The sequence below is a fragment of the Caballeronia sp. AZ7_KS35 genome (assembly GCF_023631045.1).
Lineage (GTDB): Bacteria > Pseudomonadota > Gammaproteobacteria > Burkholderiales > Burkholderiaceae > Caballeronia > Caballeronia zhejiangensis.
The window spans coordinates 53,738-104,364 of sequence record NZ_JALQDV010000067.1 but is presented as its reverse complement, the minus strand read 5'-3'; the positions used below and the strand labels follow the sequence as shown (position 1 = coordinate 104,364).

Below are 50,627 nucleotides of genomic sequence, written 5' to 3'. Positions count from 1 at the left end.
ACCGCCATTTCGGGCGTGATGCTCGCGCTGCCGTCGAAGATCCGGTGAAGCGTTTGACGAGCCACGCCCAGATCTCGGGCCGCCTGGCTCACCGAGAGGCCCAAATGGGGCAGCACAAAGATCTTGAGAAGATCCCCTGGATGGTGTGCCTCGTCCTGATAGCGGGTGGTGCCGGGAATCGACGTGGAAGCCATGGTGGCAAGCGTAACGCGTTGCGTGACAAGTGATCAGGCTACCATGAAGCTGGGTGAGCCGCGCCGTGAGCGTCCCGGCCCGGCCAGACCATCTTTTCACAGATTCCCTCGCTCTGAGCCGCGACAGTGCGAAGCAAGATGCGGCGCAGTTAGCCTACTCACGCCGATGCTGATGTCGCAGCGGCCTGCCGCCGCTTCAAAGCGGATTGCCTGGCAAGCTGCAATGGATAGCCGTCGCGGCGATCGCGGCTTCGCCGACTGCCACGCAGATCTGATTCAACGAATTGACTGCATCGCCCGCGGCAAATATGCCGGCCACGCTAGTGCGCTGCCGCTTATCCGCCACGATCATGCCGTCCTCATCCCGTTCGACGTTCAAGCCACTCAATAGCTCAGTTTCTTCGCGAGAGCCAAGCACAGGATAGACAATATCGAACCTCTGTCGCCGCCCATCCGGGCAGACAACGCTCAAGCGCCCGTCAGCGTTAGCCGAAGCTTCGAGCGCACCCAACGGCACCAATTCTATGGCGTTCTCTACGGCCGACGCGCGCTCCTCTTGCGTCAGCGCCGAAAGGTCGGGCGCGACGACAGCTACCTGCCTGCAAAACGTTCGGAAGAACAAAGCGTGCGACAGCGCTCGTGACGCGGAACCCAGCATCGCCGCCCGTTTGCCATGCGCCTCGAAGCCATCGCATATCGCGCACAGCCTGAGCAATCCTTTTTCGGTAAGCCGTTCGGCTCCGACGATCGGCGGTAGCCTATCGCGGATCCCGAACGCGAGCAGGACACGATGTGCCAGAGCGCTCTGCCTGTCAGCATCGCCGCTGCTCCTGTAGTCCACGACGAAGCCGGCGGACACCTGTCGTATCGCGACGACTCGGCCGGCGATTATCGGCACCGGGTAGCAATCGACCTGCCGACGCATCTTGACGATGAGTTCCTTGCCGCTGATGCCGCCTTCAAAACCAGCAAGGTTACGCACGATCGGGATCCGCGACGCTCTGCTCTGACCGGCATCGATAACCAGGGTCGAGCGCCTGAACCGGGCAAGATAGAGTGCGGCGGTCAACCCAGCCGGACCGCCGCCGATAACAACACAGTCAAAAGCCTGATCCATCATCGATTCCTTCTTGCACAACCGACATAGCCGAATCAACACGGTGCGCGGTTCATTAACAAGCCTTCGTGGCAGGGTTGAGCAATTCCGATTCCCAAAAGTCCCATGTTGGAACCCGACAATCAAAGTGATCGCGACAGTGCGTAAGGGTCGCAAGCACCCGCCCCGTCGAGCCACGCTGCCGATTCGACATGCCCGGAGTTAGCAAGCGGGTCTCGTGCGCGGCAGCCCAGGCAGCCGTCGACTTCGTCGAAAAGCGAATCTCGTCTTTCGTCTCAGTCTCAGGTCGAGGCACCGAAAGCGCGCTTCGTGGGAAGGACACCGACGTTCGCGCGGGCAGCGCCGCCGCCCGCTTGTGGGTGGGATGATCGCGACGCCAGATCAACCAGCAATCAGAACGGGTGCGCGGTTCGGTGGCCAAAGGCAACCCGCCGTCCGCCTGTCACAGCGTTCCGACCGACTGTGTTTCACACTGAACGGTGCACCGATGTTCGGACATTGTGTCGCGAGCCGGTCGGCCAACCGTCTGTGGATCGGTGGCCGTGCAACTTTCAGCACGCGTCTTGAATATAAGAGGCCGGGTTCACTTCTTGAAACAGCGGCAGGCTGACGCCGGTCGCCTTGTCATCCGCGAGCGCTCTGCTGCCCGGCAGACCCTCGGTGTTCGGATCGAGCGGTTTGTGGACGCCCGCGTTTGTACTTCCGCGTTGACGTTCCGCTTCCTCGCATTTCGTACATGCGCGCTGAGTTGTGACGCGCGGCAGTGCCCGTGACAATGAGCACGTACCTGTGGTGAAACCAGTCGAACATGCCGAAAGCCAACATCACTATTCGAACCATGACAGCGGAGTCGCTCCCCGAGCACGACCTGATAACCGCACTGATGCAGCGCCACGTCGCCGTTCTCGATGCCCGCGTCGCACCCGATGGCATCAACTTCGTTTGCGAGGCCGACGTCGGCGCGCTCAGGCGCTGCGCCGAGCATCTCGCGTCGCTTTCCTTCGTCGGCGGCGTCTCGCTTCAACTGTGTCAGGCCGCGGCATCGCCCGGCGGCAGCGGAACATGAATCCGGCGCTCGCGCAGCACTTCCTGCTCTACGGCGTGCTTCCGTTGTGGCTCGCCGCCGGCACCGCGGACGCGCTTTGTCACCGCTGGGCGAATCTTCCCGAGACTGCCGGCGTGCGCGAATCGCTGATGCATATCGCCCAGCTAACCGAAGGCGCCGGTGTCGTGCTGTGCGCATTGTTCCTGCAAATCAACGCGTTCGCGATCGTTGCGATGGCCGCGCTCATCGTCGTCCACCATCTCACCGTGTATGCGGATCTGCGCTACGCATCGGCGACGCGCGTCATTACACCCGTCGAGCAAATGGTACATAGCGTTCTTGAGATGGCACCGATCGTCGGGCTAGCCATCATTTGTCTCGCACATCCCGATGTCTTCGCCAGACTGTTCGATAACGCCGCTAGTTACACGCCCGCATGGCGCGATCCTCCGTTGTCCTCGACGACCGTCACAGCCGTGCTGATGCTCTGCGCGATATTCGGCGCCGTGCCGTACGCGATGGAACTCGCAGCGTCTATCCGCGCTTCGCGCAAGCGGCAACGGCGGAAGACGGGTGCCGCCAGCGAGTCCGTCATGCGCTAGGCACGCGCCATGCGCAGACCGAGTCGTGCAGCGAGAAACGACGACTTGGAGCAAGCATGCAGAACGCCGAAGGCAACCCGACCCAGGCCCAGCAGAACGAGATGGCGGCAAAAAGCCCCGCCAAGACACCAGCGACAGGCACCGCATCGCCCGATGCCGCCACGCAGGCAGCGGAGTTCGGCCGCGACCGCAATGCTGGCTCGGCCGAGCCCGGGCAGCGCAATGACCCGTCGCCGCTGCCCGACATCGACCATGCTTCGATCGCGCGGGATTCCGGCGATCCGGTGCAGCGGGCGAACAGCCGCATCGTCGGCGTGGATTCGCAAGGCATGGGCTCGACGGACGATACCGTGGACGCGGACGCCAAGTCGATCGAAGCGCGCCGCGATCTGTCGGGCTGGCACGACAACGTCATCACATCGAACGCGACGCTCGAAAACAACGTGCCGGCGCCGGCCGCAGGACTGGGCGGCATCGATAGCCGCGTGACGGGCAATCTCCCTTCCATCTTGCCGAAGCCGGGCTATCGGGTCGTCGTTACGGAAACGGTGTACGCCGAAGAGCGCAACGGTTCACGCGCATCGCACGTGTTCAGGCTGGAGCGCGAATAGCCCGGGCCGCACCCCGAGGAGCAAGCGATGAGTTTCTTGCAGCGTCTCTTTCATCGGCGCGAGCACGCCGTCAAGACCGATCTCTATGTGTCGGACTTCGAGCAGTTTCTGAATCGGCTCAAGCACGACCATCCCGAACTGGATCGCGAACAGATGCTCGGACGCGCGCTGCTGTGGGACAAGCTTCCACAGTTTCCGAATTCCGGCGATGTCGCCGGGAAGGAAGGCGAGCTGAGACAACCTTCGTATGTTTATTACAGCCGGACGGATTGAACCGCGTGCCTAGAGCGTCTTCGTGACCATCAGCCAGAAGATGCCGACGAACGCGACGAACGCCATCACGCCGAGCGCGATCCATGCGGACATGAGGCGCCAGTAGCGCCTCGACAGCCCGGCGTCGGATACGGCGCAGGCTTGCGCCTCGGCGGCGAGGCGCATCTGCAGCCACACGACGGGCAGCCAGCACGCGATCGCGAAAACGTAGAGGCCGATCGACCAGGCGAGCCAGGGACTCGAAACGGGAAAGCCCGTGAGCCGCATCATCAGATAGCCGGTGAGCGGTTGAACGATGGCGGTCGGCGTCGTGAAAAGCCAGTCGGCCAGCACCACGAGCCGCGACACGCGCGCGACGGTCCGTGCATCGCGTCCGATGCTCGCGGCGAGCAGATAGAACGCGGAGCCGATTCCGGTGCCGAACAGGATCGTCGACGAGATCACATGGATCCACTTGATCGTCAGATAAGTCACGTCGAGCCCTTTCCATCAATGTTCACCAGCAGTAAGAGTGCGGCGATCATCGGCAGATTCTTCGACAGCGGGCCATACGGATGCAGCCAGAACTCCGGCAAGCGCCAGGTAATCAGCACCGAATAGACGACGATCAACCCGATCTGCGCCCACCAGAGACGGCGTCGCGGTCCGAGCCGCGCGGGCCACGCGAAGCACAGCACGCCCAATAGCAGGTCCAGCAGCGCGGCCGAATACAGCAGGAAGAGGCGCGTGCCTTCGGGCGCGCCGACTCGCGCCAGCAAGTCGAGGCTCGCCGCTCGCGGATAAAGCCAGGCGGACACGATCGCGGTCCATATCCACACCGCACCGATCGCGCCCGCCAGCAGCGGCGCGAGCCACGCGAGCTTCGCACGCAGGCCAAGCGTGGCGCGTTTCGACGGCTCATCGCCGAGCGATCGGGGCGGCCTGCCGAGCCATCGCTGCATGCCATCCGCCGATGCCGCGTTGCCCCGTTCCAGCATCGCGAGTGCATCGGGGCTCATCAGCGCGCCGGGCAAGCGCGCGCATAACGCGGCGGCCGTCTTGACGAGCGGCATCGGCACCGGCATGAACAAGGGCGCACCGGCGGAGCAAAGCCGATTCAGCAGACGCAAGTATTCCTTCATCGTCACGGGTCTCGGACCGACAGCCGCCACCGTCTCGCTCGCGGGGGCTGCGCTTGCGCGCGTCAACGCGCCGCGCGTCACGAGGTCGACCACATCGTCCACATGAACCGGCTGCACGACCTGCGCGCCCGACCCCGGCAGCGGCACGACCGGCAACGTCGACCACGCGGCGAAGAACTGCGTGCTGCGTCCGTCTTCGGCGAACACGAGCGAAGGCTGCACGATCAACGACGACATGGGCAACGCGCGCAACGCGTCGTCGGCGGCTTTCTTGGAGCGGTGATAAGGCGTCTGTGCGCCCCCATCCGCGCCGAGCGCCGATATCTGCACGATGCGGCCCACGCCTGCCATCACGGCCGCCTGGAATAGCGCGATCGGCGAACGCGTATGGATGCGCGAGAAGTCGTGTCCGGTCCGGTCCTCGAAGATGCCGGCGGCATTGATGACCACATCGACGCCTTCGAGCAGCGGCATCACGCTTGCTGGGTCGAGTTCATCGCTCAAATCGAGCGCCACGAAACGGCAGCCTCTCACGGCGCCTTCGCCGCCAGGCGCATGGCGCGCGGCGCACCTCACCGCGTGTCCTTGCGCAACCAGCGCCCCCGCGATGCGCGAGCCGAGGAGCCCCGTGGCGCCTGTCAGAAAAATGACCATGACTGAAGACATCGACCCTGTGACGGATATCCTGATTCCCGGCTCCGTTGCCGGACTGTTATCGACGGCGGCCCTTGCGATCTGTGGGCGTCTGCACGGCAAACGCGCAAGCGCGCCGATCAGCGCCGTCAGCCACTGGTTATGGCCGCAAGAAGCAAACCAGACCGCGCGGCCGGAATGGCGCCATCTGCTTGCCGGTCTCGCCATTCACCAGTCGATGTCGATCGGCTGGGCCGCCTGCAATGCGCTGGCTGTCGCGGCCGCGCGCACATCGCCGAGACTGCGCGGCGGTGCCGCGCCGACTCACGGACAACGCGTCGCACTCGCCGCAGCGACGACGCTTGCCGCAGCGGCCGGCGATTATATCGTCGTCCCCAAGCGCTTCACGCCCGGCTTCGAATATCACCTGCCCGCGGCGCACATCGCCGCTGTCTATTTGGCGTTCGGCGCGGGACTGGTTGTGCCCTTTCTGCCGAAGCGCCGCTGAATGCGCAGCCTCGCTCGCTGCAATCCGCGTCGTGGACTCGACGTATCCGCTCGCGCGTGCAACCGACGCGCATCGGCGGATGGAATCGTCGACGAATGTCGGCAAGATCATTCTGTCAGCGGCTACGGCAATCAGTCAGGCGTGATCTCGCCATCCTCCTCGCCCATCCAGTAGTGAATGCGCTCGGCGCGAACCTTGATGAGTACGATCCCCGGCGTTTCGAAGCCTTCCGAGAACCACTTCTCGATGTCTTCGTTCCAGTGATCCTTCATCGCCGGTTTCTCGCGAATGAGCTCCGCGCGACCCTCGACGGCCACGAAAAGCGGCGGCGCGCCGTCCGTGTTCGCGCTGCTCGTGAAAGTCAGCGCCACGGTCGCATCGGCCTTGATCTCCTGCACCGTATGCGTTTCTTCGAGCGTGAAGAAGTAGCTGTCGCCGTCGTATTCGACATCGCGGTTATTGCTCATCGGCCGCGCGGCGATCTTGCCGTTCAGCGAGCGCGTCGAAAGCATCGCGAAGTCGATCTCCGCCATCTTGGTTGCGAGATCGTGCAAAGTCAGTTGGCTCATGGTGCTCTCCGTGGGTTGATCGCGTATCTTCCGCAACCCGCGTGCCGGTTCGCATCGGAGAGCCGCGCCTTGCAGGTCTGCTCAGTCCGCCGAACGGTGATAGCGCGCCACGTAGCGCGCCTGGCCGATGACTTTCCCATGCATCTGATAGGCGACAAGCGCGGGACTTGAATCCGCTTTGACATCGAGGCTCGAAACGGTCAAAGCCGAAGCCGTCACGATGTATCGATGCGCTTTGCCCGGCGGCGGGCACGGTCCGCCATACGCCGAAGCACCGAAATCGGTCAGCGTCTCGATTGCACCTATCGGCAGCACTCGGGCATTGCCCGACGCGCCTTTTTCAATCGATGTTTGCGACGGCGGAATGTTTGCCACTTGCCAGTGCGTCCAGCCCAAACCGCCGGTGGGTGCATCCGGGTCGTAGATGGTGATGACGATGCTCTTCGTGCCGGCCGGAACATGCGACCACGAAATGCGCGGAGAGACGTTTTCGCCATGACAGCCGAATTGACCGTACACCTGTTCATTTTCGAACCGACCGCGATTCAGCCCATCGACCTTGACAGTGAAGGAATCTGCAACCGCAATGGCGGGTACTGTTGCAAGCAAAGCCGTGCAGCACACGGCTGGCAGGAGACCGTTGAGTTCCATATCGTGTCCGTTGTATAGAACCAGTAGAAGAAGGCCGCTCACTGACTATCATTGCCAGTGACGCGGATGTCCTCGAATCCAACTCGCAATGCGCCGCGAAGTATCGATCAATAGTCCCACTGCACCGGCACGAAGCGGTAACGCTCACCGCTCTTTGCAACATGACCGATCGACGGAAACGCGACGTGCGCAGCAGCGAGCAGCGTGCCGGTGTCAGCGGCGGCGTCGAGCAGCGCAATACGCACGTCCACACAGGCTTCGGGATCATGTTCGAAGCCATTCTGCCAATCGGGGTTGTCGAAGTTGACTTCGAAAATGGCGTCGCCGACGAACGTCAGCTTCTCCCCGTTCGATGCGACATCCACGACGCAGTGCCCCGGCGTGTGGCCACCCGTCACCCGCGCCGACACGCCCTGTGCGACTTCAACTGTCTGATCGAACTGCACGATGTTCTCGCTGTAGCGTTTGGCGAACTTCGCAGCAGCCTCGCGGAGCGCCGGAGGAACCGCTTCGGGCATCACCGTCTTGCTGAAGTCCGGATTCTTCCAGAACGCGATTTCAGCGGCGGACACATGAATGCGCACGTCGGGACGCAGCTTCGCCTTGACGCCATCGACATTCAGCCCGCCGACGTGATCCATGTGCATATGCGTAATCACGATATCGGTGATGGCAGCCAGGTCGATACCGGCCGATTCCAGGCGCATTACCGACTGACCGGCGCGCGAGAAGTATTCGAACCCATCGCCTACGCCCGAGTCGATCAGGATCAGGCGTTCGCCGCTGCGCACGAGCGCGATATTCAGCGCCCAGTCGAACGTGTCCCGTTGCAGGAAACGGCCATCGAACCATTCGTTGCGATCGGCTTCGCTCACGTTCGTGGACATGGTGGAGGTCGGCAGCGGCAGCACGCCGTCGCTGATCAGCACGACATCGATATCGCCTATGCGAACTGCGTATCGGGAAGACACGAGCTCGCCCGATCCTTCTTTGCCGAGCTTGGCGATAACGGGCTGCACATTGCGGGTTGTCTGGCTCATCTTCGATAGTCCTGGAAATTTAATGGCGTGCGCGCGCGTTGCGCTTCCTTTCGCTCGCGTTCGACCGAGCGTGTGACGGATTGTAGGAAGCGGTAGCGAAGGCCAGTAGGGTCGCGAGTGCGTACACCGTGTTGCCTGAGTGGCGACAATGGACGGTCGCGCGACGGCCGTCATCCGGTGAGTCCAGACTGAACGGAAGATGCCGGAACCGGCATGTGAGGCGCTATCGAAGATGTGAGGCCGCGTCGCCGCGGCCATGTCACGCTCAGATCTTGAAGCTTTCCAGCGTCGCGGGATGAAAGAGTTCCTCGGGCTGCAGCAGCCGGCTGGACAAGCCTTCCTGATGATGCCGCTCAAGGAACCGCGACAACACGTGCCGGTTCGGCTCGAAGCCATACGACCAGAAATCGTGGCCCATGAGACGCCGCGCATTGCGCAACTGTTCTTCGACGAACGGCAGCGTCACCTTGGTCGCGGACGTATCGCTGAGTCTGGCGAGCGCCAGCGCCTTGCTCTTCTCGAACGCCTTCGCCACCGCGCCGGGCAGCCACGGATGCTGCTCGGCGAGCGTGCGCCGCACGCCCAGCAGATGCATGATCGGGAACAGTTTCGTGCGCGTGTACCACTCGGCGGCGGCCTTTTGCGGATCGTCGAAAAGGTATTTGACGTTCGGATGCCCATTCGCGAAGCACGACGGCGCGCGCGGGCCGATGAGCGCATCGATCTCGCCGGATGCGAGCATGCCCGAGATCGTCTGGTTCTCCGGTGCGTTTTCGAGCCTCACGTCGCCGGGCAGCTTGAGACTGATCTTTTCGAGCCGGCCGGCTTCCTCATAGCCGCCGCGAACCCACGTGACGTCCGACGGCTTCAGACCGTGATCTTCCTCGAGAAAGAGCCGCGCCCACACGTTCGCCGTCAGCTGATATTCCGGCACGCCGATGCGCTTGCCCTTCAAGTCGGCAGGCGATTCGATGCCGCGATCGTTGCGCACATAGATCGACGTATGCCGGAACGCGCGCGACGGAAAAATCGGCACGCCGATATACGGGCTCGTGCCCGCCGCCGTCTTCACGCTATAGCTCGACAGCGACAGTTCGCAGATATCGTAGTCGGCGTGGCGAAACGCGCGAAAGAAGATCTCTTCCGGATCCTGCAGCATGAAGGTCGGATCGACGCCGTCGATCTGCACTTCGCCATCGACCAGCGGCCGCATGCGATCGTAGTTCCCCACCGCGACCGACAGATTGAGCTTGCCCATATTCAACTTTCCTTTGTGATTGACGTTTCGCCGCCGATGAGCACGTCGCGCTGTTCGGCGCTCGAACGCAGCATCGCGAGGCAGATCTCCAGCGTGCCGCGCGCCCAGACGCCGTCGTGCAGCGGAGCGGTCTCGCCGTGCACGGCGGCCATGAGTTCGTCGATGACTTCCGCGCGCGGCACCTCGGGCGCATCGAGCTCGATGCGCTCGCGCCGTTCGTCTCCATACACGACGATGCTATCGGGCATCGGCCGGAGATCGCCGCGCTCGCACGACACGATCAGCGGCCCGAAGTGCTGATGCCTGCGGGTATCGGCTGTCTTGGCGGCGGGCGCATAGGCGTTGCCGCCGTACGTGCCCGCAGCCTTGAGACGCGCCTCTTCTTCGCGCGACGCCACTTTCGCGAGCTTGCGCCGCGCGGCGCCATACTCGTCGGCGTTGCGCGTCTGACCCATTTCGCCTATCCAGCCGGTCCACTCGTCGGAATCGAAATGTCCATAGCCGTTGTAGGCAAGCGTCGCGAATGCGCCGTTCTCGAACCAGAGCGTCGCGGTGTACGCGCCTTCGGTCGGACGCGCCGTATCCCAGTTGCCGACGGCAGCCCGGATGCGCGTAGCACGGCTTCCGGCAAGCATTCGCACGATATCCACCTGATGCGCCGCCTGACTGAAAACCGCGCCGCCGCCCTCTTCCGTTTTCAGTTCCTCCGGACGGCGCGGCCGGTAGAGATAGTCGGTGTAGTTGAGCGCCTGGATCATCTTCACGTCGCCGAACGCGCCCGATGCGATCAACTCGCGCGTTCGCAGATACGGCGTGTCGAAGCTATGGCAGTGACCGACGATGAGATGCACGTTCGCCTCGCGACATGCGGCGATCATGTCGTCGCACTCGGCGAGCGACAGCGCCATCGGCTTCTCGACGAGCACATGCTTGCCGTGCGCCGCCGCGATTCGCGTATGCGCCGCATGAAACTGATGCGGACTCGCGATGTAGAGCGCATCGATATCGGCGCGGCGCGCGAGCGCTTCGATGTCGTCGAAAGCGGGCGCGTCGAAATCCGCTTCGAACTGCGCGCGCGCCGTCTCGCGCGGATCGCACGCCCCGGCGAGTCGCACGCGCGCGTCGCCGAGAAAGGTCGGCAGCATCAGCGAAAAGGCGCGGCCGAGGCCGACGATGCCGAGTCTGATCGTGGTCATCAGACCTGAACCTGATAGTTCGATTCGAGTTCCGGCGCTTCCTTGTCGACGGACTCCATCCAGACCGGATGCGCCGCGTATTGCTTCCAGTCGGTGTCTTTCGGCACCATCGCCTGGAACGAGCACACGCTGCGTGGAATGGCCTTCTCGCCGGTCCCGATGGCCGCCTCGCCGGACTTGAACGCCTCGAGCGCATCGAGCATGCGGCGGCGGAACTCGACCACGGCGACATCGCTCGCGCCGAGGCGCTCTTCGGTGCGATCCGCGATCGCGCCCATCGTCACCCACATGGCGATGTCCTGATTCGGGAAGCCCTTGATGCCGGTGAAGTTGCCGGCCTTCATGGCTTCGCGATCCTGCCAGAAACGGTTGTCGTGATTGCGCAGCGGCCGATAGTACTCGTCGAGATCGATGCCGACCTGCTGCCCCAGGAACTTGCGCCACGTCTCGGTTTCCGGCGTCTTGTCCGGATGGCCCCACGCCATGAAATAGAACGCCGTGCTGTGGTCGTCGCAGGGCACGTTGATGTTCGCGACGTTGTAGAGGTTGTTCGGCGGGATCAGCGCGGTTGCCGGCGCGACGAACACGGTCGAGCGCACGTAGTCATGCGTAGCCGCGTTCTGTATCGGGCGGCGCAGCGCGGCATAGCGAAAGCCGTATTCCGTGCGATGCACCTGGAGGCGCGGCGCCTTGTCCGTCGATGGACGCAGCCAGTTCTTCGAGGTCGCTTCCGCGCCGCCCACACGCGCCGGCACGAAGTCCGACGAGTGCAGACTGGAGCTGTGCGCCGAATCGATCGCGCCTTCGAGAATCTGCGCCCAGTTGCACGGCAGGATCGCCTTGGCGATGCTCACGCGCGTGTCTTCGGTCGGCGCCCATGCCGGCGGCACGAACTCGGGAATGGCGTCCTGCGGGCCCATGTAAGCCCATACGAAGCCGCCCCACTCTTTCGTTTCATAGGCCTTGTGCTTGACCTTCTTCGTCATGTCGCTGCACGAAGGCTCCGAGACCATCTCGATCACATTGCCCTTCACGTCCATCTTCCAGCCGTGATAGAGACAGCGCAGACCGCAATCTTCGTTGCGTCCATAGACGAGCGACACCCGGCGATGCGGACAGTACTCGTCCATCACGCCGACATTGCCGTCGGTATCGCGGAAGACGACGAGATCCTCGCCGAACAGACGCGCCTTCACCGGCGCCCCGTCAGGTTCGCTGACTTCTTCGATGAGACACACCGGCGTCCAGTGACGGCGCATCAACTGACCCATCGGCGCATCGCCTTCGACGCGGCACAACAATTCATTTTCTTCATGCGTGAGCATTTACGCTTCTCCTGACCAACCTATGCAGTGGGGAATGTTCTTCAGAGATCCAGCACCAGTTCTTCGCTCTTCGCACGCGATACGCAGATCATGATCTGATCGCGCTTCTCGTCCTCGCCGAGCACCATGTCGCGATGATCCGCTTCGCCCGCGCACAGCGTCGTGCGGCACGATCCGCAAGTGCCGCTTTCGCACGAGCTCGGCGCGCGGATGCCGTTGTCCCGCAAGATTTCGAGAATCGAGCGGTCCTTCGGAATCTCGAAAGAGCGGCCCGAGCGTTCCAGCTTCACGCTGAAAGGCGCGTTGTCGGCTGCGCGCGACTGATCCACGCCGAAGCTCTCGAAGTGCACGCTGCCGGTCGGCCAGTGCCCGGTCATGTCGCGCACGCCGTCCATCAACGCGCGCGGGCCGCAGCAATACACATGAGCGCCGCTCGCGGGCTTCTCGAACACGGGCCAGAAATCGAACGCTTGCGCGAGGTCGCCGTGGTCGTGATGAATGACCACATGCGGCTTCCATTCCGGGCCCGACAGTTCGTCGATGAAAGCGGTGGTCTCAGGGCTGCGCGAGACGTAGATGAGCTTGAAACGCGGGCCGTCGATGGCCTTCAGATAACGCATCATCGAGAGAATCGGCGTGATGCCGATGCCGCCCGCAACGAATACGAAACTGCGCGCGCGCTCGTTGAGCACGAATTCGTTGCGCGGCTCCGAGACGTCGATGCGATCGCCTTGCGCGAGGTCGTCCGCCATGCTGACCGAGCCGCCGCGACCCGCCGCGTCGCGCTTCACCGCGATCACATAGCGGTCCGTCTCGGCCGGATCGTTGCAGAGCGAATAGCTGCGATTCGCGCCTTTCGGCACGCGCACCGTCAGATGCGCGCCGGCCGTGAACGCAGGCAGCTCGCCGCCTGCGCCGTCACGCAACTCGAAACGGAAGATGCCTTCCGCCACCTGATCCTTCTTAGTCACCACGAGCGTCCTGAATGACAGTTCGTCGTTCATTGCACCGGCTCCCCTGCTTGTCGCCTCATTCGATCGAGCCGTCCCAGCGTCGATCACCATGACGTTTATATTAGATATCTAATCATTTATCGGCAAGCGGGTTTTCCCTGAAGCGCGTCACCTCGTTACAAGAAAAAACGGCGCCTTCATTACGAAGGCGCCGCCGCTGCTGCGAGAATCAATGCTTACGAATGCTTTTCCGCGTGCTCGCGCAGCGTGTTGGCCGGCACGCCGATCAGCACGGCGAGTCCGCCCAGCATGACGATGGCCGCGATCGCCGATAGCCCGATGGCCAGACTGCCCGTCATCGTCTTGATCCAGCCGAGCGCGATGGGTCCGCAGAACGCGCCGACTTGCCCCAGGCAACTGATCGCGCCGATGCCCGCGGCGGCGGCGTCATCGGAGAGATAGGCCGGTGGAATCGACCAGATGATCGCGGCCGCGCCGAAGTACGAAATGGAGATCATGCCCAGACAGACGATGGCCGCTGTCGTATTGCCGGCCAGCACGGGCAGCAGGAAGCCGCCCAGCGCGCCCACCGCCGTACACAGGAAGAAATGCCAGCGGCGTTCCAGCGTCACGTCGGAACTGCGCGCGACCGCGAACATGCCGAGCGCGCCGATGATGTACGGCAGCGCGGACAGCAAACCGACGTTCAGCACGTCCGACACGCCCGCCTGACGGATGATGGTCGGCGTCCAGTAGTTGAGGATCGTGCCGCACAAAGGCACCGTGCCCCAGCCCGCCGCGAGGATATACACGCGCGGATCCTTGAGCGCCGCCAGCAACTGATGACGCGTATGTTTGGCGGGCTTTTTCTCGGCGCGGTCGGCGGCGAGCGCATCGAGGATGATCTTCTTCTGTTCCTCGTCGAGCCAGCGCGCGTCTTGCGGGCGATCGACGAGATAGAAGAACGCGACGATGCCCACCAGCAGCGCAGGCAGGCCTTCGAGAAAGAAGAGCCACTGCCAGTTCTTGTAGCCGAGCACGTCGACGAAGTTATGCAGGATCCAGCCCGAGAGCGGCCCGCCGATGATGCCCGCCGCGGCAATCGCCAGCAGGAAGCGCGATGTGATCCGCGCGCGCCGCGCGCCCGGATACCAGTACGTCAGATAGAGAATGATGCCGGGCCAGAACCCGGCCTCCGCCGCGCCGAGCAGGATGCGCGCGATATAAAACTGCGCCGGCGTGGTCATGAAGGCCATCGCGGTCGAGATGCCGCCCCACAGGATCATGATGCGGGAAATCGTGAGGCGTGCGCCGATCTTCTTGAGCCACAGCGTGCTCGGCACTTCCAGCAGGATATAGCCGATGAAGAACAGACTCACGCCGAGACCGTAAGCGGCGTCGGACAAACCGAGATCCTGCTTCAGATGCAGTTGCGCGAAGCTGACGTTCACGCGATCCAGATAATTGAGCACCCAGCAGACGAAGATGAACGACATCAGCCGCCAGGTGACCTTGTGATACGTGGCCTCTACACGCGCTGCCGCCGCGTCCGATTCCGATATGAATTGCGTGACTGTGGATTTGGCCACAAAGCGTCTCCGATTCCCATGCTCATGAGGACGATGCCCTGGCGCAGAAAGATGCCTCCCGCGACCCGGACATACCTTATTTTTATTCGATATCTAATCATTATGGTAAGGAGACCGGCGCGCGCGGACAAGTTCGGGTTTGCACGGAGTTCTGCGCGCTTTGCAACGGATGCGGGCGCGACGGCTGCGCGGCTATGATGTCGGGAAGACCAACTGCATTCGGGAACGAACCGCCATGACACGAAAGAAGGCTGTGGAGGGCGCGCCCCGCGAGACCGCGGAGATGCTGCGCCATTGGCACGAATCGGTGCCCAACGATCGCCTCGCGCACCTTGTAAAGGACGCCACGCGCTCGATGGTGCGCGCATTGCAGATGCGGCTCGCCGAGCACTCGGTGTCGTTCGGGCACTGGACTTTCCTGCGCATTCTGTGGGAGAAAGACGGCCTGACGCAGCGCGAATTGAGCGAACAGGCCGGCGTGATGGCGCCGACGACCTTCGCCGCCGTCACTGCGATGGAGAAGCTGGGACTCGTCGAGCGTCAGCAGCGGCCGGACAACAAGAAGAACACGCATGTGTTCCTCACCGCAGAAGGGCGCGCGTTGAAAGACCAGCTCGTTCCGCTTGCCGAGGAAGTTAACGAGATCAGCGTGACGGGTTTGACTGACCGCGAAATCAAGACAGCGCGCAAGGTGCTGCTCACGATCATCGAGAATCTTGCGGATGATGAGTCGGGCTCGACCAATCCCATGCGACGCGTCTTATCGACGCGCGAACTGGGCAAGCTGATCGCCGAGCGCGGCGAGAGTTTTGAAGACGCGTGATGCGCAGTAGCGCCTCCGCGCCGATCGCGTCATGCGACCTCGAACGGATCGATTGGGCGGTCATCCATCACGATTTCCGCATCGAGTTTTTGGGTGCTGATCGAGAAGCGCGCCTGGTGCGGGAATGACGTGCAAAGGGCGTTTCGGGCGCTTGCTAATGGCCGGTCCCTTGCCGGTCACGATGGATTCGGCGGCGTCCGAGTGTTGCCGTCATCAGCCTCCGTCAAAGGCAAATCCTGTTTCGGTTCAGCGGGCTTCGTGTCGGGTTGCTTCGTCTTGTCGGTATCGACAACGTCAGTGCCGGGTTCGTTCTGCGGAATGGTCATGATCGGCTCCAATCGGTACGTGAATGTGAGCGCCTCGAGGCGCGCAACATCGACTGCAGCACGAAGAATGCCCAAACGGCCGGAACACCGTTTGCTGTTCTTGAGAATCAAGACAACGATGGAGCCGATCATGTGCGCCGCACGAACGGAAAACAGCAAGCCGCCTCAGAATCCGATCGATTTCGACGGGCTCACCGATCTCGGTCCGGCACAGCCCAAGAACCCGCCCCACCGCGCTAACGAAGACGCTGAATTACGCGATCCTCCAAGTCCGGCCGGCGTGCCGTCCACTGGCGCGAATGAAGGACAACGTTGACGGCCGGCTCACGGAGGCTGGTCATGGTCCATCGTCGAATGCAAACGGCGAGCGCACCTGCTCGGGTCGGCGCACGCGATGCAGGTTCAGCGCGACATCCGCAGCATCGGCACGGCCCTCACGCGCGCACCGAGGCGGAATCTGCAGCGACGGCCAGCCAGACGCATCGCGTAGTCGATTAAACGCGAGTCAGCGTCCGGCCACCGGTCGCGCTCCATGCTCAGCGCCCTGCCGTCTTCGCCCCCGGTTATGTAGAAACTACGCTCGAGCGCTTCTCGCAGAAGCCGAAAAAGTCCTCTTGTGTCGCTTGCGAGCGACCAAGCAGAGCGCTCGCGCCATCATAGGGTTCTCTCGAAGATCGCGCCGAAACCCGATGTGTCCTTACCTGTCGGCGCGGCGCTGGCTAAAGGCGGCGCAATTTGAGCCAGCTTGTCTGCGAGCGCGGCTTCTGAAAACGGCTTCACGATATAGCCGCTCGCACCGGCGTTGATCGCGGCGAGCACGTTCTCGCGCCGCTTTTCGGCGGTCACCATCAATACCGGCAGTTCGGCCAGATCGGACTTGCGGATCTCCTGCAGGAGAGTCAGCCCGTCCATATTGGGCATGTTCCAATCAGTTATGACGAGATCGAACTGTTGCGTGCGCAACTTTTCGAGCGCTGACACTCCATCCTCTGCTTCGTCGATGGTCGTATAACCGATCGCTCTCAGCATTTTCCGGATCAGATTGCGCATGGTGGCCATGTCATCGACCACCAACAAACGCGTGTGAGCATTTACCACCCTTTCCTTCTCCTTCATTTAAAGAAGCGCTCGCAAGGATTGGCTATCGCCCCTGCAAGATGCTTCGCACTATTGATTCACTACAACGCCTTTCGAGACGACGGTGTTGAGCGAGCCCAAGGACGTCCGATCGAGACAACGCGTCGAATTCGACGCAAGCCTTCGCCGCCGACTCAGGCCAAGGCATCGGCCGCCCGCCACGCTCAGAACGTCGACCAGTCGCCGTCAGCCGCCGCCGCGACTGCAACCGGCTTCTGTCCGCTCGAAGGCTTCGGCACGCGCGGCGTCGTCCCGCTCTTTTCGGCGAGTGCGGGTCGCGGCGTCTGAGGAGCGCGATGACTGATTGGCTTGACGGCGAGCGTCTGACCGGTGCGAAACACGCCTACGGCGGCGGTCAGTTGCTTCGCCTGATCCTCCATCGAACCTGCCGCGGCCGCTGCCTCTTCAACGAGCGCGGCGTTCTGCTGCGTCACCTCGTCCATCTGCGAGATAGCTTGATTCACTTGCTCGATGCCACGGCTTTGCTCGTTGGATGCGGACGCGATCTCGCCCATGATGTCGGTGACTCGCTGGATCGCCGTGCCCACACGCTTCATCGTCTCGCCTGCCTGTGCGACGAGTACGGTCCCTTCTTGGACTCTTCCGCCTGACGTTTCGATGAGATCCTTGATCTCCCTGGCGGCCGTCGATGACCGCTGCGCAAGGTTACGCACTTCGCTCGCAACGACGGCAAAGCCGCGGCCCTGCTCGCCGGCGCGTGCTGCTTCGACTGCAGCGTTGAGCGCCAGGATGTTGGTCTGGAATGCGATGCCTTCGATAATCCCGATGATTTCGGCGATCTTTTCGGAGCTCTGCTCGATGCCATTCATCGTCTGAATCACCTGACCGATGATGGCGCTTCCCTCGTTGGCGACCGCATTCGCGTTGTCCGCCAGTCCGCTCGCTTGCTGGGCGTTCTCCGAGTTTTGCTTAACCGTCGCCGTCAGTTCCTCCATGCTCGCGGCGGTTTCTTGCAGCGATGCCGCTTGCTGCTCTGTGCGACTCGAGAGGTCGGTATTGCCAGCCGCAATCTGAACAGCGCCCGATGATACGGATTCCGAACTTGTGCGGATCGTGATAACCATGTCTTGCAGACCACGGCGCATGCTTTCGACTGCCGCGAGAAGGCTGCGGTCATCACCGTCCTTCAAGGGCGTTGGCGAACCGAGGTCTCCGCCTGCAATCTCCCGAACAACGCGCGCGGCAAACTCCGGTTCTCCGCCGAGGGCTCCGGTGACGCTGCGTATGATTTTCCACGCCAACGCAGCAATGACCAAGAGCGCTACGCCTATCAAGCCGGCAGTCTGAAGCGTCGTATGCAGGATGGTGGCGCTGATATCGTCGGTGAAGAATCCGGTGCCGATCCACCAGCCCCAAGGCTTGAACTCGACAATGCCGTTCATCTTGCCTGTCATGACGCCGGTCGATGGGTGGGCGGTGACCACCATCACCACGGGGATGTGCTCCTTGGCGAGCATCTCGCGATAGAACTCTGTGTCTGGCCGTCCGTCCGGCGCCTTGCCCAGCAGGATTTTGCCGATGTTCTCCTGTTTGCGATGAACGAGCGAGGTCCCATCCGGAAGGCGGGCCCAGAAGTAACTCTGATCGGAATGATTCATCCTGTTCAAAGCGGTCTTCGTTGCGGACTGCGCTTGCTCCGTAGTCATCGCACCGGCAACTTCCTGATTGTGATAATACTCAGCGAGGTGCTCGGCCATTTTCAACAGGTTGACTATCTCCGCCTGTTTCGCATCGAGCATTGCGCGTCGCTCGCTATAGACGCTGTATCCTCCGACTGCGAGCAAAGCGATAAGCGCTGTGACGGCTAACAGTGTCAGCCGAGTAGAAACTTTCATTGCAGATTCCGTGTGCATGGTTGTGGTCGCGGCAATTCGCGGCGTCCTCCCTGCTAACGGCACTAACCGCAAGCACTTGAGTCGAGGATCGCGGCGGACATCCGGTTTTCGTCTGGCCGACCGCGGGACGCGCTGCGGACACGCTGCCGCGGTACGCGAGCGTTCCCCCGTCGGACGTGTTCAAAGGTCGACTTGACCCCTTTCAAGCCAAACTTCGTCTGCTCGGCCGGTATCGTGATGCCCAACCCCCGCTTGCGAACGCGTGGGCGGCACACCGAATGCTTCGAGTCTTTCCGCCGCGACGCCGTCGTAGCGGGGCCGCGTCAGACGGGTTCGGCGCTCGAGTCAGCCTTGCGAACGCGCGAGTCGTCCGGGCCGTGCTTCGTCGGCTGCCAATGAAGGCGGCACGCAAAGGAAAGGCGTTGCCGTTTTTCGGCCGGTGACTCTGATCTTGCCGAGCGCGAAAGGACTCAGATGATGCTACGTAACAGGCGTAAATCTGCCGACACGGAAACGCATGGTGCCGAGCGCGGACTCGACCGCTTCGAGGGATTCAGCGACGCGGTGTTCGCGATCGCGCTGACCCTGCTGATCGTCGAGATCAAGGTTCCCGGATCCCCGGAGGGCACGCATGACTACAGCGACCTGGCAAGCGCCATGGCGGAGCAGTGGCGCGAATATCTCGCGCTCGTTCTCTGCTATGTCGTGATCGGAGCCTACTGGCTGCAACACCATTATTCGGGTCGCATTTATGCAAAGAGCGATCACTGGTTCGGCGTAATCAACCTCCTGTTCCTGCTGGCGATCGTCGTCATTCCTTATCCGATCCGCGTGTGGTGCTTTCACCTCGGCACGGGCTTCGAGCCCGTCGCATCAGTAACCCTCGTTGCCGGTCTTGCCCTGACCGCCTGCACCTGGATGGCGAAGTGGTTCTATGCAATGCCAGGCCGCCGGCTGATGGACGAACGGCTCGCGCCGGATTTCCTCCAGCAGATGACGCGCCGCTACGGCGCTGCGACGCTGGTTCAGATCGCTGCAGTTCCCGTCGCGATCGCGGCGTGCCGCATCGGCGTGGCCATTGCACTGCTGTCCATCGCCTTCTTTCTGCTGCCACAGCCCACGCCGCGCTACAACCCCAGAGAGGAGCCGAGCGAGGCTGAGAAATTAGGCAAATAAAGGGGGCGCGCTGCCTCGAGCGGGATCGGCCAAATTCGGCCGTTTGCTCAATCCCGCTCGTCATTCCAGCAGAGTTCGACGGCTGTACGGGCGCCGGCCTCGATGCTTCGCCTCAAGCCGGCGAAGCATCGAGCGCCTCGTCCTGCCGCGCCCTGTTCCACAGCACCAATTCCTCGGCTGGGATCGCCGGTGCGAACAGGAAACCCTGCAACTCATCGCAGCCGATCTTGCGCAATACCTGCGCTTGATGGCCGGTTTCCACCCCTTCGGCCACCACGCGCAAACCAAGCTCATGCCCGAGATCGACGATCGCCTTGACGATGGCAAGATCGGCAGATGCGTCGAGCATGTCTCGCACGAACGCGCGGTCGATCTTCAGACGGTCGAGCGGAAACCGGTTCAGATAGCTGAGACTCGAGTAGCCGGTGCCGAAGTCGTCGAGCGAGAGCTTGACGCCTAGCCCGCGAATGGCGTGAATGGCTTGCGCGTAGTGTTCGGCGCCATCCATGAGAACCGTCTCGGTGATTTCGAGTTCCAGGCAATGCGGCGGCACGCCATGCGCGAGCAGACTCGTGCCAAGCGCCGCAACGAGCTCCGGCTCGCGTAGCTGGAGCGCCGAAATGTTGACGGACGCGCGTATTTCGAGGCCCTCTTCGTCGCGCCAGGCGGCAAGCTGCCGGCACGCTTCCTCGATCACCCACGCGCCAATGGAAACGATGAGGCGCGTGTCCTCCGCCACCGGGATAAACACAGCCGGACCGATTTCACCCAGTACCGCGCTTTTCCAGCGCAGCAGTCCTTCGACGCTCGCGAGCGCACCGGACCGCGCTTCGAGGCACGGCTGCCACTCGAGCCGCAACTCGCCGAACTCGATAGCCGTGCGCAAACACGTTTCCAGCGTGAGCCGATGCCTCGCCTGTTCGGCCATGTCGGCCGAGAAAAACTTGACCTGATTTCGTCCGGCAGACTTGGCCTGATACATCGCGGCGTCGGCGTTCTGCATCAACGTATCGATGTCTTCGCCATCATCCGGGTATAGTGCGACGCCGATGCTGCTCGCAACCTGCAGTGTCAGCCCGCTCACTTCATGCGCTTCGCGAAGCAGCGGGAGCAGCCGCTGTTCGATGCTGCGCGCCACTTCGCTCGCGTGACCGACTCCGTTGAGCAGCACCGTGAACTCGTCTCCGCCCAGGCGGCTCACGGTGTCGTGGGTGCCGACCGCATTGAGCAGGCGTCGCGACACGGACCGCAACAGGCCATCACCGATGTGATGTCCGAGCGAATCGTTGATGTTCTTGAAGCGGTCCAGATCGATGAACAGCACCGCGACGCGCTGCCGCGTTCGCTGCGCTGCTGCGATGGCAACGCCGAGTTTCGCGGCAAAGAGTGCACGGTTGGGCAGTTCGGTGAGCACGTCATGCTGCGCGAGAAACTGAATGCGCGCTTCGCTCTTCTTGCGGTCCGTGATGTCGATCAGCGTGCAGATGTAATGCGATACGGTGCCGCGCTTGTCGTGTACCGCGCTGATCATGAGCCACGCCGGATAATCACCGCCCTCGCGGCGGCTTATTTGCGCTTCGCCGTGCCAGGTGCTGCTGCGCCCGACGCGTTGCAAGAGGTTACCCAGCGGACCGTTTTCGTCTTCCTGCGCCTGCGTGTCGATGAAGGCCGGCGGCTTGCCCGCCACGTCGTCCATCCGATAACCGGTTGCGCGAAAGAACGAAGGATTCGCAGTGAGCAGACGCGCCTCGGCGTTCAGGATGACGATCGCCTCGGACGATGCCTCGAACACCTTGCCCCACAGTTCCAGCCGCTGCTCCATGAGCTTGATCTGATTGATCGGCGTGAAGGCGGTGAGAATGGCGTCGCGTCCCTGGAAGTCGAGACGGCGCGCCGACAGCATCGCCCAGCTCGGCTGCGAGGTCGCTTTCCAGTGAACTTCGAATTCGTCGATGGCTTCGCGGTCGGAAAGTTGCTGAAAGAAGCGCGCGCGGGTCGCGGAGTCGAGACCCTGAGCCCACGGGTCGGTGCTGCTCCCATTGAGCCAGAAGAGTCCAGGCGCATTGGCGTGCAATACCTCGTGGCCGGGAATGGCGGTGACGACCATCGGCACGGGCGTGGCTTCCACGAGCGCTGATTGCGCGGCCGACGCGCGGGCGGTCGCCGCCAATTCCTTCTGCACGACGCGTTCGCGATCCAGTTGCGCAAGCATTTCGTTGAAGCCGCGCACGAGTTGGCCGATCTCGTCCTGACTGTCCCAGTCGGCGCGCTTCGTGTGATCGCCGGTGCGGCGCACCACATCCATCACGCGCGCGAGTTTGCGTAGCGGCGACGAAATCTGCTGCGCGACGCAATAAACCAGTGTCAGGATGGCGCAGAGCAGGAAAAGCGCCGTGCCCAAATGCAGCCACATGCGCGAAAACAGGGCTTGCACGCGTGCATGCAGCAGGCCGTCTAGCTGCTCGCCGGTATCGCGCCAGAGGCCGTCTACGCTTTGAACGAGCGCTTGCTGCGCGCTGTCGACGATCATCAGCACAGCTGCATCCGGCGCCACGTTGTCGTCCACCACCACGCGCGCCGCATGCCTGAATGCCTCGACGGCAATGCGCATTCGATCGAACGACGGGCTGAGTGTGCGCTCGAATTGACGATTGGCCGCCCCCGCCTCGGCGTAGTCCGACCGCAAACCTTGCATGACCCCGTCGAGTTGCCCTTCGAGGACCAGATAACGCGAACGCACTTCCTCTCGCGAGCGCGCGTGAGCGCCGTCGTGCAGATGGCGGCCGATGCTGTTCACCGCGGTCAGCAGCGCGGGATAGCGCAAGATCGAGAGCGACATCGCGTAGTAGCTGTCGAGATCCGGGTCGAGAATCAGGTTCGACTGATTACCGATGCGCGTTATCAGATCGCGGGAGGCCGTCAGCGCCTGGTCCGTCGACGCGATCCCGACCTCGCGTTCGTGCGCCATCGTCTGCAGAGCGGTCCGCAGCGCGTTGCTCGGCTCCGCGCTTCCCATTTGCGCGCCGTATTGCTGCTCGGCACGAACGAGCCTGTCGATCTCGGCATCGAGCTGCGCCGCCGTCGGCGGTTTGCCCGCGCCCGCCATCGCGATGGACGTGATGCCATGTTCGACCTCGTGAACATACGCGTTGCCGACAATCTCCTTGTTCGAAAAATCGATCGCCAGATACTTTTCGTGAATCAGAATCCCGCTGATGTAGATCACCGCGCTGAGATCGAGCAGGTAGATGAGCAGCAACTTGTGCCCCACGCGCAAACGCGCGAGCAGCTTGAAGAAAGGATTCCGTTTCATGGGCGAGACGTTTGGAAACGTGCAAGAAGAGTCATGCAGGCGGGCGTTCACAGGGCAGCGAATGGCCGCCGGCGATCGTGTTCGCCCACCTATCTATTACGCCTCTTACGGCTCGCCAAAATTAACCTTTAATTAAAGTCTTAGTGCGCCGCTTTAGCCCCGAAGAAGTGCATGGCCATGCACGCGTTTAGTGCCGGAAAAGTCACGCTCAGCGCATCATCCCCGCGTGGCGAGTCTCTTCAGACCGCACTGAGCGACTCTTGCTTGTTCATCGATCTGAACCGGTTGCGGTAATCGACCGGACTGATCTGCAGACGGCGCAGGAAGGTGCGGCGGAATTTGTCGGTGTCCTCGAAGCCGCATCGGTGTGCGATGACTCTCAGCGGCAAGTCCGTGGCTTCCAGGTAGCGCCGCGCGGCATCGATGCGCGCATTGGCGAGGTAAGTCATCGGCGTGATGCCGCAATCCTTGGCGAAGATGCGCGAGAGATTGCGCGCGCTCATATGCACGCGTTCCGCGAGCGACGCGACCGTATGATCCACATGCAGGTTATCCAGCATGAATTGCTGGACTTCGATAGTCTGCGAACCCGGCGAAGCCTGCGTTTCCAGCAGCGGGCTGAACTGCGACTGCCCGCCCGAGCGCCGCAGATAGACGATCAGATACTTGGCGACATCGAGCGCCATTTGCCGGCCGAAGTCGTCTTCGATCATCGCGAGCGAGAGGTCGATGCCCGCCGTGACACCGGCCGTCGTGTAGATGCTGCCGTCGCGAACGAAGATATGATCCGGCTCGATGCGCGCCTTCGGAAAAGTGCTGGCGAGCCGGGGCACGTCCATCCAGTGAGTCGTCACCAGTTTGTTGTCGAGCAGCCCCGCCGAGCCGAGGGCGAACAACCCGTTGCAGATAGCGGACACGCGGCGGCACTGCCGATGCTGCGCGCGCAGCCAGTTGCTCAGCGCCGGATCGTCGAAGGCGTCGAAGATGCCGAGCCCGCCCGGCACGATGATGGTGTCGAACTCCGGGCACGGATCGAAGATCGTACGATCCGGCACGGTAGTCAGGCCGCTCGACGATTGCACCGTGCCCCGCGTCGTGCCGACCATCATCATTTCGTACTCGCACTCGCCTGAACTCAGCACCTTGACTTCGGCGAACGCATCCTTCGGCCCGGCGATGTCGAGCAGCTGAAATCCAGGAAAGACGAGCATTCCGACCTTGATGCGTTTCATCGCGGATATCCGGATCCTCTGAGAACAGACTTGCTCATGGGCATGCCTCGACGCACGCGCGCAGCGCCGGGCAACGCCATGCGCTCCGCCGCCACGCCGAACGCAGCGCCGATGACCGTCCAGATGATCGCCTGCATGCCGATCGACGCCACCCGGAATTGCCACAGCAACGTGGCGGGAAACTCGGCGGGCACTTCGTCGATAGCCGGCAACAGCGCGAGCATCGCGGCGGCCATGATCGCGAAAGCCAGCAGACCGGCGAGCGTCGCGTTCGCATCACCCCATTTGCGCGACAGGGCTTGGCGCAAAGCTATCGACAGCAGTGTAATGGCGACGGAAATCCCCATGCATAAAAAATAAAGCGCGGTGCGCACGCCGATGGTTTCCGCCGCGCCCACCGAAGGCGGATTCGCCGGATATTTCAGCGCCGGCAGCACCACCAGGGCGGCGAAAGCCGCGAGCGCAAGCCATGCTGCAAGCGGCCGCGCGCCCATGCTTCCCGCGCGTCCCCACGCATAGGCGAAGCACAACGCGAAGAGCCCACCGAATGCAGCGCCGTACGCGAGTACGCCCGTCAGCAAGCCCACGCCCGCTTGCGTTTCACGACTGACGATTTCAGGCTCGGGCGCATCGCCGGCGTGAGCGTGCTCGTGCGCTTCATGGGCCTCGAAAGCGATCGCGCGTTCGACTTGCGGCTCGCCCGCCACCCGCGCGAAGCAGAAGGCCAGCAGTCCCGCGATGAGGCCCGTGAGCATGCCGCGCATCAACAGTTTGCCGACCATCGTCGTCTCCTCGTCAGTGGCAGGGGAAGCCCAACAGATGGCGTCCGTCATGCACGAACTCGTGAATGGCGGTGCCCTGAAAGACCGCGGTAGCACCCTGCTCCGCGCCGACGAAATACAGCGCCAGCAGCATCAGCAATCCGCCGAAGATCGTCCACGGCAGCAGTTCGCGCAGTGGAATCGGTTCGAACGTGTCAGTGGAATGCAGGACAGCTTGATTCATGAAGTACCTCCAAAAGAGTCGGAAAAATGTTAACGGCTGCGCGCCGCGACGATCGCTTCGATCTCCCGGCGCGACAGCACGCCGCTCGTCTCGACCACGTTCAGCAGCGCTTCGAGAAAACGTTCGTAGTAGTCCCAGCGCGGCTGATTCGCGCATTCGATCGCTTCCCACTTCGCGATGGACGCGATCAGGCTCTGGCGAAAGTCCTCCCACTCGAAACATCCCGCCTTCGATAGCGAGAGCGCGAGGCCGAACACATCGCGCTCCCAGCGATTGGTGAACAGCAGTTTGCCGTCGAGACGCGGCGGAGAATCTGGTGCGCCGAGCATCGACGCGGCAGCGTATTCTTCGAAACGCGTGAACATGGCACGCTCCTCAGGCTGCGGGCGCTTCGACGAGTGCAACGCCCATCATCGACTCGGGCGTAACGAGCGCGGCGAGTTCTTCCTCACTCAGATGCTCCGTGTTCGCGGGGCGCTCGGGCACCACGAACCAGCGAATCTGCGCGCTGCTGTCCCACACCTTCACCTCCTTCGTGGCGGGCACCTGTACGCCGAATTCCTGCAGGACGGCGCGCGGTTCGCGCACGCCGCGCGCGCGAAATACAGGGTCCTTGTACCAATACGGCGGCAGGCCGAGCACCGGCCACGGATAACACGAACACAGCGTGCAGATGATGAGGTTATGCACGTTCGCGTCGTTTGCGACCGCCGCCATATGCTCGCCTTCCGCGCCCGCCATGCCGAGCGGAAGCGAGAGTTCGGCGATCGCCTTCGGCGTGTCTTCGACGAGACGTCTCGCGTAGTCCGGATCGACCCATGCGCGCGCGACGATCTTCGCGCCGTTGAACGGGCCGGCCATCGTCTCGAAGTGCTTGAGCACGACATCGACGGACTCGGTGGCAATCACGCCTTTTTCGATCAGCAAGGCTTCCAGCGCACGCACTTTGGCGGCGCTCGATGCTTCGCGGTCGCCGGAAAATTCGAAGAGTTGGCTCATGGGTTCGCTCGGGGTTGGCTTATGTTCGAGTTCATTCGGCGGCCTGCACGTAGGCTTCGTACAGGTCGGCGTAAATGGTCGTGTTCGGCTCGCTTTTGCCGGCGCCCCAGATCGACGCGGCGTCGAAGGCAACGCGATACACAGGCATCGGCGCGCCGATACCGTCCACGCCCGTCGAGACGAAATAGGAGAACGCGCCGGGATAGACGAGATCCACCACGCCGGTCTTGTTGCGCAAATACCCCGGCAAGCGCGTGTGGTCCACCGCTTCGGGATCGGCGATACGCACGGCATCGCCCGCTCGCAAGCGCGCCGCGCCGTCGAGCGCGTGATAGCCCGAGTCGCCGTGCTGCAGATAGGCGTCGATCTGCGCCGCGAGTTCGGCATTGGGGCGATCGGGTAAAGGCGCGTCCGGGTGCGCGCTGTAGTGGGCGGTTTTCTCAGCGAGTTCCTCCGCCGACACATACCCCTGATCGACGAAAAACTGCGCAATGCCGCCGAGCCATTTCTCGTAGTAGCGATACTTGAAGTACTCGAACGGCTGCATGTCTTCGGCGCCGGTGCGCAGCGAGGCCCAGGTCCAGTTGCTCTTGAAGGCGGTGGGCAGCGTATCGACCGGATAGCGATGCGGCGTGTCCGACAGATGCGCGCTCTCCGCCATCATCACCGTATGAATGCCGAAGATGCGCTTCTCCCACGGCTCGACGAATACGCGCTTTTCAGTGCTGACCGGCCCCAAATTTTCGATGCCGCCGAGATGATGTTGCAGCTTCATGTTGTGCTCCGCTTGAATGGAAACGGTCTTATCCGAGCCGATGCTCGCGTCTGAATTGCAGGGCTTCGCCGACCACTTCCGAGACGAAGCCGAACACTGCGCCGGTAACGAGCGCGGCGGCCGCGACCAGCGCAGGATTGCCGATGCCGGCCGTGGTGATCGCCTTGCCCGTTGCGACCATCGTGCCGACCGTCGAGGCGAAGCCCCAGACGATCGCGGGCAACACATCGAGCAATTTGATCTTCGACGCCTGAACCATCGCCGCGCTGCCGATGCCAACCAGCACGGCCACCGCGATCGCGCCGCCGCTCGTCGTCGCAATGCAGAGCAAGGTAAGCGAAGCGATGACGAGTCCCGTGAGATTCGACGCCACGCTCTTGACGAAGCCCGCGCGCCCGCCGCCGAGCACGAAGAACGACGCCCACGCGATGAACGTCACCCAAACCGGAACCGGAAAGATCGTGCCGGTGAGCCATGTATCGACGACCGCCAATACGCCGATGCTCACCGTGTATGCCTCTGGCTTTTTCATGCGTAGCTCCTTGAAGAAGAAATGAATGAAGGCTTCAGTTCATGCAACTCAGAAGGCCGTCGCGCATTCGCGCGGCGTCGATGTTGCGGCCGATCATCACGAAACGGCTCTCTCGTGTTTCGTCGCGCATCCACGCACGGCCGAACGTGGTGTCGAGCAACATATGCACGCTATGGAAATGCAGGCGTCGCGGTTCGTCGTGCATGTTGAGCACGCCTTTCATGCGCAGAAGTTGTGTGCCTTGCGTTTGCACGAGCTGATTGATCCAGCGGTTGAAACGCGTCGCATCGATGCCGCCGGGCACCACGATCGCGCACGATGCAATGCTGTCGTCGTGTTCGTGATCGTGGCCGTCTTCGTCGAGCAGATTCGGCTCGATGGCGAGCAGGTTGTCGACCGAAAAGCTCCGCCTGCCGAAAAGCGCATGGGCGTCGATCCTCGAACGCTGCGCGTACTCGATGCGTGCAGTGGGATTGAGCCGGCGAATCCCGGCGACGAGCGCATCGACGGCATCGGTCGAAACGAGATCGGTCTTGTTGATGACGATGCGGTCCGCGAACACCACTTGCTCCCGCGCGATGTCGTCATGTAGCTGGGATTGCGCGTGCATTGCATCGACCACGGCGACGACCGATTCCAGTTCCACGCGCTCGCGCACGTCGGGATCGGCGAGAAAGGTCTGCAGCACCGGCGCGGGATCGGCGAGGCCCGACGTTTCGATGATGAGACGCGCGAGGCGATCGCCGAAGCGCATCAACATGTCGCGCACGCTGGCGACGAGATCGGTGCGGACCGTGCAGCAGACGCAGCCGTTGTTGATCTCGATCACGGCGCGTTCATCGGCGACGATCAACTGGCCGTCGATACCGACTTCGCCGAATTCGTTCACGACGATGCCGATCTGCATCGGCCGCGTGGATTCGAGCAGGTGATTCACGAGCGTGGTCTTGCCGGCTCCAAGGAAACCGGTAATGACAGTGGCAGGCACTTTGGCGGGTCGCATGAGGGTTATCCTTCGCGTGCGTCGATTAGGAACGCCTACCCTTTAGCGGCTTCCGTTCCGATTTCCCGCGCTTGGCCGCCATCGGGCGATACTTGGCGCGGCGTGCATGAGCGCATGTCCGTTCTGTTCCGAAGCGACACGGACGGACAAAAACGCACGTAAGGCGACGAAACACATTGGTGCGCGACGCGCATCGCCGAAGTGCAGGCGATGCCCTCTTCTCGCCCGCCGATACGAACGGACGCGACCCGGCATTCCCTTGGCGAGGGTTTCGTGAACGTGATGGATGGATGGACAGGCCGCTCGCCTCAGTCAGGCAAGCGACGCGCGCGTGCGCGCGGATTGACAGGCTATGGATCGAGGTCTTGATTCGCGTCGATCAACGCTTCTTGTAGTTCTTGAACACTTCCTTGCGGATCGAACCGTGTACGCCCCAATTCGCGTCGACCACCTGCGTCACGCCGAAGTCCGCCGCTACCGACATCAGCGCAATGGCTTCGTCTTCGCTCAAACCGTGCACCGTCATCAGCAAGCGGCGCAGCTTGCGAAAGGCATCGCGCATGGCTTTGTCGAGGCTCGCATGCTGCGCCACTTCCACTTGCGCGTTCGTCCCGAGTTCGGCCAGATAGTTGGGGAACGTGAAGCCGTACACCGACCATTGCTGATCCGTTTCGAGCAGCGGATGCGTGAGCCCTTCGAGGAGCGTGCCTTCGAGATCCGCTTTCTTGTGCAGGATGAATTCGAAGTCCCCCGTCAACGATGTTTCGATAGCGGTGCCGCCCAGTTCGCTGTCGCCCTGCGCGGCATGCGGGTCGCCCACCGAGAAAAGCGCGCCTTCGACCGCCACCGGGTAATACATGGTCGCGCCCCGGCCGATGCGCCAGTCGTCGATGTTGCCGCCTGTGTAGCTCGGCGGAATCGAACTGACATAGTCCGCTTCGGCGGGCGCGACGCCCATGGTGCCGAAATGCAGTCGCGCCGGCACGCGGATATCCGGCAAGATGTTTTCGCGCTTCGTCACGAGCCGGTGATCCACCTGCACGCCGGGATAATCGATCGTCGCGTGCACGATGCCATCCGGGTCGGTCTGCGGCGTCCACACATAGTTGTAGACCGCGCGCGCATACGGCTCGCCGGAAGTATCGAGTTCGAAGATGGTCACCACTTCGCGCGGCTTCGGCTCCTCGATCAGATCGTGATACTGAAAGCCCCACGACGCGGCCACGTTCGAGCCGAAGCACTTGCCCGCATGACACGCGCTGCAACTCGGCCGCGGCCTGACGTCGAGGATGCGAACTTCGAGCACGTCCCCGGGTTCGGCGCCTTCGATCGCCACCGGACCGGTGAGCAGATGCACGCCCACGCCTTCGCCAGCGCCGAGGCGGAACGGTCCTTCGGTCGGACCCGCGCCGCGCCGCGAAACGGCCTTGTGCTCGCGCGTCCATTCGAACACGCTCTGCGCGCCCGGATCGCCCGCGATCATGCGCTCGTGGTCGTCGTTCGCGTGATGCGTCAGCGTTTCGATGGTGGCGCGGTCGCCCGACTTGAGCGTGAGGCGCGGTTCTACCCGTTTGCTGAAGTATCCCCAATGCACGGTGGATGATGAAACGGGCAGCGTGTAATGCTTCATTGATTCGTCCTCGGCGAGTGGCTGTGTTATCGATGCGATTCAGTGCACGGTTTCGAGCGTGCTGCCCGCGCCCATCACGTTGAGAAAGCGCGCCGTCAACGGATGATGCGGCCGCGTCAAGACCTGATGCGCGGGTCCGTCCTCCACGACGCTGCCGCCGCTCAGGAACACGACGCGGTCGGCCACTTCATCGGCGAAGCGCAACTGATGCGTCGAAATGATCATCGTCAGGCCATCGTCGAGCGCGAGGCGGCGGATCACTTCGAGCACTTCCCCCACGAGTTCCGGATCGAGCGCGGAAGTCGGCTCGTCGAGCAGCAGCACGCGCGGATTCGGCGCGAGCGCACGCGCAATCGCCACGCGTTGTTGCTGGCCGCCCGACAGATGACGCGGCAACGCATCGGCGCGATGCGCGAGGCCCACGCGTTCGAGCAGGGCATCCGCGCGTCGGTTGGCATCGGCGAGCGTCGCGCCGTGCACCCAGACGAGCGGCAATGCAATGTTCTCGCGCGCCGTCAGATGGCCGAAAAGATTGAACTGCTGGAACACCATGGCGACGCCGAGACTCGCGCGCTCCTTCGCAAGCTCGCGCGGATTCATGCGCCGCCCGTCATCGCGAAAGCCCAGGCGCCGTCCGCCCACGCGTATCTCGCCTTGTTCCCACTGTTCCAGATGATTGATGCAGCGAAGCAGCGTGCTCTTGCCCGAGCCGCTCGGTCCGAGCAACGCGACGACTTCGCCCGAGCGGATGTCGAGATCGAAGCCATTGAGCACCGGCTGCTCGCCGTAGCGCTTGTGTACGCCATTGATCTGCACGGCGGTGCCGTTGCGAGACAGCGCGTCGTAGCGGCGTGCGCGGTCGCCGGGTGTCACGCGAGCCGGGACGAAGACCGGCGGCAGATCGGTCGGGCCTGCGGGCTTCGTCGATACGGGCGTGCTCCGGCGTCGTCCCCAGAAGCCGCCGCGCGAGCTGGCGCGGTCCAGATCGAGCGCGCGTTCGATCATCAGCTGAATGGCGGCGATCGCGCCCGTCAGACACAAATACAAGAGACCCGACGCAAAGAAGATCGAAAAGAAGTCGAACGTCGACGAAGCAAGCTGCGTGCTGCGCAAGGTCAGCTCGCCCACCGAGATGACCGAAGCCAGCGAAGAGTTCTTCAACGCGCTGACGGTTTCGTTTCCGAGCGCGGGAATCATCGAGCGAAGGGCCTGCGGCGCGATGATCCGGCGCATCAGCACGGAAGGCGTCATGCCGAGCGCCTGCCCCGCGAGCGTCTGTCCGCGATCCACGCCGAGCACGCCCGAGCGGAATATCTCCGCGATGAACGGCGCTTCGTTCGCGGCGAGCGCGAGGCCCGCCGCGCCGATGGCGCTCAGCTTGATGCCGATATGCGGCAGGGCGTCGTAGGCGAACACGAGTTGCAGAATCAGCGGCGTGCCGCGAAAAATCACCGTATAGCCGCGCGCGATGGCCGCGAGCGGTCCGATTCGGCTCAGTTGCATGGCGGCAAGGACGAGTCCCAGCACGAGCCCGCCCGCGAGTCCGAGCAAGGTGACGGTGATCGTGAAGCGGATGCCGTCGAGCAGATAAGGCAGGCCGAGATAGTGAAGGAACAGGTCCATATGCCGATGCTTCCGCGCTTACTTGGCAACGACGAGTTGCGGCGTCGCGAGATTCTCGACGCCGAGGCCCCACTTCTTCAGCAGTTCGGACTGCGCGCCGCTCTTCTGAATGGCGACGAGCGCGGCCATCACGGCATCGCGGAAATCGGGTTTGTCCTTCGGCACGCCGATGCCCACGAAGTACGGCAAGGTCACGGCGGTCGCTTTCTCCAGCTTGTCCGGATACGCCTTCACCGCCTGGTCGACCGTGTTCACGTCGTTGATGTACGTATCCGCGCGGCCCGCGAGAATGGCCTGGATGCAGTTGGCGTTGTTGTCGTAGAGCTGCACGGTGGCTTCGGGCTTGCCGGCCGCCTTGCATTGCGGCGCCAGTGCCTGAATCAGCGGCACTTCCACATAGCCCGTGTTTTCGGCGGCGGTCGTGCCGCACATCGACGTGTTGATGCCGGTGATCTTCTTCGGATTGCCCTTGGCAACGAGTACGCCGTCGAACACCTTCGAGTACGTGATGAAGTCGGCGGCCTTGGCGCGCTCCTCGGTCGCGTAGATATCGGAGATGACGATATCGGCCTGACCGCTCTGCAAGGTCGTGAGCAGCGCGGCGAAGGTCACGGGCTTGTAGGCCATCGTGAAGCCGAGGCATTGCGCGATCAACTCGCCCAGATCGATATCGAAGCCGATGTACTTGCTCGGATCGTTCGGGTCGAGCGCTTCATAGCCCGGCGTATGCGGATTGATCGCATTGGTGAGTGTCTTGCCCTTGAACTGCGGGTACTTCGCCTGCAACGCGCTGCATTCGGCGGGCGCGGCGGCGTGCGCCTGTCCCGCGAAGGCGAACAACACCGCGCACAGCGCGCCAAGTCCTGCGCGAGATAAACGGCCCATGAGATTCCTTTGCATCGATACGCTCCTGACGGCTGATGACGATTGACTTGCGATGCCCAGAGCGTAGGCGACCGAAATCCCGCGAACTTGACTGGCTGCGCACAACTGCTGGTATTGGCGTGCACGCTCGTCCAAGAACGCATGAGGCCGCGCGTCGGGTGATGCGCGCAAGTGCAGACGTGCGCCGCGATGGCGCATGTATGCACTGTCTTCGATACGCGATGCACCCGCCGCCGTAAGCATCGCGATGGCGCGAAGGTTGCTTTTGAAAAGCGCTTGCTGCTTCGCCTATCGTGGAGTTTTCGTTGAACCTGTCGCGCTTCACCACCGAGTCGTATCCCGAGTTCGAGCGCCGGCATGAATGGAACGCGGCGCTCGCACGTCTCGGATGGCGCGGCAAGATCGAAGGCGGCGAACGCGGTTTGCACGGCACACTGACATCGCGCGTATCGGCGGGCGGGATCGAGTTCACGACCATCGCCTCGGCCGCGCAGACGCTGCAGATGAGCGCGGATCACGCGGACAGTCTCATGCTCGCGCTGCTGATCGATGGCGACGCCACGCTCGTCGCCGATGGTCTGCGCGAGCGCGTGAGCCCGCATGACATCGTCTATGCCGCGCCGGGCCAGAGCGCGTCGCTGGTTTTCGCGGGACGCTTTCGCGCGTTCATCGTGCGGGCGCCCAGGAGCGCCATCAACGCGCGTCTCATTTCGCCGCTCTCGCTGCGCGTGGCCTTGTTGCCGGGCGCGACGGGCATCGGCCACATCTTCTCGGGCTTTCTGCGTTCGGTCGTGGAAAGCCTCGAAACGCTGAGCGCGGAGGAGTTGCGTCCCACCGAACTCGCGCTCGCCGAAATGCTCGTGGCCTGTCTCGCCGGACAGGAACGCAAAGGTTCGTTCAACGGGCTGACGCCGCCGCAGTCGGCGTTGTTCGCGCGACTGTGCCGCTTCATCGAAACGCATCTCGCCGATTCGACCCTGAGCGTGGCCTCGCTCGCCAAAGACGAACGCGTGTCGCCGCGTTACGTGCAGAAGCTGTTCGAACTCGCCGGACAGAGTTTCTCGACGTATGTGCGCTCGCGCCGCCTCGAACGCTGCCGCGCGGAACTGGCCGATCCGCTCTCGGAGAAAGTCTCCATATCCGACATCTGCTTTCGCTGGGGCTTCAACGATCCGGCGCACTTCAGCCGCGTATTCCGCGAGCGTTATGGCGCATCGCCGCGCACGTTCCGGCACGAAGCGAACCTGGAACTCGCGCGCCATCTCGTGCATTCGCTATCGCGCGGGCTGCCGGTGAACGCCGCGAGTCTGATCGCGCAGGCGCGCAGTGAAGAGACGGGCGACACGCTCGTCGCCGTGCGCGACGAAAGCGATGCCGTGCAAGCGCGGCCCGCGCGGACGGGCGGCAGGCCGCGGCATCATTTGCTGCGCGCAACGGCGAACACGGTGCACTGGGGCTATTTCAGCCACGATCTCAAGCCCGTGCTCGAAGTCACGAGCGGCGATACGGTGACGGTCGAAGCGCTCACGCAGCATGCGTCGGATGACTGGGACCGCATGATCGCGGGCGATTCCGGCGCGGAGAGCGTGTTCCACTGGACAGCCGAACGCAAGAACGTGGACCGTCGCGGCGCGGGCCCGATGAACGCCTCCATCTATGGACGCGGCGCGGGCGAAGGCTTCGGCGTGCATATCTGCACCGGGCCGATTGCGGTGACAGGCGCGGAACCGGGCGATGTCCTGGAAGTGCGCATCGTCGATATTCATCCGCGCCGCTGCAGGAACCCGAAGTTCCACGGCCGCGCGTTCGGCAGCAACGTCGCGGCGTGGTGGGGCTTTCATTATCGCGAGCTGCTCACCGAACCGAAGCCGCGCGAAGTCGTGACCATCTACGAGATCCACACGGACGAAGCGCGCGACGACAGCGCCTATGCGCGCGCCGTCTACAACTACCGCTGGACGCCGCAGCGCGATCCTTTCGGCGTGCTGCATCCGATCATCGATTATCCGGGCTTGCCGGTGGATCACGCGAGCGTCGTCGAGAATCACGACGTGCTGAAGAACGTGACCATTCCCGTGCGACCGCACTTCGGCGTGATCGGCGTGGCGCCGCAGCAGAACGGTCTGATCGATTCGATTCCGCCTTCGGCCTTCGGCGGCAATCTCGACAACTGGCGCGTCGGTCCGGGTGCGAGCGTGTTTCTGCCGGTCGGCGTGGCCGGGGCGCTCTTGTCGATCGGCGACCCGCACGCGTCGCAAGGCGATTCCGAGTTGTGCGGCACGGCCATCGAATGCTCGCTCACCGGCGACTTCGAACTGATCCTGCACAAGAAGCACACGCTTGCCTCGCAGTCGTTCGCGGACCTCACGTATCCGCTCGTCGAAACCGCCGATGAATGGGTGCTGCACGGCTTCAGCCATCCCGACTATCTGGCCGAGTTCGGCACCAGCGCGCAAAGCGAGGTCTATCAGAAGTCCACGCTGGATCAGGCCATGCGCGATGCCTTCATCAAGACGCGGCGGTTTCTGATGTCCACCAAGGGACTCACCGAAGACGAAGCCATCTCGCTGATGTCGGTGGCGGTGGACTTCGGCGTCACGCAAGTCGTCGATGGCAACTGGGGCGTGCACGCGATCATCCGCAAGGCGCTGTTCACGGATTGAGCGCGGTCCCGCGCTTCGTGCAGGCCGGGCTTCTGCCCGCGTTCATCTGACCTCGACACGGTTACGCCCCGCCGCCTTCGCGTGATACAACGCCCGGTCCGCGCGGCGCATGAGCGCATCCACGTCGCGCTCGCCGGGCTCGCGTGTCACCACGCCGATGCTCACGGTGAAAGGAATCGCCTTGACGCGCCAGACATGCTCGACATCCTGCCGCTCCAGACGCTGGCGCAAGGCGTCCGCGATCCGCGGCGCGGCACTCGCGTCCGCGCCCGGCAGCGCCGCGACGAACTCCTCGCCGCCCCAGCGCGCGAACAGCATGGATTCGAGCGGGATCGACTTTCCGACATTCGCGAGCACGCGCAGCACTTCATCGCCGATATCGTGGCCGTAGTTATCGTTGATCGCCTTGAAGAAATCGATGTCGAGAATGAAGACGGACAGGATCTCGTCGGTCGCGAGCAGCTTTTCGACGAAGTCGATGAACTCGCGTCGGTTCGGCAGACCGGTGAGCGCATCGGTGACGGCCTGTTGCTTCAGCAGTTCCATGAGCCGCGCGCGCTCGGTGATGTCGCGAATGACCGCGGTGAACTCGACCACGCCGCCCACGTCGATCTTGGAGATGGCGATTTCCACCGGAATGATGGTGCCGTCGCGATGCCGCCCGAAAACGCTGTTGCTTTCGTCCATGCGCGGCGCGGTCATCGCGCGCAGGTTCGTCATCGGCGAATTCGCGAACTGCCGCACGTTGTCCGCGTGATGCGCACGCGCGCGCTCCGGCAGCAACATCTCGATGCGCCTCCCGAGCGCTTCTGCCGATGTATAGCCGAACAGATTCTCGGCGGCCCGATTGAACAGCGTGATCTCGTGCCGCTCGTCGATGCTCACGATCGCGTCGTACGCCGAGTCCACGACCGCGCGAAAGCGCGACGCGTCGAATTCGACTTCGCGCGGGAGCGGCCTCTTCGACGTATCGTCGATGCACGAAATCATGACTTCGTGCACGGCTTCAAGCGCGCCCGGCCCCTTGAGCGGTTCGAGCGCGAGACGCCACGAACGCGCGCCGTCGATGAATCGATGCGTGTGCGTCTGGCCGTCGAAGCACGCCTTCAACTTTTCGATGAGCATCGGATGCGCCTCGGCCGGCATCATGGCATCGACCGCGAGGGGAAGCGCGGGCGTGTCCGCTCGCGAGGCGTCCGTCATGCGCATGAACGCGTCGTTGCAGGTCCTGACGATCAGACCGCCGCGCGCATCGCGGCCCACGATAGCCACGCCGATCGTTGCGCCTTCCGTAATCTCCCGCGATGTGTTGGGCAACCCCGACATACTCCTATCCTGCCGCGCCGTCGTCCGGCACCGATAATCATCCACTTGCGTCGCTGACGCCACCATGCGTTTGTTATCGGCAGCGTGGGCAAAGGCTTGAGGGCGAAGCGTCCGAGCGCGATTCACCGCAGCGCAGCTTGTTGCGGCCGGCTCGAAGACGAACGCAACGGCGAGACCCTCGTATCAGCGCATCGTCTGACGCTCCTACCCGTCGATCAACGCCGCCAATTCCTCCGGAGCGCCGGAGGGAAACGATGCTTTGAGGTGATTCAGGAAAGCGGACACGCGCGCGCTCAGAAAGCGCCTTGAAGGGTAAAGCGCCCACAGCGCGATGTCGGACCCGTCCAGCTCGCCCCACTGTGAAAGTCGACCGGCGGCGATATCGCGGCTGACGAGCGACAGCGGCAGGCACGCGATCCCAACGCCAAGCCGGACCGTGTCGCGCACCATGACGAGCGATGACAGTCTGGCGAATGGCTCGACGAATATGCGCTTTCTCCCCTCGGCGCCGGTGACATCCCAGAACGACGTTTGATCGGCCGCTCCACGGATGACTGCCGGCACGCGCGCTTTTCCCTCGGGCGGCTCCAGTCCGGGCTTCGCCACGACGACGAGCCGGTCGTGCAGGATGATCCGTCCAACCAGATTCTCGTCGGGAGCCGGGTTGACCCGTATAACCAGGTCATAACCTTCTTCGATCATGTCGACCGGGCGATCTTCCGTCGTGACTTCCAATCGAACCTCCGGCCACTTCAGCGCGAACGAGGCGACCAGTTTTCCCATGGCGATTTGCGAGAAAAGCGCGGGTGCGCTGATTCGCAAGCGGCCGCGAGGCTGCTCGCTGCTCGATGCTATCGCTGCGGCACTGGCGCTGAGCTCGGCGAGAAGCGCACCGGTGCGCTCATAGAGCGCCAGTCCTTCCTGCGTGAGCTTTACGCCTCGCGGTCCCCGTTCGAGAAGCCGGATTTGAAGGTCGCTTTCGAGTTCGCTCACCCTTCGCGAAAGCGTCGCCTTCGGGCGACCCGCGGCGCGAGCCGCCTCGCCGAAGCTTCCGTAACGAGCGACGAGGTTGAAATCAGCAAGAGCAAGAAGATCCATTCGCGCTATTCGAGCGTTCCATTGGTGAGACACGTCGTCTCTTTATAGCATCTTCCGGACCAGATTTGGATCACGTACCTTTGAGCCATCCCAACCACGCTCAAGGAGCAACACCATGACTATTCTCGTTACCGGCGCCACCGGCCGTGTCGGCCGCCAGGTCGTCGACCAGCTCGTGCGTCGCAATGCCGACGTGCGCGTACTCGTGCGGGATCCGTCGAAGGCCGACTTTCCCAGCGCCGTGAGTGTCGTGCAGGGCGAAATGCTCGACATCGACTCACTTCGCCGCGCGTTCGCCGGCGTGCGCACATTGTTCTTGCTCAACGCGGTCTCGGGCGATGAATTCACGCAGGCGCTGATCGCGCTGAATATCGCCCGCGAGTCCGGCGTCGAACGCGTCGTGTATCTGTCGGTGATGCACGCAGAGCGCTTCGTCAATGTGCCGCATTTCGCCGTCAAGTCCGGTGCGGAGCATATGATCGAGGCGATGGGCTTCAGCGCCACTATCCTGCGGCCCGCGTACTTCATGGATAACGAACTGATGATCAAGGACGTGGTCATCGAGCACGACGTCTACCCGATGCCTATCGGAACGAAGGGCGTCGCAATGGTGAACACCCGCGACATTGCGGAGGTCGCGGCCCTCGAACTGATCCGTCGGGACGAGGCGGCCGCTCACCTTCCACTGGAGGTCATCAACCTTGTCGGGCCTGACACGCTGACCGGCCCCCAACTCGCCGCCATCTGGACCGACGTGCTCGGTCGTCCCGTTGGCTACGGTGGCGACGACCCGACTGGCTTCGAGCAGAATCTGGCGAGCTTCATGCCAAAGTGGATGGCGTACGAGATGCGCCTGATGGCCGAGCGTTACGTCAGCGACGGGATGGTGCCCGAACTCGGCGATGCCGAGCGCCTTGTCGGCATTTTGGGCCGTCCCCTGCACGCCTATCGCGACTTCGCCGCCGATCTGGCAGAGGGGCAATCGCAGCGCACCATTTGATTGCCGTGAAAAGCCCGCTCGCTCAGTCCAGTTGACGAATCGACCGTTCGACGCGAATGCCGTGCCGCTTCATCTTTGCGTAGAGCGCGGGCTTCGACACTTGCAGGAGCTTCGCGCAATGCGTCACATTGAGGTGGCACGCCTTCAACGCACTTTCGATGGCGAGGCGCTCCGCCTCCTTCAGCGACACCGGCTCGCCATGATGCTCGGCCGACCCACCGCGCGCCGGCGAAACCGATGCGCCGCCCAAAAACGCCGATACATCCGCGACAGGCTCGCCTTCGTTGAAGTTGACGATCTTCTCGACGAGATTCTCGATTTCGCGCACATTGCCCGGCCAGTCATGCGCTTCGAGTTGCCGCAGTGCCCGCTCCGCGATTTCGGGCCTCGGCTTGTGCATGCGCGCGCAATATCGATCGAGGAAGAACGCGGCCATCGCGCGAATGTCCTCGCGACGCTCGCGCAGCGGCGCGATCATAATCTCGATGACGTTGCAGCGATAGTACAGATCCTCGCGAAACGTCTTCGCGAGCACCATCGAAGCGAGATCGCGATTGCTCGCGCAGATGATGCGCACGTCGACGGGAATGCCGCGCGTGTCGCCGATGCGCGTGACTTCGCGCTCCTGCAGCACGCGCAAGAGTTTCGCCTGCACGTCGATGGGCAACTCCGAGATTTCGTCGAGGAACACCGTGCCGCCGTCCGCCGATTCGAACTTGCCCGGACGGCCTTCCCGCGCCGCCCCGGTAAAGCTGCCGGGCGCGTGGCCGAAGAGCTCGCTTTCGATCAGCGCATGGGGCAGCGCCGCGCAATTGATCGCGATGAACGGCAGCGCGGCGCGCGCGCTCGCATTGTGGATCGCCTGCGCGAACACTTCCTTGCCGACGCCGCTTTCGCCGGACAACAACACGTTCGACGCGCCGCGCGCCGCCTTTTTCGCTGCATCGACCGCGCGCTTGAGGCCCGCGTTGGAGCCGATCACGTTGTCGAAGGTAAAGCGCGCGTGATTGCCCGCGTAGCGCCCCGCCATCTTGCGCACGCGCCGCATCTCGCGAAACGTGTTCACCACCGACACGACTTCGCCGCAACGATTCTTGATCGGGATAGCGGTATCGAGCAGGTGCAAGTGGCGCGCGGGCGAATCGATGATGAGCTCGCGATCGACGTAACCCACACCTGTCCGATAGATCGGCCCGACGATCGGCTCGAAATCGATCACTTCGTTGAGCGTCTTGCCGATGCTCGTCCGCGGATCGATGCCCAGAATGCGTCCCGCGACCGAATTGACGTGGCGCAACACTTGGCCCTGTCCGATGACCATCAGCCCATCGCCGATATGATCGATGATCGCGCGCTGTTCCTCAACGAGCGTGTCGTAGGCGGCCAGGTCGAACGCGCTTTGCAGCAGCACGTCGAGCGTCGCGCCGAGCAGCGTGATCCAGGGCGCGGGGGTCGCTTCATTCGTCGCTTCATTCGCCGCTTCATCCGCCGCGTCATCCGCCGCTTCATTCGCCGCCTTCCGCCAGCGCAACGCGACGAGAAAAACCCGACGGCCATGCGCATCGACACGCAGCGCGAACGCCTGCGCGATCGATGCATCGGCGTCCTGCAGCGCCAGCGTCACGCAGCGGCCGTCCGATGAAACGGTGGCGGCTTCGGCGAGCGCGGCGAGCCCCGCCGAAGGACAGCGCGCGAGGAAGGCATCGAGCGCGGCGTCGCCAATGTGCGCGAGCGGTTCGAGCACATGGCCACTGCGATCGAGCGTGAAGATGCACGCGCCGGCCTCGCGCGCGGCCAGGCGGCGCGCATCGCGCCATCTGGGCGACGCGAGCGCGCTCTCGAGTGTGGCGATGCTGGGATCGAGCGCGACGGTGGCCATATCTACCTGCGATGCGGTGGGTCAACGGCTTCGAATGTAACAGGACAAAATCCCGCCGCCCCGCGCATCGCGGCATCGCGCGCTCAGTCCTTCTGTGCGATCGCCGTGAGCGCCCCGCTGTTCAGCCGGTACACCGTGACAGGCGCATCGATCCAGTCGCCGTTGGAATCGAACTTGACGGGGCCCAGAATGCTGTCGAACGACTGATCGCGCAGCGCCTTCACGAATACCTCCGGTTTCGCCGATCCCGCCTTGCGCATCGCATCCGCGACGACGAGCGTCGCCGCATAGAACGCGGGCGCGTAGGTATCGACATCGGCGCTGAACGCATTCCTGAACTTCGCGCGGAAGGTCTTGCCCACGGGCAGCGTGTCGAGCGGCGCGCCGCCTTGCGCGCAGAACATGCGCTTGTCCGCGACGCCCGCCGAGAGCTTGTCGAATTCGGGCGAACAGATGCCGTCGCCGCCGACGAGCGTCGCGCTCAGGCCGAGCTCGCTCATTTGCCGCGCGAGCGTCGCGGCCTGCGCGTAATAGCCGCCGTAGAACACGACCTGCGGATTGCGCGATTTGATCTGCGTGAGAATGGCCTTGAAGTCGGTCGCCTTGTCGGTGCTGTACTCGCGCGCGACGATCTGCAAGCCTTCCTTCTGCGCGGTCTTGATGAACACGTCCGCGACGCCCGTGCCGTAGGCGGTGCGGTCGTCGATAACGGCGGCGCGTTGCGCGCCCAGCACCTTCGACGCATAGACCGCCATGCGCCCGCCCATCACGTTGTCGTTGGTGGCGAGGCGGAACACGTACGGATAGCCGAGATGCGTGAGATCCGGGTTCGAAGAGGCGCCCGTCATCATCACGACTTTGGCGTCGTTGTAAATGCGCGCCGCCGGAATGCTCACGCCCGAGTTGTAATGGCCGATGACCGCCGACACGCCATCGTCGACGAGCTTCTGAGCGACGTTCACGCCGACCTTCGGATCGCCCTGATCGTCCATCGAAATCAGCTCGAATTTCACCGGCTTGCCGGCGATTGCGAAGCCCTTCGCGTTCAATTCGTCGATGGCGAGCCGCACGCCCCGCTCGTCGTCCTTGCCGCTCGACGCCGCACTGCCGGTCAGCGGGCCGGCCACGCCGATCTTCACGACTTCCTGCGCATGCGCCGCGCCGCATAGCATCGCCGCGCATGCAATGAACGTGATTGCCGTCTTCATCGGTTTCATCGTGATTCTCCCGTCGCAGTGAGTGTCAGATTCTCAAGAAGGTCCCGTACCGGCGACAAGGTGTCGAACTCGAAATCCGGGCGCGGCTGCCACGCGCCGAGCGTGTCCGCGCCGCGATTGATCCATGCGACCGCCATGCCGAGCGGCTTCGCGCCGTCGATGTCGGCCCAGCTCGCGAGCGAGCAGTGCAACACGTCATGCGCCGGCAGCGCGAGGCGGTCGAGCGCCAGCCTGAAGATCGCCTCGGACGGCTTGTACGCCTGCGCCATCTCGGCCGTCGTCACATGCTCGAAGTAGCGGGTGAGCTGCGTGCGCCGCCACAGGTCGCTGTCCATGTTGGTGATCGGCATCAGCGGATAGCGCGACGCCGCCCAGTCGAGAAACGGCTCGGCGTCCTCATGCGCGGGCGACGCCTCGACGAGATGCGCGAGAAACAGGTCGGTCAGCTCGTCCAGCGCGTGGCCCTTGCGCGCGCCGGGCCAGCGCGCATCGAGCACGGCGGCGAGCGCCTCGCCCGCCACGTCGCGGTAACGCGCATACGCCTGCCCGCGATACAGCCGCACATTGCGAATATCCCAGTCGAGATAGATGTCGAACATCGCGTCGCCGGTCTCGATCGACAGACGCCGCAACACTTCCGCGATGCCGAGCGTGCCGCCGCGATCCACATCGACGAGCGTGCCGAAGTAATCGAACGTCAGGGCTTTGGGGTTCATTGCGCGCGCTCCTTTCTCGTGGCGAACTGCTTGACGCGTTCGGCGGCGTCGGGATCGGCGAAGGCGTCGATCGTCGCGTCGAACTCGAGTTCGAGACTCCGTGCGAGCGATTCGCTCAATTGCGTGGTGACGAGGCGCTTCAGCCGCGCGATGGATCCCGGCGATTGCTCCGCGATGCGCGAGGCCAGCGCGATCGACGTATCGAGCATGGCGTCGCGTGGCACGACGCGATTGACGAGTCCCATCGACATCAGCGATTGCGCGCTTTGCCGCTCGCCGAGCAGCCACAATTCCATTGCGCGTTGATGGCCGAGCGCCTGCGGCAGCAAATGCGTGACGCCGCCCGTGACGAACTGGCCCCACGCCATCTCCGGAAAGAACGCGACGAGATCGTCGGACGCCACGACCATGTCGCAATTGAGCATCCATTCGAAGCCGCCGCCGACGGCAAAGCCATGCACCGCGCCGACGACGGGCTTCGCGTTGAACATCAGATCGCGCGTGATGCGCTGAATGCGCTCGATATGCAGACGAATGCTTGCGTCAGTCGCGCTCTGCTCGCCGAACTCCTTGAGATCGTCGCCCGCGCAGAACGCGCGGCCCGCGCCCGTCAGCACGATGACGCGGCACGAGGCGTCGTCGTTCGCTTCTTGCAGCGCCTCGTGCAGATCGTCGAGCAGCGCGCCGCCGATCGCGTTCATGCGCTCCGGGCGGTCGAGCGTCACCACCCGAAGCGGTCCTTCCGTGCGTGTCCTGACGTAGCTCATGCGGGCTCCCTGTCGATCCAGCGTGTCTTGCCTTCGGTGCGCGGAAAGTGCTCGAACGGGACGATGGTCACAGCCGCGCTCGCGCCGATGCGTTCGCGCACGGCCGCCTCGATGCGCGCGGCGGCATCGTTCCAGCGTGCGACGGGCAAGCCGTTCGCGGCCTCGACCGTCATCGCGATGCGGTCGTATGGCCCCGGCCCTTTGAGCACGATGCGAAACATGCCCGACGCCCATTGCGGCAACGCCTCGACCGCGAGCCGCACCGCGCCCGGGAACACGTTGACGCCACGCACGTTGAACATGTGGTCGGTGCGGCCCGTCACGCGAAAGCGCCAGGCGCTGCGGCCATCGGGGCCGGCGTCGGTGGCCGTCACCGTGACGACGTCGCGCGTGCGATAACGCACGAGCGGCTGGCACTGCTTGCGCAGATGCGTGCAGACGAGTTCGCCCGTCGTGCCGGCTTGGATCGGCAGACGCGCGAGCGTGTGCGGATCGATGATCTCGGCGAACACCACGTCCGCCGCGTGATACAGCAGATCGGTCGTCCAGTCCGTTTGCCCGCCGAGAATGCTCAGCACTTCCGAAAGGCCGAAGTTCGCATTGCGCACCGCGAAGCCCCACTTCTCCTCCATCGCGGCGCGCAACTCCGGATTGTCGAGACCGGCCTCGCCGCCGAAAAGCCCGAGCTTCAGCCCCAGATCGCGCGGCGCGGGGCCGCCGGTCTCGCGCAGCACCTGCTCGATCAGCGCCGGATAAGACGGCGTGCACGAAATCGCGTCGATGCCGAGATTCAGGATCGAATCGATCAGAAGCCGCGTGTTGCCGACGCCGAACGGCACGACGGTCGCGCCGGCGGCTTCGAGAATCGTGTGATCGGTGAAGCCGCCCGTCCACATGCAGTAGTTGAGGCAGTGCACGACGCGATGCTCCGGGCGCAGTCCCGCCGCCCACATCGAGCGCGCGCCGACGCGGGCGATATCCGCGGCATCGCGCGCGCTGTTGGCGAGGATCAGCGGCCGTCCCGTCGTCCCCGACGTACGATGCAGCCGCGCGATGCCGCTCTCCGTGCACGCGACGTAATCGCCATACGGCGACGCGTTCTCCTGGCTTACGCGCAAGTCGTCCTTCTCGGTGAAGGGCATCTCCTGCAGCGTGTCGAGCGTGATGTCGTCGCGGCCGGCCCAGCGCGCGAGTTTCGTGCGATAGAACGCGGACATCGCGCGCAGATACGGCCAGTGAGACGCCCATAACGCATCCTGATGACGCCGCACTTCGTCGAGCGGGAGCGTCTCGAACGCTTCGTCGAAGTAGACGCCCTGCGCCGGCAAATGAACTGCTACGTTCATGTGTGGTCCTCTGTCGTGTTGGCGTTATTCGGCGCGGCGGCGTTTGGCGGCGCGTGCTTCGATCGCGGACCGCTCGACGATCGCCCGCGCGTGGCTCGCGGTGCCGATCGGCCCGCCCGCATCGGTGGCGACGATGTCGAACCAGTACAGCGCGCCGTCGATGTCGCGGAAGGTCGCCGTCGCGGATACTTCGGCGCCGAGCGGCGTCGGCGCGAGATGGTTGAGATGCGTCGTCACGCCGACGGACAGTTGCCCGTCACCGATGGCGTCGCGCAGCACATCGGCAGAAGCGCGCTCGATCAGCGACAGGAGCGCGGGCGTGGACAGCACGTCGGGGTAGCGCTCGTACGCGTCGCGCGCGTGGGCGGATGCGAGATCCGCGGATGTGACGGTGTGGGTGAGCGTGGCGGCTCGGCCTCGTTCGATCATGTGCGGCTCCGGGTTGTGTAGCCGCCAATAAGGCAAGGTCCGGGCCATATGCGCCGAAGCCCCGTCGGGCGGGGCTTCGGGCGATTTTGCAAGACGTTGGAACGGCGGACCGTTAAGATTCTTGACGTTTCGATTCGCTACGGACGTCTTGGCGGCTGATGCGGCAGTCGCTGCACGGTGATGAGCGTGCGCTGGCCTCGACATCCATCACGGATGAAACCGGGGCGAGTTCCGCATGAAGTCAGACCTCAGCGACAACCCGTCCGAAGGCCTCCCGCACGGCGTCGCAAAACGCGTCGGCCACAACGGGAACGGGCCGGGAGGCATTCGTCACGATATAAAAATGATCGTGCACGGCAGGCGCGAAACGCTTCACCGCCACACGTTGCCGTGCGTAGGCCGCCGTCACCGGGTCGATGAGCGCGACTCCCGCTCGATTGGCGACCAGCGCCACGATCGCTTGCGATAACTGCGCCTCGATCACGAGATTGCGTGTCACGCCCGCTTCCACGAAGACGCGGTCGATCGCGGCGCGGGCGTCGAAGCTGTGCGGAAACGAAACGAAGGGCTCGCCGCGCAGGTCGTCGGGACTCAACGATGCACGGCGCGCCAGGCGATGCCCGCGCGGCACGATACATCGCATCACCGCGTTCGGAAGCCGCTCGCTCTTCACGGCCGGATGCGGGATAGCCTCGGCGGTCAGGCCCACGTCGCACTGGCCGGACGCAACCTTGTCGACCACCGTCGTCGCACTGTGCGCGAGCAGACTCACGTCGATGCCCGGATGCTGCTCGACGAAACGCGCGATCACCGCCGGCAGCAGATCGAGCGCGACGGCGGGCGACCCTGCCACGCGCAGCGAACCGCGTCGCATCGCGCGAATCTGGTGGGCCGCCTGCGTGATCCGGTCCAGTCCGACGAACGCGCGCTCCACTTCCTCGAACAGCACGCGCGCTTCGGCCGTGGGCGCAAGCCTCCCCTGCTGCCGTTCGAACAGCACGAAGCCGACGCGGCTTTCGAGATCGGCGATAAGACGGCTCACCGCGGGCTGCGAGATATGCAGCGACTCGGCGGCGCGCGTGACGGTGTGTCGAAGCATGACCGCGCGAAACGCTTCGATCTGCCGGATTTTGAGCTCGGACATTTCCATAACATTGAATTATAGATGACCGATCATTCGGCATTTGACGGGCGTTTTTTATCCGCCGAAAGTTGCGTCTCGATACATCAATGCAGGCACAAAGCGCAATTCATGCACGTCGATCTCGCCCATAACACATGCTGCCGGTTCGATCTCGTGGTCGCGGGCGGCGGACTCGTCGGCATGGCGATCGCCTACGGGCTCGCGCGTGCGGGCCAGCGCGTTGCCGTGTGCGACGGAGCCGACTCCGCGCATCGCGCGGCGCGCGGCAATTTCGGCCTTGTCTGGGTGCAGGGCAAAGGCGGACGATGCCTGCCGTATGCGCAATGGTCGCGCGAGTCGTCGGAGCGCTGGAGCGCTTTCGCCGCGCAATTGAAGCGCGAAACGGGCATCGACGCCGGATTCGAACGGCCCGGCGGCATCGAGTTGTGCGAGACGGCCGAGCAGCTCGAAGCCGGCCGGCAGCTGCTCCAATCGATTCATGCGCAGGACGCATCGCTCGACTACGAAGTGCTCGACATCGACGCGCTCAAGGCGCGTGTGCCTTCGGCATCGGACGAACTTGCGGGCGCGCTCTATTCGCCGCACGATGGCCACGCGAGCCCGCTCTACACGCTGCGCGCCATGCAGCAGGCCTTTGCGTCGCACGGCGGCACGTATCTTCCGCATAGCGAGGTGCGCGAGATTCGCCCTCGCGCGGGCCGCTTCGAGATCGACACGACGCACGGCATGCTGCAAGCCGGACGCGTCGTGCTCGCCGCGGGTCTCGACAACAAGCGCCTCGCGCCGATGGTCGGCATGAACGCGCCGATCACGCCTCTGCGCGGTCAGATCATGGTGACCGAGCGGCTCGCGCCGTTTCTCGACTATCCGACGCTGGTCGTGCGGCAGACGCGCGAAGGCTCCGTGCTCCTCGGCGACTCCGCCGAGCAGGTCGGCTTCGACGACGGCCAGACACGCGCCGTCATGGCCGATATCGCCCGGCGCGCACGCACCGCGTTTCCGGCACTCGCGCATGCGCGCATCGTGCGGGCATGGGGCGCGTTGCGCATCATGACGCCGGATGGACTGCCGGTCTACGAGGAATCGGCGGCGCATCCCGGCGCGTTCCTCGCCATTTGTCATAGCGGCGTGACGCTCGCCGCCGCGCACGCGGACGTCATCGCACCGTGGATCGCGGGCGGCGCACGTCCCGCGATTCTTCATCCTTTCGTCACCACGCGCTTTTCGAATTAGACATGCCCACGCACTTCGAATCCCTCGCCACGCTGTCGACGCCGCTGGTGTGCATCGACATCGACGGCGCGCATCGGCAGGTGCCGACGCATTACACGGTCGCGGCGGCGCTGCTGGAAAGCGGCACGCTGGCGTGCCGGAACACGCCGGTCAGCGGCGCACCGCGCGGACCGTTCTGCATGATGGGCGTGTGCTTCGACTGTCTGGTCGAAATCGACGGCGTGCCGAACGTGCAGGCGTGCATGACGCGCGTGCGCGAAGGCATGCGTGTGCGTCCGATGTCCGGCAAGGCGAGACTCGCATGACACGGCATCCGGCACAGTCGAAGTGCGATCTGCTGATCATCGGCGCCGGGCCTGCGGGCATGTCGGCGGCGATCGTCGCGCGCCGCGCGGGCCTCGAGGTGTTAGTCGCGGACGAAGGCGAAGCGCCCGGCGGACAGATCTATCGCAACGCGTCGCGGTCTCCGCTCGCGGATGCATCCGTGCTCGGCGACGACTATCTCGCGGGACGCGCGCTGATCGACGCTTTCGAGGCCAGCGGCGCGACCCATCTCGCGCGCTGCGTCGTATGGCAGATCGAGTCCGGAAACGGCCGCGCCGTCGCCATGCTCACGCGCCGCGCGCACGACGGCGAGCCCGGCGGCACGCTCGACGTTTCGGCGCGCGCGGTGCTCGTCGCGACCGGCGCGCAGGAGCGTCCGTGGCCCGTGCGCGGCTGGACCTTGCCGGGCGTGATGGGCGTCGGCGCGGCGCAGACGCTGCTGAAGTCGTCCGGATTGGCGCCCTCGCAAGACGCCGTGCTCGCCGGCTGCGGACCGCTCTTGTGGCTGTTCGCATCGCAATTGCTGAATGCGGGACGCCGTGTGCGGGCCATCATCGACACGACACCGCGCGATGCCTGGCGCGCCGCGCTGCCTCATGCGCTCCCCGCACTCGCCGGCGCCGACTATCTGCTCAAGGGTCTGCGCATGATGCGCGCGGTCAAGCGCGCGGGCATCCCGGTGCATCGCCGTGCTGGCGCTTTTTCGATCGAAGGCGAAGGACGGGCCGAACGCGTGCGTTTCGTCGATGAACAAGGCGCGTCCCGATCGATCGACACGTCGCTCGTGCTGCTGCATCAGGGCGTGATTCCGTCGACGCAACTGTCGCGCGCGCTCGCTTGCGAGCACGAATGGGATGCGTCGTCGGCCTGCTGGCGGCCTCGCACCGATGCGCGCGGGCGCAGCAGCGTGAAGAACGTGTGGATCGCGGGCGATGGCGCGGGCATCGGCGGGGCGAAGGCCGCCGCGCACGCGGGCACGCTTGCGGCGCTCGATATCGCGCGCGAACTCGGCGCGCTCGATGCGCCAGCCCGCGATGCACGCAGCCGTCCTGCGCGGCTTGCGATGAAACGCCATCTCGCCGTGCGTCCGCTGCTCGATGCGCTCTACGCGCCGCCCGCCGCGCTGCGCCGTCCCGCCGACGACGTAATCGTGTGCCGGTGCGAGGAAGTCACCGCGGGCGAGATTCGCGCGATCGCGGCGTTGGGCTGCCAAGGACCCAATCAGATGAAGGCATTCTCACGCTGCGGCATGGGCCCGTGTCAGGGCCGATGGTGCGGCACGACGGTCGGCGAACTGATCGCGCAGGTGCAGGAGCGCGCGGTCGGCGATGTCGGTTACTACCGCATCCGCGCGCCGATCAAGCCGGTCACGGTCGATGAAATCGCCGAGTCCATCGCGCTCGACGACGACTTCGCACGCGGCGAATTTCCCAGTTGAATCCATCCACGACAGACGAAACGACACCCCACACACGGAGCCCCCAATGAAGACCACCCGCGCAAAGACGATGTTGACCGCCGCCGCGCTCGCCCTGATGGCCGTCAGCACGATGGCATCGGCCAAGGAATGGAGCACGATCCGCGTCGGCGTCGACCCGACCTATCCGCCGTTCGAATCGGTCGCGAAGGACGGTCAGGTCGTGGGCTTCGACGTCGACCTCGGCAATGCACTGTGCGCGAAACTCAAGGCGAAGTGCGTCTGGGTGCAAAGCAGCTTCGACGGCCTGATCCCCGGCCTGCAGGCGCGCAAGTTCGACGTGATCCTGTCATCGATGGCAGCGAACGCGAAGCGCCGCGAGCAGATCGATTTCACGGACCGGCTGTACCGCAATCAGACACGCCTCATCGCCAAGGAGAGCGCGCATCTGCTGCCCGACGCGTCGAAGCTCGCCGGCAAGCGGGTGGCCGTCGAACAAGGCACGGTGCAGGAAACCTATGCGCGGGAAAAGTGGGCATCGTCCGGCGTCGAAGTGGTCGCGTATCCGAGCTACGACCAGGCGTATGCCGATCTGACGGCGGGCCGCGTCGATGCGGTGCTGATGGATGCCGTGCAGGGCAAGCTGGGTTTTCTGGCGACGCCCGCGGGCAAGGGTTTCGCATTCGCGGGCGATGTGGTCTATGACGCGAAGATCATGGGCGACGGCGACGCCGCCGGCGTGCGCAAATCGGATCCGGAACTGCGTGAGGCGTTGAATGGCGCCCTCGCCGAAATGCTGCGCGACGGAACCTATCGCAAGATCGAAGCACGGTACTTCGATTTCGACATGTACGGGAAGTAATGTCCGTAGCTTGGCGCGTACACAGGGTCGCTCGTGAGGGCGGCCTCGAACACACGCTACCCGGCCGCGGCGGCGTCCTCGCCTAGTCGAAGCGGCGCGGCCAAAAACGTCCAGCAGTGCGCCGAAGAGGCGACTGTCCGTGGTCTTGCCGCGCCGTTGCTTGACGGCTTTTACGCCGCTTTATTTAGCGATGCCCACGCGTTCGC

Annotated in this window: 50 protein-coding genes and 1 pseudogene (1 of these 51 cut by a window edge); 14 read left to right on the top strand and 37 right to left on the bottom strand. The window is 63.8% G+C overall.

Annotated elements, in window-relative coordinates:
• On the bottom strand, positions 1-194 hold a 194-nt coding region (locus NCT05_RS35240), incomplete at its 3' end, for a HigA family addiction module antitoxin (RefSeq protein ID WP_250504531.1).
• A gap of 196 nt (positions 195-390) precedes the next feature.
• The gene (locus NCT05_RS35235) at positions 391-1,314 is read right to left on the bottom strand and encodes an NAD(P)/FAD-dependent oxidoreductase (protein ID WP_250504527.1); all 924 of its coding nucleotides are present in this window, start codon (positions 1,312-1,314) and stop codon (positions 391-393) included.
• Between the two features lie 805 nt (positions 1,315-2,119).
• Here NCT05_RS35235 and NCT05_RS35230 point away from each other — a divergent pair.
• The 4 genes from NCT05_RS35230 to NCT05_RS35215 are packed head-to-tail and all read left to right on the top strand — an operon-like array spanning position 2,120 to position 3,842.
• The gene (locus tag NCT05_RS35230) at positions 2,120-2,377 is read left to right on the top strand and encodes a hypothetical protein (RefSeq protein ID WP_250504521.1); all 258 of its coding nucleotides are present in this window, start codon (positions 2,120-2,122) and stop codon (positions 2,375-2,377) included.
• Positions 2,374-2,958: a diguanylate cyclase gene (locus NCT05_RS35225; RefSeq protein ID WP_250504520.1), complete on the top strand. Its 585-nt coding sequence runs from the start codon at positions 2,374-2,376 to the stop codon at positions 2,956-2,958. Before NCT05_RS35230 ends, NCT05_RS35225 begins: the two co-directional genes overlap by 4 nt.
• 56 nt (positions 2,959-3,014) lie before the next feature.
• Positions 3,015-3,569, top strand: coding sequence for a DUF3005 domain-containing protein (locus tag NCT05_RS35220; protein WP_008345556.1), 555 nt, complete (start codon positions 3,015-3,017; stop codon positions 3,567-3,569).
• Positions 3,570-3,596: 27 nt separating this feature from the next.
• Complete coding sequence (locus NCT05_RS35215) at positions 3,597-3,842, top strand: DUF3460 family protein (RefSeq protein WP_250437908.1); 246 nt, start codon at positions 3,597-3,599, stop codon at positions 3,840-3,842.
• A gap of 9 nt (positions 3,843-3,851) precedes the next feature.
• Here the strand turns inward: NCT05_RS35215 and NCT05_RS35210 are convergent, their stop codons facing one another.
• Both NCT05_RS35210 and NCT05_RS35205 read right to left on the bottom strand, forming a co-directional pair.
• Positions 3,852-4,316 carry a DUF2269 family protein gene (locus NCT05_RS35210; protein WP_175982122.1) on the bottom strand — a complete coding sequence of 155 codons (465 nt, stop codon included), beginning with the start codon at positions 4,314-4,316 and terminating at the stop codon, positions 3,852-3,854.
• Positions 4,313-5,617, bottom strand: a complete 1,305-nt coding sequence (locus tag NCT05_RS35205; protein WP_250504518.1) for an SDR family oxidoreductase — start codon at positions 5,615-5,617, stop codon at positions 4,313-4,315. The genes NCT05_RS35210 and NCT05_RS35205 overlap by 4 nt, the downstream gene beginning before the upstream one ends.
• Between NCT05_RS35205 and NCT05_RS35200 the strand changes: the two genes are divergently transcribed.
• Together NCT05_RS35200 and NCT05_RS35195 are read left to right on the top strand one after the other, a co-directional pair.
• On the top strand, positions 5,616-6,104 hold the full coding sequence (locus tag NCT05_RS35200) for a hypothetical protein (RefSeq protein ID WP_250504517.1): 489 nt from the start codon (positions 5,616-5,618) through the stop codon (positions 6,102-6,104). The two genes, NCT05_RS35205 and NCT05_RS35200, sit on opposite strands and share 2 nt — an antisense overlap.
• 28 nt (positions 6,105-6,132) lie before the next feature.
• A pseudogene (locus tag NCT05_RS35195) lies at positions 6,133-6,249 on the top strand (zinc-binding dehydrogenase); the annotation flags it as partial.
• On the opposite strand, the gene NCT05_RS35190 reads toward NCT05_RS35195, so the two are convergent.
• From NCT05_RS35190 to NCT05_RS35155, 8 genes are all read right to left on the bottom strand, one after another.
• A complete protein-coding gene (locus NCT05_RS35190) occupies positions 6,236-6,673 on the bottom strand; it encodes a pyridoxamine 5'-phosphate oxidase family protein (RefSeq protein ID WP_250504515.1) in 438 nt (145 codons plus the stop codon). The pseudogene NCT05_RS35195 and the gene NCT05_RS35190 sit on opposite strands and share 14 nt — an antisense overlap.
• Positions 6,674-6,754: 81 nt before the next feature.
• Entirely contained in the window at positions 6,755-7,324 is a 570-nt protein-coding gene (locus tag NCT05_RS35185; protein WP_008345576.1) for a YbhB/YbcL family Raf kinase inhibitor-like protein, read from the bottom strand.
• Positions 7,325-7,431: 107 nt separating this feature from the next.
• Positions 7,432-8,364 carry an MBL fold metallo-hydrolase gene (locus NCT05_RS35180; RefSeq protein ID WP_250504513.1) on the bottom strand — a complete coding sequence of 311 codons (933 nt, stop codon included), beginning with the start codon at positions 8,362-8,364 and terminating at the stop codon, positions 7,432-7,434.
• 265 nt (positions 8,365-8,629) lie between these two features.
• Positions 8,630-9,622: an ABC transporter substrate-binding protein gene (locus tag NCT05_RS35175; RefSeq protein WP_250504511.1), complete on the bottom strand. Its 993-nt coding sequence runs from the start codon at positions 9,620-9,622 to the stop codon at positions 8,630-8,632.
• 2 nt (positions 9,623-9,624) lie between these two features.
• Complete coding sequence (locus tag NCT05_RS35170; RefSeq protein ID WP_250504509.1) at positions 9,625-10,818, bottom strand: Gfo/Idh/MocA family protein; 1,194 nt, start codon at positions 10,816-10,818, stop codon at positions 9,625-9,627.
• Positions 10,818-12,143, bottom strand: a complete 1,326-nt coding sequence (locus NCT05_RS35165) for a Rieske 2Fe-2S domain-containing protein (protein ID WP_175982127.1) — start codon at positions 12,141-12,143, stop codon at positions 10,818-10,820. Before NCT05_RS35165 ends, NCT05_RS35170 begins: the two co-directional genes overlap by 1 nt.
• A 41-nt stretch (positions 12,144-12,184) precedes the next feature.
• Positions 12,185-13,147 (bottom strand): PDR/VanB family oxidoreductase, encoded by a 963-nt coding sequence (locus NCT05_RS35160; RefSeq protein WP_250504506.1) that lies wholly within the window; start codon positions 13,145-13,147, stop codon positions 12,185-12,187.
• A 185-nt stretch (positions 13,148-13,332) separates the two neighbouring features.
• Positions 13,333-14,685, bottom strand: a complete 1,353-nt coding sequence (locus tag NCT05_RS35155) for an MFS transporter (RefSeq protein ID WP_250504504.1) — start codon at positions 14,683-14,685, stop codon at positions 13,333-13,335.
• Positions 14,686-14,920: 235 nt separating this feature from the next.
• Between NCT05_RS35155 and NCT05_RS35150 the strand changes: the two genes are divergently transcribed.
• Positions 14,921-15,508 (top strand): MarR family winged helix-turn-helix transcriptional regulator, encoded by a 588-nt coding sequence (locus tag NCT05_RS35150; RefSeq protein ID WP_033535651.1) that lies wholly within the window; start codon positions 14,921-14,923, stop codon positions 15,506-15,508.
• Between the two features lie 176 nt (positions 15,509-15,684).
• Here the strand turns inward: NCT05_RS35150 and NCT05_RS35145 are convergent, their stop codons facing one another.
• The 3 genes from NCT05_RS35145 to NCT05_RS35135 form a co-directional block, all read right to left on the bottom strand.
• The gene (locus NCT05_RS35145) at positions 15,685-15,966 is read right to left on the bottom strand and encodes a hypothetical protein (protein ID WP_250504503.1); all 282 of its coding nucleotides are present in this window, start codon (positions 15,964-15,966) and stop codon (positions 15,685-15,687) included.
• A 522-nt stretch (positions 15,967-16,488) separates the two neighbouring features.
• On the bottom strand, positions 16,489-16,932 hold the full coding sequence (locus NCT05_RS35140) for a response regulator (protein ID WP_144403563.1): 444 nt from the start codon (positions 16,930-16,932) through the stop codon (positions 16,489-16,491).
• 203 nt (positions 16,933-17,135) lie between these two features.
• Positions 17,136-18,827 (bottom strand): methyl-accepting chemotaxis protein, encoded by a 1,692-nt coding sequence (locus NCT05_RS35135; protein ID WP_250504501.1) that lies wholly within the window; start codon positions 18,825-18,827, stop codon positions 17,136-17,138.
• A 474-nt stretch (positions 18,828-19,301) separates the two neighbouring features.
• Between NCT05_RS35135 and NCT05_RS35130 the strand changes: the two genes are divergently transcribed.
• Entirely contained in the window at positions 19,302-20,003 is a 702-nt protein-coding gene (locus NCT05_RS35130; RefSeq protein ID WP_008345595.1) for a TMEM175 family protein, read from the top strand.
• 112 nt (positions 20,004-20,115) lie between these two features.
• Here NCT05_RS35130 and NCT05_RS35125 read toward each other — a convergent pair whose 3' ends face one another.
• From NCT05_RS35125 to NCT05_RS35070, 12 genes are all read right to left on the bottom strand, one after another.
• On the bottom strand, positions 20,116-23,316 hold the full coding sequence (locus NCT05_RS35125; RefSeq protein WP_008345596.1) for a bifunctional diguanylate cyclase/phosphodiesterase: 3,201 nt from the start codon (positions 23,314-23,316) through the stop codon (positions 20,116-20,118).
• 239 nt (positions 23,317-23,555) lie between these two features.
• Positions 23,556-24,548 (bottom strand): GlxA family transcriptional regulator, encoded by a 993-nt coding sequence (locus NCT05_RS35120; protein WP_008345598.1) that lies wholly within the window; start codon positions 24,546-24,548, stop codon positions 23,556-23,558.
• Positions 24,545-25,330, bottom strand: coding sequence for a CbtA family protein (locus NCT05_RS35115; RefSeq protein WP_250504499.1), 786 nt, complete (start codon positions 25,328-25,330; stop codon positions 24,545-24,547). Before NCT05_RS35115 ends, NCT05_RS35120 begins: the two co-directional genes overlap by 4 nt.
• Before the next feature lie 13 nt (positions 25,331-25,343).
• Positions 25,344-25,553 (bottom strand): CbtB domain-containing protein, encoded by a 210-nt coding sequence (locus NCT05_RS35110; RefSeq protein ID WP_008345603.1) that lies wholly within the window; start codon positions 25,551-25,553, stop codon positions 25,344-25,346.
• Between the two features lie 29 nt (positions 25,554-25,582).
• Positions 25,583-25,918: a nitrile hydratase accessory protein gene (locus tag NCT05_RS35105; protein WP_061119069.1), complete on the bottom strand. Its 336-nt coding sequence runs from the start codon at positions 25,916-25,918 to the stop codon at positions 25,583-25,585.
• A 10-nt stretch (positions 25,919-25,928) separates the two neighbouring features.
• The gene (nthA, locus tag NCT05_RS35100; protein ID WP_250504497.1) at positions 25,929-26,552 is read right to left on the bottom strand and encodes a nitrile hydratase subunit alpha; all 624 of its coding nucleotides are present in this window, start codon (positions 26,550-26,552) and stop codon (positions 25,929-25,931) included.
• 31 nt (positions 26,553-26,583) lie between these two features.
• Positions 26,584-27,327, bottom strand: coding sequence for a nitrile hydratase subunit beta (nthB, locus tag NCT05_RS35095; RefSeq protein WP_250504496.1), 744 nt, complete (start codon positions 27,325-27,327; stop codon positions 26,584-26,586).
• A gap of 28 nt (positions 27,328-27,355) precedes the next feature.
• Complete coding sequence (locus NCT05_RS35090; RefSeq protein ID WP_008345611.1) at positions 27,356-27,859, bottom strand: DUF1097 domain-containing protein; 504 nt, start codon at positions 27,857-27,859, stop codon at positions 27,356-27,358.
• 34 nt (positions 27,860-27,893) lie between these two features.
• On the bottom strand, positions 27,894-28,862 hold the full coding sequence (locus NCT05_RS35085) for a CobW family GTP-binding protein (RefSeq protein WP_250504495.1): 969 nt from the start codon (positions 28,860-28,862) through the stop codon (positions 27,894-27,896).
• A 379-nt stretch (positions 28,863-29,241) separates the two neighbouring features.
• On the bottom strand, positions 29,242-30,492 hold the full coding sequence (locus NCT05_RS35080; RefSeq protein WP_008345615.1) for an acetamidase/formamidase family protein: 1,251 nt from the start codon (positions 30,490-30,492) through the stop codon (positions 29,242-29,244).
• A 39-nt stretch (positions 30,493-30,531) separates the two neighbouring features.
• Positions 30,532-32,115, bottom strand: a complete 1,584-nt coding sequence (locus NCT05_RS35075) for an amino acid ABC transporter permease/ATP-binding protein (protein ID WP_175982136.1) — start codon at positions 32,113-32,115, stop codon at positions 30,532-30,534.
• An 18-nt stretch (positions 32,116-32,133) separates the two neighbouring features.
• On the bottom strand, positions 32,134-33,015 hold the full coding sequence (locus NCT05_RS35070; RefSeq protein ID WP_250504493.1) for an ABC transporter substrate-binding protein: 882 nt from the start codon (positions 33,013-33,015) through the stop codon (positions 32,134-32,136).
• Between the two features lie 290 nt (positions 33,016-33,305).
• Here NCT05_RS35070 and NCT05_RS35065 point away from each other — a divergent pair, with 290 nt between their 5' ends.
• Entirely contained in the window at positions 33,306-35,663 is a 2,358-nt protein-coding gene (locus tag NCT05_RS35065; protein WP_250504492.1) for an acetamidase/formamidase family protein, read from the top strand.
• Between the two features lie 42 nt (positions 35,664-35,705).
• Here NCT05_RS35065 and NCT05_RS35060 read toward each other — a convergent pair whose 3' ends face one another.
• A complete protein-coding gene (locus NCT05_RS35060) occupies positions 35,706-36,989 on the bottom strand; it encodes a sensor domain-containing diguanylate cyclase (protein ID WP_250504491.1) in 1,284 nt (427 codons plus the stop codon).
• A 204-nt stretch (positions 36,990-37,193) separates the two neighbouring features.
• Complete coding sequence (locus tag NCT05_RS35055) at positions 37,194-38,087, bottom strand: LysR family transcriptional regulator (protein ID WP_250504490.1); 894 nt, start codon at positions 38,085-38,087, stop codon at positions 37,194-37,196.
• A 115-nt stretch (positions 38,088-38,202) separates the two neighbouring features.
• Between NCT05_RS35055 and NCT05_RS35050 the strand changes: the two genes are divergently transcribed.
• A complete protein-coding gene (locus NCT05_RS35050) occupies positions 38,203-39,087 on the top strand; it encodes an SDR family oxidoreductase (protein ID WP_250504489.1) in 885 nt (294 codons plus the stop codon).
• Positions 39,088-39,109: 22 nt separating this feature from the next.
• Here the strand turns inward: NCT05_RS35050 and NCT05_RS35045 are convergent, their stop codons facing one another.
• The 7 genes from NCT05_RS35045 to NCT05_RS35015 all read right to left on the bottom strand — a co-directional run bounded on the left by NCT05_RS35045 (position 39,110) and on the right by NCT05_RS35015 (position 46,591).
• The gene (locus NCT05_RS35045; RefSeq protein WP_250504488.1) at positions 39,110-40,966 is read right to left on the bottom strand and encodes a sigma-54 interaction domain-containing protein; all 1,857 of its coding nucleotides are present in this window, start codon (positions 40,964-40,966) and stop codon (positions 39,110-39,112) included.
• Between the two features lie 83 nt (positions 40,967-41,049).
• Positions 41,050-42,183, bottom strand: a complete 1,134-nt coding sequence (locus NCT05_RS35040) for a branched-chain amino acid ABC transporter substrate-binding protein (RefSeq protein WP_250504487.1) — start codon at positions 42,181-42,183, stop codon at positions 41,050-41,052.
• Positions 42,180-42,899: an HAD family hydrolase gene (locus NCT05_RS35035; protein ID WP_008345631.1), complete on the bottom strand. Its 720-nt coding sequence runs from the start codon at positions 42,897-42,899 to the stop codon at positions 42,180-42,182. Before NCT05_RS35035 ends, NCT05_RS35040 begins: the two co-directional genes overlap by 4 nt.
• Positions 42,896-43,666 (bottom strand): enoyl-CoA hydratase/isomerase family protein, encoded by a 771-nt coding sequence (locus tag NCT05_RS35030; RefSeq protein ID WP_033535650.1) that lies wholly within the window; start codon positions 43,664-43,666, stop codon positions 42,896-42,898. The genes NCT05_RS35035 and NCT05_RS35030 overlap by 4 nt, the downstream gene beginning before the upstream one ends.
• On the bottom strand, positions 43,663-45,012 hold the full coding sequence (locus tag NCT05_RS35025) for a phenylacetate--CoA ligase family protein (RefSeq protein WP_250504486.1): 1,350 nt from the start codon (positions 45,010-45,012) through the stop codon (positions 43,663-43,665). Before NCT05_RS35025 ends, NCT05_RS35030 begins: the two co-directional genes overlap by 4 nt.
• Positions 45,013-45,036: 24 nt before the next feature.
• Positions 45,037-45,441 (bottom strand): thioesterase family protein, encoded by a 405-nt coding sequence (locus tag NCT05_RS35020; RefSeq protein WP_250442225.1) that lies wholly within the window; start codon positions 45,439-45,441, stop codon positions 45,037-45,039.
• A gap of 241 nt (positions 45,442-45,682) precedes the next feature.
• Positions 45,683-46,591 carry a LysR substrate-binding domain-containing protein gene (locus tag NCT05_RS35015; RefSeq protein ID WP_175982147.1) on the bottom strand — a complete coding sequence of 303 codons (909 nt, stop codon included), beginning with the start codon at positions 46,589-46,591 and terminating at the stop codon, positions 45,683-45,685.
• 102 nt (positions 46,592-46,693) lie between these two features.
• On the opposite strand from NCT05_RS35015, the gene NCT05_RS35010 reads away from it, so the two are divergent.
• The 4 genes from NCT05_RS35010 to NCT05_RS34995 are packed head-to-tail and all read left to right on the top strand — an operon-like array spanning position 46,694 to position 50,421.
• On the top strand, positions 46,694-47,818 hold the full coding sequence (locus NCT05_RS35010) for an NAD(P)/FAD-dependent oxidoreductase (RefSeq protein WP_250504485.1): 1,125 nt from the start codon (positions 46,694-46,696) through the stop codon (positions 47,816-47,818).
• A gap of 2 nt (positions 47,819-47,820) precedes the next feature.
• Positions 47,821-48,123: a (2Fe-2S)-binding protein gene (locus NCT05_RS35005; protein ID WP_008345641.1), complete on the top strand. Its 303-nt coding sequence runs from the start codon at positions 47,821-47,823 to the stop codon at positions 48,121-48,123.
• The gene (locus tag NCT05_RS35000) at positions 48,120-49,580 is read left to right on the top strand and encodes an NAD(P)/FAD-dependent oxidoreductase (RefSeq protein ID WP_250504484.1); all 1,461 of its coding nucleotides are present in this window, start codon (positions 48,120-48,122) and stop codon (positions 49,578-49,580) included. Before NCT05_RS35005 ends, NCT05_RS35000 begins: the two co-directional genes overlap by 4 nt.
• 46 nt (positions 49,581-49,626) lie before the next feature.
• Positions 49,627-50,421, top strand: a complete 795-nt coding sequence (locus NCT05_RS34995; RefSeq protein ID WP_175982149.1) for an ABC transporter substrate-binding protein — start codon at positions 49,627-49,629, stop codon at positions 50,419-50,421.
• 180 nt (positions 50,422-50,601) lie between these two features.
• Here NCT05_RS34995 and NCT05_RS34990 read toward each other — a convergent pair whose 3' ends face one another.
• Positions 50,602-50,627 carry the 3' portion of a hypothetical protein gene (locus tag NCT05_RS34990; RefSeq protein ID WP_502801826.1) on the bottom strand. 2,071 nt of this gene lie beyond the right edge of the window, so 26 of the gene's 2,097 nt are visible here — the last part of the coding sequence; its start codon lies off the right edge, out of view; its stop codon occupies positions 50,602-50,604.

Bases quoted from the DNA above. Each gene is read 5' to 3' on its own strand.
- NCT05_RS35235 (WP_250504527.1), bottom strand. From the start codon at position 1,314: ATGATGGATCAGGCTTTTGACTGTGTTGTTATCGGCGGCGGTCCGGCT.
- NCT05_RS35230 (WP_250504521.1), top strand. From the start codon at position 2,120: ATGCCGAAAGCCAACATCACTATTCGAACCATGACAGCGGAGTCGCTC.
- NCT05_RS35225 (WP_250504520.1), top strand. From the start codon at position 2,374: ATGAATCCGGCGCTCGCGCAGCACTTCCTGCTCTACGGCGTGCTTCCG.
- NCT05_RS35220 (WP_008345556.1), top strand. From the start codon at position 3,015: ATGCAGAACGCCGAAGGCAACCCGACCCAGGCCCAGCAGAACGAGATG.
- NCT05_RS35215 (WP_250437908.1), top strand. From the start codon at position 3,597: ATGAGTTTCTTGCAGCGTCTCTTTCATCGGCGCGAGCACGCCGTCAAG.
- NCT05_RS35200 (WP_250504517.1), top strand. From the start codon at position 5,616: ATGACTGAAGACATCGACCCTGTGACGGATATCCTGATTCCCGGCTCC.
- NCT05_RS35205 (WP_250504518.1), bottom strand. From the start codon at position 5,617: ATGGTCATTTTTCTGACAGGCGCCACGGGGCTCCTCGGCTCGCGCATC.
- NCT05_RS35190 (WP_250504515.1), bottom strand. From the start codon at position 6,673: ATGAGCCAACTGACTTTGCACGATCTCGCAACCAAGATGGCGGAGATC.
- NCT05_RS35185 (WP_008345576.1), bottom strand. From the start codon at position 7,324: ATGGAACTCAACGGTCTCCTGCCAGCCGTGTGCTGCACGGCTTTGCTT.
- NCT05_RS35180 (WP_250504513.1), bottom strand. From the start codon at position 8,364: ATGAGCCAGACAACCCGCAATGTGCAGCCCGTTATCGCCAAGCTCGGC.
- NCT05_RS35175 (WP_250504511.1), bottom strand. From the start codon at position 9,622: ATGGGCAAGCTCAATCTGTCGGTCGCGGTGGGGAACTACGATCGCATG.
- NCT05_RS35170 (WP_250504509.1), bottom strand. From the start codon at position 10,818: ATGACCACGATCAGACTCGGCATCGTCGGCCTCGGCCGCGCCTTTTCG.
- NCT05_RS35165 (WP_175982127.1), bottom strand. From the start codon at position 12,143: ATGCTCACGCATGAAGAAAATGAATTGTTGTGCCGCGTCGAAGGCGAT.
- NCT05_RS35160 (WP_250504506.1), bottom strand. From the start codon at position 13,147: ATGAACGACGAACTGTCATTCAGGACGCTCGTGGTGACTAAGAAGGAT.
- NCT05_RS35150 (WP_033535651.1), top strand. From the start codon at position 14,921: ATGACACGAAAGAAGGCTGTGGAGGGCGCGCCCCGCGAGACCGCGGAG.
- NCT05_RS35145 (WP_250504503.1), bottom strand. From the start codon at position 15,966: ATGATCGGCTCCATCGTTGTCTTGATTCTCAAGAACAGCAAACGGTGT.
- NCT05_RS35135 (WP_250504501.1), bottom strand. From the start codon at position 18,827: ATGAAAGTTTCTACTCGGCTGACACTGTTAGCCGTCACAGCGCTTATC.
- NCT05_RS35130 (WP_008345595.1), top strand. From the start codon at position 19,302: ATGATGCTACGTAACAGGCGTAAATCTGCCGACACGGAAACGCATGGT.
- NCT05_RS35125 (WP_008345596.1), bottom strand. From the start codon at position 23,316: ATGAAACGGAATCCTTTCTTCAAGCTGCTCGCGCGTTTGCGCGTGGGG.
- NCT05_RS35120 (WP_008345598.1), bottom strand. From the start codon at position 24,548: ATGAAACGCATCAAGGTCGGAATGCTCGTCTTTCCTGGATTTCAGCTG.
- NCT05_RS35115 (WP_250504499.1), bottom strand. From the start codon at position 25,330: ATGGTCGGCAAACTGTTGATGCGCGGCATGCTCACGGGCCTCATCGCG.
- NCT05_RS35110 (WP_008345603.1), bottom strand. From the start codon at position 25,553: ATGAATCAAGCTGTCCTGCATTCCACTGACACGTTCGAACCGATTCCA.
- NCT05_RS35105 (WP_061119069.1), bottom strand. From the start codon at position 25,918: ATGTTCACGCGTTTCGAAGAATACGCTGCCGCGTCGATGCTCGGCGCA.
- nthA (WP_250504497.1), bottom strand. From the start codon at position 26,552: ATGAGCCAACTCTTCGAATTTTCCGGCGACCGCGAAGCATCGAGCGCC.
- nthB (WP_250504496.1), bottom strand. From the start codon at position 27,327: ATGAAGCTGCAACATCATCTCGGCGGCATCGAAAATTTGGGGCCGGTC.
- NCT05_RS35090 (WP_008345611.1), bottom strand. From the start codon at position 27,859: ATGAAAAAGCCAGAGGCATACACGGTGAGCATCGGCGTATTGGCGGTC.
- NCT05_RS35085 (WP_250504495.1), bottom strand. From the start codon at position 28,862: ATGCGACCCGCCAAAGTGCCTGCCACTGTCATTACCGGTTTCCTTGGA.
- NCT05_RS35080 (WP_008345615.1), bottom strand. From the start codon at position 30,492: ATGAAGCATTACACGCTGCCCGTTTCATCATCCACCGTGCATTGGGGA.
- NCT05_RS35075 (WP_175982136.1), bottom strand. From the start codon at position 32,115: ATGGACCTGTTCCTTCACTATCTCGGCCTGCCTTATCTGCTCGACGGC.
- NCT05_RS35070 (WP_250504493.1), bottom strand. From the start codon at position 33,015: ATGCAAAGGAATCTCATGGGCCGTTTATCTCGCGCAGGACTTGGCGCG.
- NCT05_RS35060 (WP_250504491.1), bottom strand. From the start codon at position 36,989: ATGTCGGGGTTGCCCAACACATCGCGGGAGATTACGGAAGGCGCAACG.
- NCT05_RS35055 (WP_250504490.1), bottom strand. From the start codon at position 38,087: ATGGATCTTCTTGCTCTTGCTGATTTCAACCTCGTCGCTCGTTACGGA.
- NCT05_RS35050 (WP_250504489.1), top strand. From the start codon at position 38,203: ATGACTATTCTCGTTACCGGCGCCACCGGCCGTGTCGGCCGCCAGGTC.
- NCT05_RS35045 (WP_250504488.1), bottom strand. From the start codon at position 40,966: ATGGCCACCGTCGCGCTCGATCCCAGCATCGCCACACTCGAGAGCGCG.
- NCT05_RS35040 (WP_250504487.1), bottom strand. From the start codon at position 42,183: ATGAAACCGATGAAGACGGCAATCACGTTCATTGCATGCGCGGCGATG.
- NCT05_RS35035 (WP_008345631.1), bottom strand. From the start codon at position 42,899: ATGAACCCCAAAGCCCTGACGTTCGATTACTTCGGCACGCTCGTCGAT.
- NCT05_RS35030 (WP_033535650.1), bottom strand. From the start codon at position 43,666: ATGAGCTACGTCAGGACACGCACGGAAGGACCGCTTCGGGTGGTGACG.
- NCT05_RS35025 (WP_250504486.1), bottom strand. From the start codon at position 45,012: ATGAACGTAGCAGTTCATTTGCCGGCGCAGGGCGTCTACTTCGACGAA.
- NCT05_RS35020 (WP_250442225.1), bottom strand. From the start codon at position 45,441: ATGATCGAACGAGGCCGAGCCGCCACGCTCACCCACACCGTCACATCC.
- NCT05_RS35015 (WP_175982147.1), bottom strand. From the start codon at position 46,591: ATGGAAATGTCCGAGCTCAAAATCCGGCAGATCGAAGCGTTTCGCGCG.
- NCT05_RS35010 (WP_250504485.1), top strand. From the start codon at position 46,694: ATGCACGTCGATCTCGCCCATAACACATGCTGCCGGTTCGATCTCGTG.
- NCT05_RS35005 (WP_008345641.1), top strand. From the start codon at position 47,821: ATGCCCACGCACTTCGAATCCCTCGCCACGCTGTCGACGCCGCTGGTG.
- NCT05_RS35000 (WP_250504484.1), top strand. From the start codon at position 48,120: ATGACACGGCATCCGGCACAGTCGAAGTGCGATCTGCTGATCATCGGC.
- NCT05_RS34995 (WP_175982149.1), top strand. From the start codon at position 49,627: ATGAAGACCACCCGCGCAAAGACGATGTTGACCGCCGCCGCGCTCGCC.